Origin of the sequence: Microbispora sp. NBRC 16548 (assembly GCF_030268985.1) — a bacterium.
Taxonomy (GTDB): Bacteria; Actinomycetota; Actinomycetes; order Streptosporangiales; family Streptosporangiaceae; genus Microbispora; species Microbispora catharanthi.
In genome coordinates, this window is the sequence record NZ_BSSF01000023.1 from 1 (window position 1) to 56,421 (window position 56,421).

At 73.0% G+C, this 56,421-nt stretch carries 52 protein-coding genes and 3 pseudogenes (1 of these 55 only partly in view); 42 read left to right on the forward strand and 13 right to left on the reverse strand.

Translation table 11 applies throughout. The features are described 5' to 3' along the window. From QSK36_RS38950 to mhpA, 4 genes are all read left to right on the forward strand, one after another. A partial coding sequence (locus tag QSK36_RS38950; RefSeq protein WP_285785859.1) for a beta-ketoacyl reductase occupies positions 1-732 on the forward strand: 732 nt, incomplete at its 5' end. After that, complete coding sequence (locus tag QSK36_RS38955) at positions 729-3,842, forward strand: type I polyketide synthase (RefSeq protein ID WP_285785860.1); 3,114 nt, start codon at positions 729-731, stop codon at positions 3,840-3,842. The genes QSK36_RS38950 and QSK36_RS38955, both read left to right, overlap by 4 nt. Positions 3,843-3,845: 3 nt before the next feature. Continuing rightward, complete coding sequence (locus QSK36_RS38960) at positions 3,846-4,640, forward strand: arylamine N-acetyltransferase family protein (RefSeq protein WP_285785861.1); 795 nt, start codon at positions 3,846-3,848, stop codon at positions 4,638-4,640. Further along, positions 4,637-6,271 carry a bifunctional 3-(3-hydroxy-phenyl)propionate/3-hydroxycinnamic acid hydroxylase MhpA gene (mhpA, locus tag QSK36_RS38965; protein ID WP_285785862.1) on the forward strand — a complete coding sequence of 545 codons (1,635 nt, stop codon included), beginning with the start codon at positions 4,637-4,639 and terminating at the stop codon, positions 6,269-6,271. The genes QSK36_RS38960 and mhpA overlap by 4 nt, the downstream gene beginning before the upstream one ends. Here the strand turns inward: mhpA and QSK36_RS38970 are convergent. Then, positions 6,255-8,990 carry an ATP-binding protein gene (locus tag QSK36_RS38970; RefSeq protein WP_221264258.1) on the reverse strand — a complete coding sequence of 912 codons (2,736 nt, stop codon included), beginning with the start codon at positions 8,988-8,990 and terminating at the stop codon, positions 6,255-6,257. The genes mhpA and QSK36_RS38970 overlap by 17 nt on opposite strands. Before the next feature lie 263 nt (positions 8,991-9,253). Here QSK36_RS38970 and QSK36_RS38975 point away from each other — a divergent pair, with 263 nt between their 5' ends. Beyond that, a complete protein-coding gene (locus QSK36_RS38975; protein ID WP_285785863.1) occupies positions 9,254-11,092 on the forward strand; it encodes a multicopper oxidase family protein in 1,839 nt (612 codons plus the stop codon). A gap of 9 nt (positions 11,093-11,101) precedes the next feature. Here the strand turns inward: QSK36_RS38975 and QSK36_RS38980 are convergent, their stop codons facing one another. After that, on the reverse strand, positions 11,102-12,547 hold the full coding sequence (locus QSK36_RS38980; RefSeq protein ID WP_285785864.1) for an NDP-hexose 2,3-dehydratase family protein: 1,446 nt from the start codon (positions 12,545-12,547) through the stop codon (positions 11,102-11,104). Positions 12,548-12,757: 210 nt separating this feature from the next. Between QSK36_RS38980 and QSK36_RS38985 the strand changes: the two genes are divergently transcribed. Next, positions 12,758-13,720: a Gfo/Idh/MocA family protein gene (locus QSK36_RS38985; RefSeq protein WP_285785865.1), complete on the forward strand. Its 963-nt coding sequence runs from the start codon at positions 12,758-12,760 to the stop codon at positions 13,718-13,720. Between the two features lie 72 nt (positions 13,721-13,792). Here QSK36_RS38985 and rfbB read toward each other — a convergent pair whose 3' ends face one another. Together rfbB and QSK36_RS38995 are read right to left on the reverse strand one after the other, a co-directional pair. After that, complete coding sequence (gene rfbB / locus QSK36_RS38990) at positions 13,793-14,788, reverse strand: dTDP-glucose 4,6-dehydratase (RefSeq protein ID WP_285785866.1); 996 nt, start codon at positions 14,786-14,788, stop codon at positions 13,793-13,795. Then, entirely contained in the window at positions 14,785-15,849 is a 1,065-nt protein-coding gene (locus tag QSK36_RS38995) for a glucose-1-phosphate thymidylyltransferase (protein ID WP_183541663.1), read from the reverse strand. The genes rfbB and QSK36_RS38995 overlap by 4 nt, the downstream gene beginning before the upstream one ends. Before the next feature lie 391 nt (positions 15,850-16,240). Here QSK36_RS38995 and QSK36_RS39000 point away from each other — a divergent pair, with 391 nt between their 5' ends. The 5 genes and pseudogenes from QSK36_RS39000 to QSK36_RS39020 all read left to right on the forward strand — a co-directional run bounded on the left by QSK36_RS39000 (position 16,241) and on the right by QSK36_RS39020 (position 19,738). After that, entirely contained in the window at positions 16,241-17,230 is a 990-nt protein-coding gene (locus QSK36_RS39000; protein WP_285785867.1) for a glutathione S-transferase C-terminal domain-containing protein, read from the forward strand. 7 nt (positions 17,231-17,237) lie between these two features. Further along, positions 17,238-17,507 (forward strand): annotated as a pseudogene (locus QSK36_RS39005) (LLM class flavin-dependent oxidoreductase); the annotation flags it as partial. A 68-nt stretch (positions 17,508-17,575) separates the two neighbouring features. Next, positions 17,576-17,920: an LLM class oxidoreductase gene (locus QSK36_RS39010; protein ID WP_285785868.1), complete on the forward strand. Its 345-nt coding sequence runs from the start codon at positions 17,576-17,578 to the stop codon at positions 17,918-17,920. Between the two features lie 181 nt (positions 17,921-18,101). Beyond that, positions 18,102-18,605 (forward strand): GNAT family N-acetyltransferase, encoded by a 504-nt coding sequence (locus QSK36_RS39015; RefSeq protein WP_502883435.1) that lies wholly within the window; start codon positions 18,102-18,104, stop codon positions 18,603-18,605. Between the two features lie 146 nt (positions 18,606-18,751). Beyond that, positions 18,752-19,738, forward strand: a complete 987-nt coding sequence (locus tag QSK36_RS39020; RefSeq protein WP_285785870.1) for an LLM class flavin-dependent oxidoreductase — start codon at positions 18,752-18,754, stop codon at positions 19,736-19,738. 55 nt (positions 19,739-19,793) lie between these two features. On the opposite strand, the gene QSK36_RS39025 is transcribed toward QSK36_RS39020, so the two are convergent. Further along, positions 19,794-20,384 (reverse strand): TetR/AcrR family transcriptional regulator, encoded by a 591-nt coding sequence (locus QSK36_RS39025; protein ID WP_285785871.1) that lies wholly within the window; start codon positions 20,382-20,384, stop codon positions 19,794-19,796. A gap of 44 nt (positions 20,385-20,428) precedes the next feature. Between QSK36_RS39025 and QSK36_RS39030 the strand changes: the two genes are divergently transcribed. From QSK36_RS39030 to QSK36_RS39060, 7 genes are all read left to right on the forward strand, one after another. Next, entirely contained in the window at positions 20,429-20,731 is a 303-nt protein-coding gene (locus QSK36_RS39030; RefSeq protein WP_285785872.1) for an MFS transporter, read from the forward strand. 142 nt (positions 20,732-20,873) lie between these two features. Beyond that, the gene (locus QSK36_RS39035) at positions 20,874-21,326 is read left to right on the forward strand and encodes a hypothetical protein (protein ID WP_285785873.1); all 453 of its coding nucleotides are present in this window, start codon (positions 20,874-20,876) and stop codon (positions 21,324-21,326) included. A gap of 137 nt (positions 21,327-21,463) precedes the next feature. Continuing rightward, on the forward strand, positions 21,464-23,113 hold the full coding sequence (locus tag QSK36_RS39040; protein WP_285785874.1) for an ABC transporter substrate-binding protein: 1,650 nt from the start codon (positions 21,464-21,466) through the stop codon (positions 23,111-23,113). Continuing rightward, a complete protein-coding gene (locus tag QSK36_RS39045) occupies positions 23,110-24,069 on the forward strand; it encodes an ABC transporter permease (protein ID WP_285785875.1) in 960 nt (319 codons plus the stop codon). Before QSK36_RS39040 ends, QSK36_RS39045 begins: the two co-directional genes overlap by 4 nt. Beyond that, positions 24,070-24,933 (forward strand): ABC transporter permease, encoded by an 864-nt coding sequence (locus QSK36_RS39050; RefSeq protein WP_285785876.1) that lies wholly within the window; start codon positions 24,070-24,072, stop codon positions 24,931-24,933. Continuing rightward, positions 24,930-26,594 (forward strand): dipeptide ABC transporter ATP-binding protein, encoded by a 1,665-nt coding sequence (locus QSK36_RS39055; RefSeq protein ID WP_285785877.1) that lies wholly within the window; start codon positions 24,930-24,932, stop codon positions 26,592-26,594. Before QSK36_RS39050 ends, QSK36_RS39055 begins: the two co-directional genes overlap by 4 nt. Beyond that, on the forward strand, positions 26,591-27,748 hold the full coding sequence (locus tag QSK36_RS39060) for an NAD(P)/FAD-dependent oxidoreductase (protein ID WP_285785878.1): 1,158 nt from the start codon (positions 26,591-26,593) through the stop codon (positions 27,746-27,748). The genes QSK36_RS39055 and QSK36_RS39060 overlap by 4 nt, the downstream gene beginning before the upstream one ends. A 248-nt stretch (positions 27,749-27,996) precedes the next feature. Here QSK36_RS39060 and QSK36_RS39065 read toward each other — a convergent pair. The 3 genes and pseudogenes from QSK36_RS39065 to QSK36_RS39075 all read right to left on the reverse strand — a co-directional run. Next, positions 27,997-28,254 (reverse strand): annotated as a pseudogene (locus tag QSK36_RS39065) (LLM class flavin-dependent oxidoreductase); the annotation flags it as partial. Between the two features lie 91 nt (positions 28,255-28,345). After that, entirely contained in the window at positions 28,346-29,044 is a 699-nt protein-coding gene (locus QSK36_RS39070; RefSeq protein ID WP_285785879.1) for a GNAT family N-acetyltransferase, read from the reverse strand. Positions 29,045-29,173: 129 nt separating this feature from the next. Next, entirely contained in the window at positions 29,174-29,653 is a 480-nt protein-coding gene (locus tag QSK36_RS39075; protein WP_285785880.1) for a pyruvate formate lyase family protein, read from the reverse strand. Here QSK36_RS39075 and QSK36_RS39080 point away from each other — a divergent pair. After that, a complete protein-coding gene (locus tag QSK36_RS39080; RefSeq protein ID WP_285785881.1) occupies positions 29,634-30,185 on the forward strand; it encodes an MFS transporter in 552 nt (183 codons plus the stop codon). The genes QSK36_RS39075 and QSK36_RS39080 overlap by 20 nt on opposite strands. A 136-nt stretch (positions 30,186-30,321) precedes the next feature. Here the strand turns inward: QSK36_RS39080 and QSK36_RS39085 are convergent, their stop codons facing one another. Both QSK36_RS39085 and QSK36_RS39090 read right to left on the reverse strand, forming a co-directional pair. Continuing rightward, positions 30,322-30,450 (reverse strand): hypothetical protein, encoded by a 129-nt coding sequence (locus QSK36_RS39085; protein ID WP_285785882.1) that lies wholly within the window; start codon positions 30,448-30,450, stop codon positions 30,322-30,324. Between the two features lie 9 nt (positions 30,451-30,459). Continuing rightward, on the reverse strand, positions 30,460-31,275 hold the full coding sequence (locus QSK36_RS39090) for an MmyB family transcriptional regulator (protein ID WP_285785883.1): 816 nt from the start codon (positions 31,273-31,275) through the stop codon (positions 30,460-30,462). 73 nt (positions 31,276-31,348) lie between these two features. On the opposite strand from QSK36_RS39090, the gene QSK36_RS39095 reads away from it, so the two are divergent. From QSK36_RS39095 to QSK36_RS39160, 14 genes are all read left to right on the forward strand, one after another. After that, positions 31,349-32,284 (forward strand): ABC transporter permease, encoded by a 936-nt coding sequence (locus QSK36_RS39095; RefSeq protein ID WP_183541685.1) that lies wholly within the window; start codon positions 31,349-31,351, stop codon positions 32,282-32,284. Continuing rightward, a complete protein-coding gene (locus tag QSK36_RS39100; protein WP_221264263.1) occupies positions 32,281-33,051 on the forward strand; it encodes an ABC transporter permease in 771 nt (256 codons plus the stop codon). Before QSK36_RS39095 ends, QSK36_RS39100 begins: the two co-directional genes overlap by 4 nt. Beyond that, positions 33,048-33,926, forward strand: a complete 879-nt coding sequence (locus QSK36_RS39105) for an ABC transporter ATP-binding protein (RefSeq protein WP_285785884.1) — start codon at positions 33,048-33,050, stop codon at positions 33,924-33,926. The genes QSK36_RS39100 and QSK36_RS39105 overlap by 4 nt, the downstream gene beginning before the upstream one ends. Beyond that, the gene (locus tag QSK36_RS39110; RefSeq protein ID WP_285785885.1) at positions 33,919-34,623 is read left to right on the forward strand and encodes an ABC transporter ATP-binding protein; all 705 of its coding nucleotides are present in this window, start codon (positions 33,919-33,921) and stop codon (positions 34,621-34,623) included. Before QSK36_RS39105 ends, QSK36_RS39110 begins: the two co-directional genes overlap by 8 nt. Then, positions 34,620-36,218: an ABC transporter substrate-binding protein gene (locus QSK36_RS39115; protein WP_285785886.1), complete on the forward strand. Its 1,599-nt coding sequence runs from the start codon at positions 34,620-34,622 to the stop codon at positions 36,216-36,218. Before QSK36_RS39110 ends, QSK36_RS39115 begins: the two co-directional genes overlap by 4 nt. Next, positions 36,215-37,201 (forward strand): LLM class F420-dependent oxidoreductase, encoded by a 987-nt coding sequence (locus QSK36_RS39120; RefSeq protein WP_183541693.1) that lies wholly within the window; start codon positions 36,215-36,217, stop codon positions 37,199-37,201. The genes QSK36_RS39115 and QSK36_RS39120 overlap by 4 nt, the downstream gene beginning before the upstream one ends. A 61-nt stretch (positions 37,202-37,262) precedes the next feature. Further along, on the forward strand, positions 37,263-38,579 hold the full coding sequence (locus tag QSK36_RS39125) for a lanthionine synthetase LanC family protein (RefSeq protein ID WP_285785887.1): 1,317 nt from the start codon (positions 37,263-37,265) through the stop codon (positions 38,577-38,579). Positions 38,580-38,603: 24 nt separating this feature from the next. Beyond that, positions 38,604-39,812, forward strand: a complete 1,209-nt coding sequence (locus QSK36_RS39130) for a sulfite oxidase (RefSeq protein ID WP_285785888.1) — start codon at positions 38,604-38,606, stop codon at positions 39,810-39,812. Between the two features lie 7 nt (positions 39,813-39,819). After that, entirely contained in the window at positions 39,820-40,653 is an 834-nt protein-coding gene (locus QSK36_RS39135) for a metallophosphoesterase family protein (RefSeq protein ID WP_285785889.1), read from the forward strand. Beyond that, complete coding sequence (locus QSK36_RS39140; RefSeq protein ID WP_285785890.1) at positions 40,650-41,306, forward strand: 4'-phosphopantetheinyl transferase family protein; 657 nt, start codon at positions 40,650-40,652, stop codon at positions 41,304-41,306. Before QSK36_RS39135 ends, QSK36_RS39140 begins: the two co-directional genes overlap by 4 nt. Before the next feature lie 282 nt (positions 41,307-41,588). Further along, positions 41,589-42,620, forward strand: a complete 1,032-nt coding sequence (locus QSK36_RS39145; protein WP_285785891.1) for a 3-oxoacyl-ACP synthase III family protein — start codon at positions 41,589-41,591, stop codon at positions 42,618-42,620. Then, complete coding sequence (locus QSK36_RS39150; protein ID WP_183541703.1) at positions 42,620-42,862, forward strand: phosphopantetheine-binding protein; 243 nt, start codon at positions 42,620-42,622, stop codon at positions 42,860-42,862. The genes QSK36_RS39145 and QSK36_RS39150 overlap by 1 nt, the downstream gene beginning before the upstream one ends. Next, positions 42,859-43,185, forward strand: coding sequence for a hypothetical protein (locus QSK36_RS39155; protein WP_285785892.1), 327 nt, complete (start codon positions 42,859-42,861; stop codon positions 43,183-43,185). The genes QSK36_RS39150 and QSK36_RS39155 overlap by 4 nt, the downstream gene beginning before the upstream one ends. Before the next feature lie 445 nt (positions 43,186-43,630). After that, entirely contained in the window at positions 43,631-45,061 is a 1,431-nt protein-coding gene (locus QSK36_RS39160) for an MFS transporter (RefSeq protein WP_285785893.1), read from the forward strand. 138 nt (positions 45,062-45,199) lie between these two features. On the opposite strand, the gene QSK36_RS39165 is transcribed toward QSK36_RS39160, so the two are convergent. The 3 genes and pseudogenes from QSK36_RS39165 to QSK36_RS39180 form a co-directional block, all read right to left on the reverse strand. Beyond that, the gene (locus tag QSK36_RS39165; protein WP_285785894.1) at positions 45,200-45,751 is read right to left on the reverse strand and encodes an AfsR/SARP family transcriptional regulator; all 552 of its coding nucleotides are present in this window, start codon (positions 45,749-45,751) and stop codon (positions 45,200-45,202) included. A 431-nt stretch (positions 45,752-46,182) separates the two neighbouring features. After that, positions 46,183-46,569 carry an Hsp20/alpha crystallin family protein gene (locus tag QSK36_RS39175; RefSeq protein ID WP_285785895.1) on the reverse strand — a complete coding sequence of 129 codons (387 nt, stop codon included), beginning with the start codon at positions 46,567-46,569 and terminating at the stop codon, positions 46,183-46,185. A gap of 135 nt (positions 46,570-46,704) precedes the next feature. After that, positions 46,705-47,139, reverse strand: a pseudogene (locus tag QSK36_RS39180) (aldo/keto reductase); the annotation flags it as partial. Between the two features lie 576 nt (positions 47,140-47,715). Between QSK36_RS39180 and QSK36_RS39185 the strand changes: the two are divergent. From QSK36_RS39185 to trxA, 9 genes are all read left to right on the forward strand, one after another. Continuing rightward, complete coding sequence (locus QSK36_RS39185) at positions 47,716-48,492, forward strand: DUF2267 domain-containing protein (RefSeq protein WP_285785896.1); 777 nt, start codon at positions 47,716-47,718, stop codon at positions 48,490-48,492. A gap of 183 nt (positions 48,493-48,675) precedes the next feature. Next, positions 48,676-49,080 carry a glycosyltransferase gene (locus QSK36_RS39190; protein ID WP_285785897.1) on the forward strand — a complete coding sequence of 135 codons (405 nt, stop codon included), beginning with the start codon at positions 48,676-48,678 and terminating at the stop codon, positions 49,078-49,080. Between the two features lie 342 nt (positions 49,081-49,422). Continuing rightward, positions 49,423-49,890 (forward strand): general stress protein, encoded by a 468-nt coding sequence (locus tag QSK36_RS39195; RefSeq protein ID WP_183541714.1) that lies wholly within the window; start codon positions 49,423-49,425, stop codon positions 49,888-49,890. A 22-nt stretch (positions 49,891-49,912) separates the two neighbouring features. Next, positions 49,913-51,811 carry a molecular chaperone DnaK gene (gene dnaK / locus QSK36_RS39200; RefSeq protein WP_285785898.1) on the forward strand — a complete coding sequence of 633 codons (1,899 nt, stop codon included), beginning with the start codon at positions 49,913-49,915 and terminating at the stop codon, positions 51,809-51,811. 18 nt (positions 51,812-51,829) lie between these two features. Next, entirely contained in the window at positions 51,830-52,324 is a 495-nt protein-coding gene (locus QSK36_RS39205) for a nucleotide exchange factor GrpE (RefSeq protein ID WP_183541724.1), read from the forward strand. Beyond that, entirely contained in the window at positions 52,324-53,313 is a 990-nt protein-coding gene (locus QSK36_RS39210; protein ID WP_183541726.1) for a DnaJ C-terminal domain-containing protein, read from the forward strand. Before QSK36_RS39205 ends, QSK36_RS39210 begins: the two co-directional genes overlap by 1 nt. Further along, a complete protein-coding gene (locus QSK36_RS39215; RefSeq protein ID WP_183541728.1) occupies positions 53,310-53,636 on the forward strand; it encodes a chaperone modulator CbpM in 327 nt (108 codons plus the stop codon). Before QSK36_RS39210 ends, QSK36_RS39215 begins: the two co-directional genes overlap by 4 nt. Next, the gene (clpB, locus tag QSK36_RS39220) at positions 53,609-56,245 is read left to right on the forward strand and encodes an ATP-dependent chaperone ClpB (protein WP_221264267.1); all 2,637 of its coding nucleotides are present in this window, start codon (positions 53,609-53,611) and stop codon (positions 56,243-56,245) included. Before QSK36_RS39215 ends, clpB begins: the two co-directional genes overlap by 28 nt. 3 nt (positions 56,246-56,248) lie before the next feature. Continuing rightward, a protein-coding gene (gene trxA / locus QSK36_RS39225; protein WP_183541730.1) for a thioredoxin crosses the window boundary here: on the forward strand, positions 56,249-56,421 show its start. Its footprint extends 271 nt past the window's final position; the window shows 173 of its 444 coding nt (coding positions 1-173); its start codon is at positions 56,249-56,251; its stop codon lies off the right edge, out of view.

The window sequence follows — 56,421 nt, forward strand, 5'->3', positions numbered from 1 at the left end:
TACGCGGCGGCCAACGCCTTCCTCGACGGGCTGGCCCGGTTGCGGCGCGCGCAGGGACTGCCCGCGGTCTCCCTGGCCTGGGGCCTGTGGGAACAGGCCAGCGGCATGACCGGCCACCTCGGCGAGGCCGGTGTGGGCAGGCTCGCCCGCGGAGGGCTCCTCGGCCTCTCGACGGCGGAGGGCCTGGCCCTGTTCGACGCGTCGTTCGCCGCCGAGGACGCGCTCGTCGTGCCGGCGAAGCTCGACTTCACGGCGCTGCGCGCGCTGGCCGCCGAGGGCGAGCTGCCGTCCCTGCTGCGCGGGCTGGTGCGCCCGCCGCGTACGGCCGCGGCGACCGCCGCCGAGCCGCGCGGCGAGTCGTTGGCCGACCGGCTGGCCCGGCTGCCCGAGGCCAAGCGGACGGACACGGTGCTGGACCTGGTGCGGCGCAACGCCGCCTCCGTCCTGGGCCACGCCACCCCGGACGCGATCGGCGCGGGACGGGCCTTCAAGGAGCTGGGGTTCGACTCCCTCGCGGCGGTCGAACTGCGCAACCGGCTCGCCAGGGCCGCCGGGGTACGGCTGCCGGCGACCCTCGTCTTCGACCACCCGACACCCGCCGAACTGGCGCGACGACTGCTGGAGGAACTCGCGCCGCAGCCCCCGGAGAAGGAGGCCGACGACGTCGCCGCGGCGATCGCGGCCATGGACGTGGACGACCTGATCGAACGGGCCCTGGGAGGTAAGCGATGAACGACGCCAGGATCGTCGAGGCGCTGCGCGCCGCGCTGGTCGACAACGAACGGCTGCGCCAGGAGAACGAGCGGCTAAGGCGGACCACCGCCGACCCCGTCGCCATCGTCGCGGCGGCGTGCCGCCTGCCCGGCGGGGTCGGCTCCCCCGAGGACCTCTGGCAGCTGGTGTCGGAGGGCCGGGAGGGCCTGTCGCCCTTCCCCGAGGACCGGGGTTGGAACCTCGACGAGCTGTTCTCCTCCGACCCCGACCGGAAGGGGACCTCCTACGTCACGCAGGGCGGGTTCCTGCACGACGCCGGCGGGTTCGACGCCGGCCTGTTCGGGATCTCGCCACGTGAGGCGCTCGCCATGGACCCGCAGCAGCGGCTGATGCTGGAGCTGTCCTGGGAGGTCCTCGAACGGGCGGGTCTCGCGCCCACCGCGCTGCGCGGCGCGCCCGTCGGCGTCTTCACCGGCGTCATGTACCACGACTACGCGTCCGGGCTCGGCGAGGTGCCCGGCGACCTCGAGGGCTTCCTCGGCACCGGGACCTCGGGCAGCGTGGTGTCCGGCCGGGTCTCCTACACCTTCGGGCTGGAGGGACCGGCCGTCACCATCGACACCGCCTGCTCGTCCTCCCTCGTGGCCGTGCACCTGGCGGCCCGGGCCCTGCGCGACGGCGAATGCGACCTCGCGCTCGCCGGGGGCGTCGCCGTGATGGCGCTGCCCACGCCGTTCGTCGAGTTCTCCCGGCAGCGCGGGCTCGCCCCCGACGGGCGCTGCAAGGCGTTCGCCGACACGGCGGACGGCACGGGCTGGGCCGAGGGCGCCGCCGTCGTCCTCCTCGAGCGCCTCTCGGACGCCCGTCGCAACGGGCATCCCGTGCTGGCCCTGGTGCGCGGCAGCGCGGTCAACCAGGACGGCGCGTCCAACGGTCTCACCGCGCCGAACGGGCCGTCCCAGCAGCGGGTCATCCGCGCGGCGCTGGACGCCGCGGGGCTGACGCCGGCGGACGTCGACGCCGTCGAGGGACACGGGACCGGCACCCCGCTGGGCGACCCGATCGAGGCCCAGGCGCTTCTCGCGACGTACGGACGGGACCGGCCCGGCGGCCGCCCGCTGTGGCTGGGCTCGCTGAAGTCCAACATCGGCCACACGCAGGCCGCCGCCGGGGTGGCCGGGATCATCAAGGTCGTCGAGGCGCTCCGGCACGGCGTGCTGCCCCCCACGCTGCACGCGGACGTGCCGTCCTCCAAGGTCGACTGGGAGTCCGGCGCGGTCCGGCTGCTGACCGGCCCGCGGGACTGGCCCGGCGAGGGGCGTCCTCGCCGCGCCGGGGTGTCCTCGTTCGGGGTCAGCGGCACCAATGCCCACGTGATCATCGAGGAGGCGCCCGCGGCGGACGACGGAGCCGAACCGCAGGCGGCACCCGTGCCCCCGCCGCCGGCGGAGCTGCCCTGGGAGATCTCGGGAGCGACGGCGGGCGCGCTGCGGGCGCAGGCCGAGCGGCTCGCCGCGTTCACCGCCGAACGCCCCGGCCTGGACCCCGCCGCCGTCGCCGCGTCCCTGGCGACCGCCCGCGCCGCCCTCGCCCATCGCGCGGTCGTCGTGGCGGCCGGCCGGAGCGAGGCGCTGGCCGGGCTGCGCGCGCTGGCGGCGGGCGAGGCCGCCCCCAACCTGGTGACCGGCGTCGCCGACGTCGAGGGCCGTACGGTCCTGGTGTTCCCCGGCCAGGGGGCGCAGTGGCAGGGGATGGGCGTGCGGCTGCGGGAGGAGTCGGCGGTGTTCGCCGGCGCGCTGGCCGAGGTGGAGGCGGCCCTGGGCCCATACGTCGACTGGTCGCTCGCCGAGGCCCTGGAGGGCCCGCTCGACCGGGTGGACGTCGTCCAGCCCGCCTCGTTCGCGGTGAACGTCGCGCTGGCCCGGCTCTGGGAGTCGCTCGGCGTGGTGCCGGACGCGGTCGTCGGGCACTCGCAGGGCGAGATCGCCGCCGCCTGCGTCGCCGGGGCGCTGTCGCTGGAGGACGCCGCGCGTGTGGTGGCGACGCGGAGCCGGGTCATCGCCCGCGGCCTGGCGGGACGCGGCGGGATGGCGTCGGTGGCGCTGCCCGCCGACCGGGTCGCCGCCCGCCTGGAGCGGTGGCACGGCCGGATCGAGACGGCGGCCGTGAACGGGAGCGCCTCGGTCGTCGTCGCCGGAGACCCCGGCGCGCTGGACGAGCTGGTCGACTCCTACGAGAGCGAGGGCGTCCGGGTGCGCCGCATCCCCGTCGACTACGCCTCGCACAGCTCCCACGTCGAGAGCATCCGCGAGGAGCTCCTCGAGGTCCTGGATGGTCTCACTCCCAAGCCGTCCGCCGTCCCCTTCTTCTCCACGGCCGAGGGCGACTGGCTGGACACCACACGGCTGGACGCCGCGTACTGGTACCGCAACCTGCGCGGCGCCGTCCGTTTCGACGTCGCCACCCGGGCGCTGCTAGACGCCGGATATCGAACCTTCGTGGAGGCGAGCGCGCATCCCGTGCTGGCGGCCGAGATCCGCGACGCCGCGGGAACGGCTCCGGTCGCCGTGACCGGCTCGCTGCGCCGGGGCGAGGGGGCGCTGCGCACGTTCCTCCTGTCGGCCGCGGCCCTGCGCGTGCGCGGCGCCGGCATCGACTGGACGGCGCTGCTGCCCGGGCAGCCCGGGCAGCACGGGTTGCCAGGGGGCCCGCGCGTCGAGCTCCCCACCTACGCCTTCCAGCACCGCCACTACTGGCTGAAATCGTCCGCGCCCGCCGCGCGGCCGGTGGGCGGCGCCTCCGTGGACGGCGTGCCGGACGGGCCGGCGGAGGAGGAGCCTACGTCGCCGCTCGCCGCCCTCGCGGGGCTGCCGCAGGACGAACGCCGGGCCATACTGCTGGAGTTCGTCAGGGCGGAGGCGTCGGCGGTGCTGGGGCGTTCGCCCGCCGAGACGCTCGCGCCCGGCGACGTGTTCTTCGAGGCCGGTTTCGTGTCGCTCACCGCCGTCGAGCTGCGCAACCGGCTCGCCGCCGCGACCGGCCTGGAGCTCTCGCCGATGCTGATCTTCGACCGGGCGACCCCCGCCGAACTGGCCGACTACCTGCTGACCGAGCTCGGAGACGACTGACCCATGCCGTTCAAGGTCGACACCTACCTGAAAGCCCTCGACTCCCACGGGCCCGCCGAACCCACCCTCGAGACCCTGCGCGTCCTGCACCACCGGCACCTGGCCGCCTTCCCCTACGACAGCGCGCTCAACGCCGGGCGTGGCACCGCGCTGTGGGCGGGCGTGGACATCGACCGCGACTCCGTGTTCGACGAGATCGTCTCCGGAGGGCGGGGCGGGGTCTGCTACGAGCTCAACGGCCTGTTCCGCGCGTTGCTGCGGGAGCTGGGCTTCGAGACGGGCGTGTTCGCGGCGGGGATCCGCCAGATGGACGACTCCTTCGGCCCCGACCTCGAGCACGTCTTCAACTACGCCCGCCTCGACGGCGAGCTCTTCCTGGTCGACGTCGGCTACGTCGGCCCGTCCTACCTGGAGCCGCTGCGCGTGACCGAGGAGGTCCAGACGCAGCACGGCAGCCGGTTCCGCGTCGTCCCCCGGGACGGCTACCACGTGGTCGAGCGCAGCGGGCGGGCCGGAACCTGGCAGGCGGTCTACCGCTTCCTCGACCGGCCCCGCGACCTGGCCGAATGGCTGATCCCTTCGGAGGAGCTGGAGGGGTTCGCCCGCAGGCTCGCGGGCGCGGCGATCCTGGTCCGGGGCCGGGCCACCGCCACCGGGCAGCGGGTCCTCATCGGCAAGCGCCTGCTCACCGTGGACGACGGGCACGAGACCGTCCGGGTGCTCACCGATCCGGCCGAGCACGAACGCGTCGTCGCGGAGATCCTGCGGCCGGCCGCCACGGCGGAGAGCGCGCGGTGAGCGGGCCCGCCTCCGACGCCGTCACCGCCGACGTGACCGCCGACGTCATCGTCGTCGGGTACGGGCCCGTGGGCCAGGTGACGGCCACGCTGCTGGCCGCGCGGGGCCACCGGGTCACGGTCGTCGAACGCCGGCCGCGGCCGCTGCCCATGCCGCGCGCCGTCTCGTTCGACGGGGAGTCCGCCCGGATCCTCGCCGCCGCGGGCATCGCCGACGCGCTGGGCGAGGTCGGCGAGCCCTCACGCGACTACGTCTGGGTGAACGGCGAGGGCACGACGCTGTTCGAGGTGGAGGTGGCCGACCCCGGCTGGTCCGGATGGCCCGACTCGATCTCCATGTACCAGCCCGGGATCGAGGCGGCCCTGGAGGAACGCGGCGACGCCCAGCCCACCCTCCGAGTGCTGCGCGGCCACCGCGTCACCGACCTCCGCGATCTCGGCGACCGGGTGGAGGTGGCGGTCGACGGCCCCGAGGGCGGCGTGCTGACCGCCCGGTACGTCGTCGGCTGCGACGGCGCCAACAGCTTCGTCCGCGAGGCCGTCGGCGGAACCGCCACCGACCTGCAATTCTTCAACGACTGGCTCACCGCGGACGTGCGGCTGCACACGCCGCGCGCGTTCGTCCCGAACAACCTCCAGGTCTGCGACCCGGCCCGGCCGCGCACCGCCGTGTCGGCCGGCCCCGGGCACCGGCGCTGGGAGTTCATGCGCCTGCCCGGCGAATCCCTCGAGGAGTTCGGCACGGCCGAGAACGCCTGGCGGCTGCTCAAGCTGTTCGGCATCGACGAGAGCGGCGCGACCCTGGAACGGCACGCCGTCTACACCTTCCAGGCGCGGTACGCCGACACCTGGCGCACGGGGCGGGTGCTGATCGCGGGCGACGCCGCCCACCTCATGCCGCCGTTCGCCGGGCAGGGCATGTGCTCGGGCTTCCGGGACGCGGCCAACCTGGCGTGGAAGCTGGACCTGGTCCTCTCGGGCGTCCTGCCGGGGCGGGCCGCCGAGCACCTGCTGGACACCTACACCGCCGAGCGGCGCGCGCACGTCCGGCACGCGATCACCATGTCCATGAACCTCGGCCGGGTCATCTGCCAGACCGACCCGGCCGCCGCCCGCGACCGCGACGCCGTCATGATCGGCGTAAGGGAACGCGGCCTGGCCGCGCCTGCGCCGTCGGCGGTGCACCCGCTGACCGAAGGCCTGCTCGACCGGGACGCCGACGGCCGCCCGCGGGCCCCCGCCGGTGAGCTCGCCCCCCAGGGCCGGGTGCGCCTCGGCGGCCGCGAGGGACTGTTCGACCAGGTCGTCGGGCTCGGCTTCGTCCTGCTCACCACTCGGCCCCCTGAAGAGCTGCTCGACCCCGTCCACGCCGCCGCGCTGGAGCGACTCGGCACGCGCGTCGTGCGGCTGGACGCGGCGGCGGACCTCGACGGGGTCTACCTGCCCTACCTGGCCCGCACCGGCGCGGTCGCGGCGCTCGTGCGCCCGGACTTCTACGTCTTCGGCGCGGCCGGGGGCCGCGAGGGGACGGCCGCCCTGGTCCGCGCGCTGCTCGACGGTCTCGGCGCGGGCCCGTACGCCACGGAGGCCACGGGCGCCGGCGCCGAGGCCGCGGTCAGCCGGCCTTCATGAGCCCGGCCCACAGGTCGGCGGGCAGGTCCTTGCGCCGACGGACGCCCAGCTTGCGGTAGACGCGCGTGAGGTGCTGCTCGACCGTGCTGAGCGTGATGTACAGCTTGGCGGCGATCTCCCGGTTGGTGTACCCGAGAACGGCCAGCGACGCGACGCGGTGTTCGGAGTCCGTCAGGGACGCGATCGCGTCCAGGCCGTCGGCCATCGACTCCGCGTCGCCGAGGTCGGCCTGCACCGACAGCAGCTCCTGGGCGAGCGGCCGCATCCCGCACATGTTGGCCACGTGCAGCGCCTGGCGCAGCAGATGACGGGCACGGCGCCGGTTGCCGGTCGCGTGCACCCGGCTCAGGTCTGCCAGCACGCGCGCCTGCTCGTACCGGTCGCCGGACGCCTCGGCCAGGTCGACCGCCTCGGTCAGCAGGGGGATCCGCCGGCTGGCGGGGCTGGCGGCGGCCAGCAGCCGCAACGCGGGGCCGCGCCCGTCGGGCCGGGAGAGCTGGTCGCGGATGAGACGGCGGGCCTGGTCGCGGTTGCCCAGGCGCAGCCAGGCCTCGGCCGCGTCGGTGCGCCACGACACGGGCCCGGAGGTGTCCAGCCCCCAGCCGCGGATCAGCTCGCCGCAGGCCAGGAAGTCGGCGAGAGCGGCGTGCGCGTGCCCGGTGGCCAGGTAGTGGTGGCCCCTCGCGTACAGGTAGTGCAGGCCGTGGCGGCTGTGGAACATCGCCTCGGGGACGGCGAGGGCCAGGTGCCTGGCGGCCTCGTCGTGATCGCCCGCCCGGGTGGCGGCGAGGACCAGCGTGCCGAGGGGATATCCGACGGCCACGCCCCACGACTTGGGGGAGAGCCGGGTCAGCGCCGACCCGGCCTCGCGCATCGCGCCCGCCAGGTCGCCCATCCGCAACGCGATCTCGGCCTGCGCCGCCGCGAAGAACGCCGTCCGCGTGTCGGCGTGCCCGTCGCCGTCCTCCTCGGCGGACCGCCGGTCGCGCCAGGCCGCCGCCACGTCGAGCCGGCCCGCCCGCAGCACCGTGTGGACGGCCAGCAGCGCGGCCTCGACCGTCCAGGGATTGCGCGGGTGCAGCGGAAGATCGCGCAACACCTGCTCGGCGCGGCCGACCACCTCGTGGCTGCGGCCCCGGGTCAGCCCGTCGGCCAGGATCGCCGCGGCGTGCAGCTGAGGGTCGTCGCCGGGAGCGGGAACGGCGATGCGCCGTTCGACGGCCAGAACGGGGGTGCGGCGGCCCCGGGCCAGCGGCGGGTGCGCGTACGCCAGCCACACCTCGACGTCGCGCGGGCCGCCGGCCTCGGGACGCGCCTCGGCGCGCAGCCGGTTGAGGACCCGCAGCGCCTCCTCGCCGCGCCCGAACCACAGGAGCTGGCCGACGAGGGCCAGCCCATCGGCCTGGCCGAGCCGGCCGGCCACCGCGGAGGTCACCAGCGGCGCCAGGTGCCGGGCGGCGGTCGAGGGGCTGGTCTGCCACTCGGCGCCGGCCAGCCGCACCCGGATCGCCGCGCGCTCCCCCTCGGCGGACAGGTGGCGGTGGGCCAGGCGCAGGCAGCGGGCGGCCTGCTCCGCCCGGTCGTCGAGTAGCGCGTGCTCGGCCGCCTCGGAGAGCACCGCAGGGGCCCATGGGTCCTGGGCGTTGTCGGCCTCGAGGAGGTGCCCCGCCACGCGCGGAGCGGGGGCGCCCTGGTCGTGCAGCAGACGGGCGGCGCGGCTGTGCAGCTCGGAGCGCTCCGCGGGGGTCAGGTCGTCGAGGACCGCGGTGCGCGCCACGGGATGCCGGAACCGGCCCTGGTCGAGGATCCGCGCGGCGTTCAGCGCGTCGAGGGCGGTCTGCGCCGCCTCCGGCGTGAGCGAGGCGAGCCGCCGCAGCTCGCCCGGGTCGGCCGTGTCGCCCAGGATCGCCAGGGCCCGGGCCGCCGCGAGCGTCGCGGACTCGCCGCGGTGCAGGCAGCTCAGCAGGGCCAGCCCGTAGCCCTCCGGGCGGGGTGAGCCGGCGACGCGGACGTCCTCCACCAGCGCGCCCAGCAGGAGCGGGTTGCCGCCGCTGATCTCGTGGAGGTCCGGCGGCGGGGAGCCGAGCCGGCCGGCGGCCACGCGGGCGGTCCCGGCGGGCGACAGCGGCCCCAGCCGCAGCCGGCACAGCTCCGGCCGGCGCGAGAGCTCGGCCAGGAACCTCAGGTGGGGCGGGCGCGGCGACGCCTCGTCGGCCAGCACGACCAGCACCCGCGCCGCCCCCACCCTCCGGACCAGGTGCAGCAGGAAGTGCAGGGAGGGCACGTCCGCGTGGCGGAGGTCGTCCACGGTGATCAGCAGCGGCTCGCGCTCGGCGAGCTCCAGCAGGGCCAGCGACAGTTCGTGATGGATCAGCACGCTCCGCCCCTGCCCCGGGTCGGTGTGCGGGCCGTCCCCGGCCGGCGTCAGATCGGCCAGGAGCCTCCCGACGCGGTCGTCCGGCCCGTCCGGCCGGGGCATGTCCTGGAGGAGCTGCCCGACGACGCCGTAGGGCAGCGCGCGTTCGGCGGGGGAGCAGGAGGCGTGCAGGCAGCGGACCCCGGAGAGCTGGGCGCGCTCGGCGAGGCCGCTCAGGAGGGCGGTCCGGCCGGTGCCGATGGGCCCTTCGAGGAGCGCGACCCTGCCGCGGTGGGACAGGCAGTCCGCGAGCAGGCTGTCCAGTTGACGGATCTGTTCGTGTCGTTCCACCAGTTCGATCACGGAACCCATAGTGGGACGTGACCGCCCACTACACGGCAATCGCGCGTCCATCGCGGACCTGCGCCGGGCGCGGTGAAACCCAGGAGACACCCGCGTGTAACGCGAGTCCGCCCTGAACGGATTCTGATTCCCGCGTCAATATCGCTGTAAACCCGGATGTCTGCTCTCGAATCCCCCTTAGTTGGGACGCCCCGATTGTGCGGAAGATCACGACCCGCCCACGATCGGCTACGCCGTCCGGCCGCCTGCGAAGGAGTCGTCCCATGCCGAGCCGCCGTCAGTTCATCGCCGGGTCCGCCGCCGGGCTCGGCCTGGCCGCCGTCCCGGCGGTCACCTACCCTGTTCTCGCCCGGAGAACGGCGAGCGGGTTCACCGACCTCACCAAGTTCGCCGACCCGCTGCCCATACCGCCCGTGCTGCAGCCGGACTCCACGCTGACCATCCGGCAGCGCGCCGCCAAGGTGCGGCTGCACTCGCAACTGCCCCTCACGCCCGTCTGGACGTACGAGGGGTCCTTCCCCGGGCCGGTCATCGACGTCCGGCGTGGTCAGCGCCTCAGGGTGACCTGGCTCAACCGGATCGAGGGCGCGTTCCCGCTGACCGCCGTCACGGTCCCCTTCACCGGGCTCGACTCGATCCTGAGCCCCGGCCGCGGCGGCGCCCAGCCGCTCGCCGAGGTCTCCACGCTGCCCGCCTGGGTGGTGACCCACCTGCACGGCGGCGTGACGGGCGGCGACAACGACGGCTGGCCGGAGAACGGGATCCCCTTCGGCGCGGGCCAGCTGGCCGAGTATCCCAACGACCAGCGCGCGGCGACGCTGTGGTACCACGACCACGCGATGGACATCACCGCGTACAACGTGATGACCGGGCTGGTGGGCATGTACCTCGTGCGCGACGCGGAGGAGGACGCCCTCAGCCTGCCGTCCGGCCCGCTGGAGATCCCGCTCGTCCTCTGCGACCGCAACCTCGACACCGACGACGCCGGCAAGCCCAACGGGCGGCTGCTGCACAAGGTCGGTTACGTCAACGCCGGGCCGCACGGCGACCAGCAGGTCAACCTGCCGTTCGCCGGTCCCTACAACCTCGTGAACGGGGTCATCTGGCCCTATCTCACGGTCACGCCGCGCTGGTATCGGTTCCGCGTGCTCAACGCCGCCAACGCGCGCACCTACACCCTGGAACTGCAGCAGGAGAACGCCGACGGCACCACCTCACCGGTGCCGGGCGCGCTCGTCCAGATCGGCACGGAACAGGGGCTGCTCGGCGCGCCGGTGCGGCACGACCGGCTGACCCTGGCCCCCGCCGAGCGCGCCGACCTGCTGGTCGACTTCAGCGCGTTCCGCGGCGGGCGGCTCCGGCTGATCGACGCGGGCGGGGGACCGACCGCGCCGCTCGGCCCCGAGATCATGCAGTTCCGCGTCGGCGGCACGAGCGTGACCGACTCCTTCAGCCTCCCCGCCAAGCCGTCGCCGTCGTTCGTGCGGCTCGACGCTACCAAGATCCCGGCCGACCACGTCATCCGGTACGTCGCGGTCGCCACCGACGACGGCACCGCGTCCGGCCACCCCGAGTTGTGGGAGCTGGCGCAGACCGCCGACGACTACACGCCCGTCCCCGGCGACCGCATCGTGCAGATCGTGAAGAACGGGACGACCGCCACGTTCCGTCGGGTGGCGAGCAGCTTCGAGGAGGGCCCGACGTTCTTCGTCGAACTCGACGGATGGGAGGTCTGGAACTTCATCCATCTGGTCGGCCCCAACCACCCGAGCCACATCCACCTGCTGTCGTTCCAGGCGCTGGGACGCGACACCTACACCGTCACCGTCCGCAACGACACGGCTGGCGACGTGGTCACCTACGTCGCCACCTTCGACAGGACCAAGGGGCTGGGACCGGACGAGCAGGGCTGGAAGGACACCATCCGCATTGACGAGCACGACCTCGTGTCGGTCGCGGGCCAGTTCTCCGGGGGAAGCGGACGGTACGTGTATCACTGCCACATCCTGGAGCACGAGGACGAGGGCATGATGCGGCCGTTCGTCGTGGCGCCCAAGCAGGTGCTGGCGCTGATGGAGCACGGCGGGCACCACCACCACTAGCCGAGCGGCTCAGGAGGCCTGGCTCGCCAGACTGTGCAGGCAGGTGACCAGGCTCCGGGCCTCGATGTTGACGTAGTGGCTGTGCCGCAGCAGGCCCACGAGCTGGTGCAGGGTCAGCCACCGGTAGTCCGGCCCGGGATCGGCGGCGTGGTCGGCGTCGGTCTCGATGATCATGTAACGGTTGCGGGCCTGGTAGAACCGGCCGCCCTCCTCCGACAGCAGGCTCGCGAACCGTACGCTCCCGGGCGGCGCGGCCAGCACGTCGTCCAGGAACGGCGGCCGTGCGGCTGCGGGCAGCCACGTGTAGTTGCCCGGCGTGCACTGGACGGTGGGGGCGAGCTCGACGATGTCGAGATAACCCGGCTGCACGCGGGCGTGGACCAGCGCGTGCAGCACGCCGTCCACCTGCTTGACCAGGAACGCGTTGACGCCGATCCCGACCGGCTCGATCAGCGGCTGGCTCCACCTGGCGACCTCCCGGTGCCCGGTCTCCACGCGGACCCCCATGACCCGGAAGAACAGCCCGGACTCGTGCGCGATCTCCTCGGGGGTGCGGCGCCACAGCCGCACGTCGCGCAGCGGGACGCGGCGCGCCCGCACCTCGTGCCTGCTCCGGGTGTCGGTGATCCAGCTGAGGATGTCGCCGATGCCGTGCAGCCCGCCGAACTCCTCGCTGCACGACCGCAGCAGGGACCGCCGGAACTCCTGCCCCTGTGAGGGATAGGACGCCGCCAGCCCGACCCCGGAGAACGGCAGGCACGACAGCACCGTCCGCGCCTCCGCGTTGACCACGGTGTCGCCCGCGAGCAGCCGGTGGATCTGGCCGAGGGTGAGCCAGACGAACCCCTCGCGGAGTTCCACCTCCTCGGTCGTCTCGACGATGATGTTGCGGTTGCGCTTCTGGAAGAACCACGAGCCCTGCTCCGACTGGAGCACGTCGGCGATCACCCGGCGGTTGCGGACATTGCGGAAGTAGTCGAGATAGGGGATCTCGTTTCCCTGGTGCACCCGCGTGTAGTTGCTCCGCGTCGCCTGCACGGTGGGGGAGATCTCGACGCGGCCCGGGTTGCCGGGCTCGTTCTTGGCCTGCACCAGGAAGTGCAGCACTCCGCCGAACTCCTTGGCCAGGATGCCGAGGATGCCGATCTCCGGCTGCAGCACGATCGGCTGGGTCCACGCGGGGACCGCCGCGCCGGCCACCTCCGCGGACACGCCCGTCACGGTGAAGAACCGGCCGGTGTCATGCCCGATGTCCCCCGTGGCGGGATCGGTCGCCCAGCGGTCCAGTTCGTCGAGCGCGACACGCTCCACCCGCGCCACGTCGAGGCGGCGGCGCTCGGCGAACCAGTCGTGGAAACGCGCCAGGGTGGTGACCCCCTCGAACGCCTGCGCCGAGTCGGCGATCCGCACGGCCAGCCGGTGATCTTTGGTCAATGCCGCAAGAATTCCCGACATCTGCCCTCCTCGCAATTCCTCAGTGATGACTCCAATATGCGGGCGATGCGATATTCCACGGGGTCGCCGTTGATATCAGGGGGGCGTTTAGGGGGCCTGTCCGGGGAAATCCGCGGATAAGTCAGGGGGAGCGGCGTCCCTGCGTGTGCCTAGTGTCGTCGCGGGTTCGACCTCTCGCCGACGGAGGCTGCAGGCATGGACGCGGGACCGTTGAGAATCGGCATAATCGGCTGTGCGGGAATCGCCTGGCGGCGCATGCTTCCGGCGCTGGCCGCCGATCCCGGCGTGCGGCTGGTCGCGCTGGCCAGCCGCGACCCCGCCAAGGCGCGGCGCTTCGCCGACCGGTTCGGCGGCGAGCCGGTGACCGGATACGAGGCGTTGCTGGAACGCCGGGACCTCGACGCGGTGTACGTGCCGCTGCCCGCGATGCTGCACGCCGGCTGGGTGGAGCGGGCGCTCGAGTCGGGCCTCCACGTGCTCTGCGAGAAGCCGCTGACCGGGTCGGCCAAGGAGACAGAGGCGCTGGTCGGGCTGGCCGAGTCGCGGGGGCTCGCGCTGCTGGAGAACTTCATGTTCCTGCGCCACTCCCAGCATTCCCGGGTCCGCGACCTGGTCGCGGGCGGCGCGATCGGCGATCCGCTGGCGCTGACCGCCGAGTTCGGCTTCCCTCCGGTGGCCGACGACGACGTCCGCTACCGGCCCGACGTCGGCGGCGGGGCGCTGACCGACGTCGGCGTCTACCCGCTGCGCACCGCCCTCCTCCACCTCGGCGCCGGCCTGCGGGTGCACGGCGCCCACCTGCGGTTCGACGGACGGCGGGGCGTGGACGTGGGCGGGGCGGCGCTGCTGGCGGGGCCGGGCGGCGAGACGGCCCACCTGAGCTGGGGCATGGAGCGCGCCTACCGGTCGCGGTACGCGTTGTGGGGGAGCGCCGGGCGGATCGAGGTGACGTGGGCCTACACGCCGCCGCCCACGCACCAGCCGGTCATCCGGGTCGAGCGCCAGAACCACGTCGAGGAGTTCACGCTGCCCGCCGAGGACCAGTTCGCCGCCGTCGTGGCGGCGTTCGTCGCACGCGTACGCGACGGCGTGCCGTCCGGCCTGGAGGGCGAGCCCCTGCTGGCCCAGGCCCGGCTGGTGGACCAGGTGCGGAGCCTGGCGCTGGGCTCCTGAAGGGTCTGCGGGGGTCTCGAGAGCCGAGGCGCCGGGCCGGGGCGGGGGGTGCCCCGGCCCGGCGCGGGGAGATCAGCCCTCCCACCACCAGCGGTTCTCGCGGTACCACTCGACGGTCGCGGCGAGCCCGGAGGCGAAGCCGACCCGCGGCTCGTAGCCCAGCTCGTCGCGGATCTTGCCGTCGTCGAGTGCGTAGCGGCGGTCGTGGCCCTTGCGGTCCGGGACGTACTCGACCCGGTCCCAGCCCGTCCCGGTCGCCGCCAGCAGCCGTTCCGTGAGCTCCTTGTTGGTCAGGCTCGTCCCGCCGCCGACGTTGTAGATCTCGCCGGGCGCGCCCTTGGTCCGCACCAGTTCGACGGCCCGGACGTGATCGTCCACGTGCAGCCAGTTGCGCACGTTCAGCCCGTCGCCGTACAGCGGCACGCGCCGCCCCTGCAGCAACCTGGTGACGAACAGCGGGATGAGCTTCTCCACGTGGTGGTACGGGCCGTAGTTGTTGGCGCAGCGCGTCAGCCGTACGTCGAGTCCGTGGGTTCGGTGGTAGGCCAGCACGAGCAGGTCCGCGGCGGACTTCGAGGCCGCGTAGGGAGAGCTGGGACGCAGCGGCGCGGTCTCCGGCGGGTAGCCCTCGTCGATCGACCCGTACACCTCGTCGGTGGAGATGTGCACGAACGTCCGCAGCCCGGAGCGGAGCGCGGCGTCCAGCAGCGTCTGCGTGCCGACCACGTTGCTGCGCACGAACTGCGCCGCGGACGCGATCGACCGGTCCACATGGGACTCGGCGGCGAAGTGCACCACCTCGTCGTGCTCGGCGACCAGACCGTCGACGAGCGCCGCGTCGCAGATGTCGCCGTGCACGAACCGGAAGGCCGGGTGCTGTTCGAGGGCGGCCAGATTGGCCGGGTTGCCCGCGTAGGTCAGCGCGTCCAGCACGGTGACCGCCACGTCGCCGGGCCCGTCCGGGCCGAGCAGGGTGCGCACGTAGTGCGAGCCGATGAAGCCGGCGCCGCCCGTCACCAGGATCCTCGTCGTCCCGGCCGGGCGCGGGGCCGTGCGGTTCCGCGTCACGAGATCCGCACCTTGCTGTAGTCGCCGAGGACGAAACGGTGGGCCGCGCGCGTGCGCGGGGCGGGGGTGACCTCCACGGTACGGCCGATGAGAGAGGCCTCGATCCGCCGCACGCCCCGGATGGAGGAGTCGGCGAGCACGATGGAGTACTCGATCTCGCTGTCCTCGACGTGCACGCCCTCCGCGATGGAGGTGAACGGGCCGACGTAGGAGCCGACGATCCTGGCGTCCGGACCGATGATCGCGGGACCGACGATGCGCGAGCCCTTCACGATCGCGCCGGGCGCGATGCGTACCCGGCCGAGGATCTCGGTGTCGGCGTCGACCTCGCCGTGGACCCCGTGTTCGAGGTCCTCCAGCACGGTGCGGTTGGCCTCCAGCATGTCGTCGACGTCGCCGGTGTCCTTCCAATACCCGGTGATGGTCGTGGAACGGACGTCCAGCCCCTCGTCCAGCAGCCACTGGATGGCGTCGGTGATCTCCAGTTCGCCGCGGGCGGACGGGGAGATCGCCCGGACCGCCCGGTGGATCGCGGGACCGAAGAGGTAGGCGCCCACCAGGGCCAGGTCGCTCTTGGGCCGCCGCGGCTTCTCCTCCAGGCGGACGATGCGCCCGTCGGGGCCGAGCTCGGCGACCCCGAAGCGGGTCGGGTCCGGCACTTTGGTGAGCAGCAGCCGGGCGTCGCACGGGTCCGACCGGAATCCGGCCACGATGCCGGCGACCCCGCCGACGATGAAGTTGTCGCCGAGGAAGAGCAGGAAGTCGTCGTCCTCCAGGAAGTCCCGTGCGATGAGGACGCCGTGTGCCAGGCCGAGCGGGGCCTCCTGCCGGATGTAGGTGACCCGGAGGCCGAACTTCGAGCCGTCGCCGACGGCGTGCTGAACCTCCGCGGCGGTGTCTCCGACGACGATGCCGACCTCGGTTATCCCCGCGTCGGCGATGGCCTCCAGGCCGTAGAACAGGATCGGCTTGTTCCCGACCGGCACGAGCTGTTTGGCGGACGTGTGCGTGATGGGGCGCAGCCGAGTTCCAGACCCACCCGAGAGGACCAGGGCTTTCATGGTGCCCATCTTTGGGTGAGGCCGCGCGGCGGGACCCCCTGTCCACTCCTCGCGAACCCCTAGCCGGTGGAAGCGCGGCCCTTACATAGCGTCGCGTTTCACCTGTGACCCGTGTCACCGGCACCGCGCGCGGCATGGACCTGGATCCCGTCGCGGACCGGCTGGAACCGCCCGCTGAATAGGCGAATCGAGCCCGGGCGGGGTCGCAGCGGATCCGCGGCCCGGGCTCTCCCCGGCCCGGGCGCCTGCGGCGGGCGGGCTGTACAAGGCACCGGGGCGTGTGCATTCTGGCGGCGTCGGGCGCCGCCGGCGTCCCGCCCGGCGCCGGACCCCCACCCTACGGCGCGACATACCGCACGTGTCCGTGCGTACGGAAAGAGAGGCGATCCACATGACCACGCCGACCCACGCCCCGGTCTACGCCGACCCGGTGGACCTGGACAAGTACGGCGTCTACGGCGCGACGGCGCTCAAGGTCAGCAACGGTGGCTGGAACCGGCCTCGCTACCCGTTCCAGGGGCGCGTCACCGCCGACGGGTCGAGCGGCTACCGGGCCGAACCGGGCCGCTACCACCTCTACGTCTCGCACCGGTGCCCCTGGGCGCACCGCTCCGCGATCGTCCGCCTCCTCAAGGGCCTCGAGGACGTCGTGTCGCTCTCCTACGTCGACGACGAACGGGACGGGCGGGGCTGGGCGTTCCGGGAGAGGCGCGGCGCCGATCCCGTTAACGGCTTCCGGTTCCTGCGGGAGGCCTACGAGGCGACCGAGCCCGGCTTCGAGGGCCACGTGTCCGTTCCCGTGCTCTGGGACCGGGAGACCCGCCGGATCGTGAGCAACAACTTCCCCGACATCACGATCGACCTCGGCACCCAGTTCGAGGAGTGGGGGGACCCCGAGGTCCGGCTCTACCCCGCCGAGCTGCGGCCGCAGATCGACGAGCTCAACGACTACATCTACGAGAACGTCAACGACGGCACCTACCGCGTCGCCGGCGCGGCCTCGAACGAGTCCTACGAGGAACTGCGCGGCCGGGTGATCTCCGCGCTGGAGCTGCTGGACGACCGGCTGTCCACCCGCCGGTTCCTGCACGGCGACACGATCACCGAGTCGGACATCCGGCTGTGGGTGACGCTGGCCCGGTTCGACCTGACCTACAACCCGTTCGCCAAGATCAGCGAGCGCCGGCTGACGGACTTCCCGAACCTGTGGGGGTACGCCCGCGACCTCTACCAGCGCCCGGCCTTCCGCCGCAGCACCGACCTCGACGCGTTCTCGCACCTCGGCCCGCCCTTCCTCGACGAAGCCGTCACCCGCATCGAGGTCGAGCCCCACCGCGCCGACTGGGACGAGCCGCACGGCCGGGACTCGCTGACCGCCTGAGCCGATCATCGGCAAGGGGAACGGGTCGGCCCAGGCGCGGCTCTTCCACGTCACCTCCGAGGACCAGTGGGACCGCAACCGGGAGGCGTACGGACTGTTCCGCAGGCTCTGGCGGGAGGACAGGGTCACCTGGGAGGGCCGGTTCCGGCCGTCCCTCACGGACGCGGAGACCTGGCCGCGCCCGTTGCAGCGGCCGATCCGGGTCTGGCACGGCAGCGCCACCAGCAAGGACTCGGTCGATCTGGCCGCCCGCTATGGCGACCCGCTGTTCTCGGCGAACGTCACCAACCCCATCGAGCCGTACGCCGAGCTGGTCGACCACTACCGCGTACGCCGGACGCGGTCGTGGCCGAGGACGACGCGACGGCCAGGGAGCTGGCCAAACCCTACGGCCTCTGGGTGCGCGCCATCCGCACGGGCCAGGGGGCGATCCCCCATCCGACGCCCGAGGAGGCGGACGCGCACGTCTGGAGCGAGGCCGACCGCGAACTGGTGGCCGACCGCGTGGACACCCAGTTCGCGGGCTCCCCGGAGACGGTCGCCGAGCGGCTGCGCGTGCTCCAGCGGGTCACGGGCGCCGACGAACTGCTGGTCACCACCATCACGCACGGACACGCCGACCGCGTCCGCTCCTACGAGCTGCTCGCGGAGGCGTGGCACGGAAGACGCGCGCCGGGGGCGAAGTCGTGACCGTCTCCGGTCTCCGCGTGCCACTGATCGACACCTCCGATCCGTCCGGGCGGGCCGGGTGAGCGCGACGGCGGGGGAGCGCGGCCGCGTCGCCCGGGGCGTGCCGGGCCACGAACCGCCAGAGCCGGGCTACGCGGCGCCGGATTACGCGGTCCCGGATCACGCGGCGCTGGACTACGAGGTGTTGGGGACCACGAGGTGTTGGACTACGAGGTGCGGCACGTCGGGGTCGGCGACCCCGAAGCGGCCCCGCTGCTGGCCGGCCTCAGCGCGGAGTACACGGCGCGGTACGGCCCCAACGACGGTCTCGCCAGCCGGCGAGACCGTCGCGGGCGGCGCGTTCCGCAGGTACGACGCGGTCACGGCCGAGCTGAAGCGGATCTGGGCGCACCCCTCCCACCGGCGGCGGGGGCTCGGCCGGGCCGTGGTGCGCGTGCTGGAGCGGGAGGCGGCGGCACGCGGCTACCGCCGCGTCTACCTCACGACCGGGCCCCGGCAGCCGGAGGCGGCCGCGCTCTACCTGGCCTCCGGATACACGCCGCTGTTCGACGTGGACGACCGTCCCGTCCGCGGTCCCCTTCCCTTCGTCAAGGACCTCTCCGGCGTCCGTCCCGGGGCTCCCGGGCGGGACCCGCTGCGGGAGGCCGAGCCGTTCCACGCGGGGACGGCGGGAGGACCACCGTGAGGCCATCGGGGGAGCGCCGCCCTCGTCCTCGTCGCGGCCCGGCGGACCCGGGGGCGTTGACAGGCTGAGGATGCCTCAGGTTGACTCTATTAACCTGAGGCAGCCTCTGGATGCGCCTCTGTCGATCCCCCTGTAAGGAGAGGACGTTGGCCGAGGGAATCGCCGTCTCCGTGCACGACACCGCCCCTGTCTGGCGCGGCGACACCGCAGGCGACGCGCTGCGCCGTTCCGTCCACCTGGCCCAGGCCGTCGAGGCGCTGGGATACCGGCGCTACTGGGTGGCCGAACATCACAACACGCCCGCGCTGGCGACCTCGAGCCCGGCCGTGCTCGCCGGGTCCATCCTCGCGGCGACCTCCGCCATCCGCGTCGGCTCCGGCGCGGTGCTGCTGCCCAACCACTCGCCGTACGCGGTGGCCGAGCAGTTCGGCGTGCTGGCCGGCCTCTACCCGGGCCGGGTCGACCTCGGGCTCGGCCGCGCCTCCGGCGGTTCGGGGGAGGCCGCCGCCCGCCTCGGCGACCCCCGCCGGCTCGGCTTCGGCGACGCGCTGCGCGAGCTGGGCGAGTACTTCTCCGGCGGCAGCGGCGGCGTGCGCGCGATCCCCGAGCCGGGCGTCCCGCCCGAGATGTGGCTGGTCGGGTCGAGCGTCTCAAGCGCCGCCGACGCCGGCCGCCTCGGCCTGCCGTACGTGTACGCGCACGCGATCGTGGGCGGCGGGGCGCCGGAGGCGCTGGAGGCGTACCGGCAGGCGTTCCGGCCGTCCCCTGCCCTGGCCGAACCGCACGCCTGCGTGGCCGTGATCGCCGTCGCGAACGACAGCGACGAGCGTGCGCACCGGCTCGCCGCCTCCTTCGTGTACGGCCAGATCCTCATGCGTACGACCGACCCGGCCACCGTCCTGCCGACGGAGGAGGAGACGGCGGCCCACCGGTTCACCGCGGCCGAGGAGCGGTTCCTGCGCGAGAAGATCGGCCCGCAGTTCGTCGGCAGTCCCGAGCGCATCGCCCCCCGCCTCGGCGAGCTCCTGCGCCGGACCCGCGCCGACGAACTGTTCGTCCTCACGCAGGTGCCCGACCACCAGGCCAGGATCCGTTCCTACGAACTGATCGCAAAGATCGTCTCGTCTCTGTAGTCCCGGCCGGGCCGTCACCCGTCCGGCGCGGCGTGGGCCGGGCGGCCGGCGAGGATCAGCCCTCCTCGCGGGTGGTGATGCCCTCCAGCACCAGTTGCAGGAAGCGCGGGCTGCCGTCTCTGCCGGAGGCGGCCTGCTCGCGCACCCAGGCCGCGCCGCTGAGGAGGTCGAACAGCTCCTCGGGTGTGAGGTCGGGCCGCACCCTGCCGGCCGCCTGGGCGGCGCGCAGCAGGTCGGCGCCGCTGCGGTGCATCGCGGCGCACATGGCGTGGGAGGGGGTGCCCTCGTCGTACATGCTCCGGGCGAGGATGCCGACCAGGCCGCGGAAGGTGCTGAAGTGCACGACGGCCTCGCGCATCCACTCGGTCAGCGCGTCGAGGGGATCCGGCCCGGCGGCCAGCCGTTCGGCCCGGGCGACGAGGTTCTCCAGGCCGTCGCGGGTGGCGGCCTCCACGAGTGAGGCACGCGTGGGGAAGTGCCGATACAGGGTGCCGATGGCGACGCCCGCCTGGCTCGCGATGTCCTCCAGCGAGGCGTCGGCTCCCGAGGTCTCGAACGCCTTACGCGCGGCGGCGAGGATGGCGTCGTAGTTGCGCCGGCCGTCCGCGCGCTTCGGGCGCTGGGCGATGTAGGGCTTGCCGTCCATCGGTACCTCCCGCTTGACATCCTGAGGTTACCTCATCTTGAATCTTGACCATCAACCTGAGGCAACCTCAGGATGATGTGTCCAACGGGTTCCTCCTCGCCTTCGGCGGGCTCCTGCTGTTCGCCGGCCGCCTCGGCGACGCCCTCGGGCACCGGAGGGTGTTCCTCGCCGGGCTCGGGCTGATCGTGGTGGCGTCGCTGGTCGCCGGCCTCGCGCCGAACGCGGCGGTGCTGCTCGTGGGCCGGGTCCTGCAGGGTGCGGGCGCCGCCATCGCCGGCCCCACCGGCCTGGCGCTGCTCGCGATCGTCTTCCGGGGCGAGCGGCAGCAGCGGGCCTTCGGTCTCTAATCCACGGTGACGGGGCTCGGCGCCTCCGTGGGCATGGTGCTGGGCGGTGTGCTGACCTGGGCGGGGGACTGGCGCTGGAGCCTGCTGGTCAACGTGCCGATCGGGCTGACCGTCGCCGCGCTCGCCGCCCCGGGCGCTCGGCGTGCGCGACGAGCCGACCAGGTCCCGCGCTCTCGGCGTGTCCAGCGCGTTGCTCGGCGCCGCCGGCGTCACCGCCGCCGTGTACGGCCTGGTTTGCGCCGCCGAGAAGGGCTGGGGAGACCGCTGGACGCTGACCGCGCTCGGCGCCGCGGTCGTGCTGGCCGGGGCGCTGCTCGTGGTGGACCGGCGGGCCGCCGAGCCGTTGCTGTCCCTGGCCGTCCTGGCCGGGCGGGAGCGGGCCGGGGCCTTCGCCGGTGTGCTGCTGCTCGCGGCGGTCCTCACCGGCTTCCTGATCTACCTGGTGCAGTATCTCCAGGGGGTGCTCCACTTCGACGCGCTGCGCAGCGGTCTGGCCATCCTGCCGTTCGGCCTGGCGCTGCTCGTCAGCACCCAGATCCTCACCGCCCGCATCGCCGCGGTCGGCCTCAAGACCCGTGCGGAATTTTATGTATAGCAGGTAGGAAATATTGACTTTCTGACCCTGTGATCGTACGTTCAGGGCGGCTCCGGCTTCCCATGAGCACGCTGCGACGGCGCGGCAGCTCCACCCCAGGCCGTCTCGTCTGAACCACCGAAAGGCTCGCCACTCCGATGTCCACGAATATTCGATTAGCCGCCGGTCTATCGCTGTCTCTCCTGCTCACCCTGGCCGCCTGCGGCACGCAGGGCGGGGGGACCTCGGCGGCCAAGGCCCCCGCCGGGCCGGTCAAGGGCGGCACACTCACGTTCGCCGTCAACACCGAGCCCTCCACCTGCCTCGACCCGCACCAGAGCCCCGCCGACGTGGCCGGTCTGTTCACCCGGCCCGCGCTGGACTCGCTCGTGTCGCTCGACACCGAGGGCAGGATCCACCCCTGGCTGGCCACTAAGTGGACCGTCTCGCCGGACCAGAAGACCTACACGTTCACCCTGCGTGAGGGCGTGAAGTTCTCGGATGGCACGCCCTTCGACGCCGAGGCGGTCAAGGCCAACCTGGACCACATCGTCAACCCGGCCACCAAGTCGCAGCTCGCGGCGGGGTACATCGAGCCGTACAAGGGCACCGAGGTCGTCGACGCGCACACCGTGAAGGTTTCCTTCAGCAGGCCGTACTCGCCGTTCCTGTCGGCGCTGTCCACCGCGTACTTCGGGATCGAGTCGCCGCAGTCGCTCAAGCAGCCGCAGGACGCGCTGTGCAAGAAGGTCGTCGGGTCCGGGCCGTTCGTCATCGACGAGTACGTGGTGCAGAAGGGCATCACCTACCACCGCAACCCCGGCTACAACTGGGCTCCGGAGGGCGCCGCGCACACCGGGGCGGCCTACCTGGACAAGCTGGAGTTCAAGGTCGTCACCGAGGACTCGGTCCGCCTCGGCGCGCTGACCAGCGGGCAGGTCGACGGGATCGCCAGCGTGCCGCCGGTCAACGTCAAGCAGGTGAAGGCCGACCCTCGGCTGACGATCCTCACCCGCCAGGCGCCCGGCGGCAACTACAGCTACTACCCGAACACCGCCTCGGGGCCGTTCGCCGACAAGCGCGTCCGGCAGGCGTTCCGCGACGGCATCGACTTCGCGACGATCGTGAACAACCTCTACTTCGGTGCGTTCCAGCCTGCGGCGGGCCCCATCTCCCCCTCGACCGACGGCTACGACAAGACGCTCGAAGGAAAGGCGAAGTACGACCCCGCGACGGCGAACAGGCTGCTGGACGAGGCCGGCTGGTCGGCGAAGGACGCCCAGGGCTACCGCACCAAGGACGGCAAGCGGCTGACGATCCGCTGGGGGTTGATCAAGGCGGCCATCAGAGAGCAGCGGGACACGCTCGCCGAGCAGATCCAGGCCGAGGCCAAGAAGATCGGGTTCGACGTCGAATTCGTCGCCGCGACGGTCAACGACTGGATCGCCAGGTACATCAAGGGCGACTACGACCTGATGGACTTCAGCTGGCAGCGGGCCGACGGCGACGCGCTGCGCAACCTGTTCGACAGCGCGAACATCCCCTCGCCCGCCAAGTTCGGCCAGAACGCCGCCCGCCTGTCCGACAAGGAGATCGACGGCTGGCTGAGCGACGCGCTGGACACGACCGACCAGGCCGAGCGGGCCGAGCTGTACGCCAAGGTGCAGCAGCGGGTGACCGGCGAGGCCGCGGTCTTCCCGGTGTACGTGTTCAACTACCTGCTGGGCGCGAGCAAGAAGACGCACGGCATCGGCTGGGAACCCCAGGCGTACCCCACCTTCTACGACGCGTGGGTCGAGCAGGCATGACCGCCGTCGCCGTATCGGTCACCCGGGCGCGAGCCCGGGTGGTCCGCCCGGTGCTGGTGCGGCTGGGCACCTCCGTCCTGGTGCTGTGGGGCGCGGTCACGGTCGCTTTCGCCGGCCTCCACCTCACCCCGGGCGACGTGGTCGACCTGCTGATCGGCGCCAACACCGTGACGCCCGAGGTGCGCGAGCGGATCATCGCCGACTACGGGCTGGACCGGCCGCTGCTCGCCCAGTACGTCACCTACCTGGGCCGGGTGCTCCACGGCGACCTGGGTCAGTCCTACCAGCTCCACCAGTCGGTCGCCTCCGCCATCGGCGAGCAGGTCGGCTCGTCGGTCCAGCTCATGCTCTCCTCGTTCGCCCTGGCCGTCGTGGTGTCGGTCACCGTCGCGGTGCTGACCGCGGGCCGCCGGTGGGCGCGGGCGGTGTTCTCCGGCATCGAACTGGTCGGCATCTCCATCCCGTCGTTCTGGGCCGGGATCCTGCTGCTCACCGTCTTCTCCTTCGGGCTGCGGCTCTTCCCCGCCGTCGGCGGCGAAGGGCTGGAGGGCCTGGTCCTGCCGTCCGTGGCGATGGCCATCCCGGTCGTCGCCACGCTCACGCAGGTGCTGCGCGAGGGCTTGGAGCTCACGCTGGAGGAGCCGTTCGTGCTCACCGCCCGCTCGCGCGGCATGTCCGACCTGGGCGTGCGCCTGCGGCACGCGCTCCGGCACGCCCTGCTGCCCACGGTCACGCTGGCCGGATGGATGGTCAGCTTCCTGTTCGGCGGGGCCGTGATCATCGAGTCGGTCTTCTCCCGGCAGGGCATCGGGCGGCTGACCCTCACCGCCGTCGCCAACAAGGACCTGCCGGTCGTGATGGGCGTGGTCCTGATCGCCGCCCTGCTCTACGTCGTCATCAACATCGTGCTCGACCTGCTCTATCTGGCCATCGACCCGCGACTGCAAGGTGCCTGAGTGACCGCCTCCACCATCACCGCGGGCGCCGTCACCGTCATCGGGCGCAGACGCCGGCGCGTCCCGCGCGCAGGCGTCTGGGCGGCCGCCGTGTTCCTGCTGTTCGTGGCCGTGATCGCGGTCGCGCCGGGCCTGGTCGCCCACGGCTCGCCCGATCTCACCGACGCCCTCGCCGCGCTGCGGCCGCCGAACGGCGAGCACCTGCTCGGCACCGACGCCAACGGGCGCGACGTGTTCACCCGCATCGTCTACGGGGCTCGGCCGTCGGTGCTGGCCGGGCTGGCCGCCACCGCGCTCGCCGTGACCGGCGGCACCGCTGTCGGCCTGCTCGCCGCGCTCGGCGGGCGGGTGCTTGACGAGGTCGCGATGCGCGTCGTGGACGTCCTGCTCTCGCTGCCGGGGCTGCTGCTGGCCCTGCTGGTCATCGCCGTCGTCGGGCCGGGCACGCTCAACGCGGTCTTCGCCATCGCCGCCTACACGCTGCCCGGCTACGCGCGCCTGGTCCGCGCGCAGACCATGGTGATCCGCCGGTCCGGGTACGTCGAGGCCGCCGTCTCGCTCGGCCTGACCAGGGCCAGGATCGTCACGCGGCACGTGCTGCCCAACGCGTTCGCGCCGCTGCTCGTGCTGGCCACGATCGAGGTCGGCACGGCGCTGGTCGCGGCGTCCTCGCTCAGCTTCCTCGGCCTCGGCCCCAAGCCGCCCGCGCCGGAGTGGGGGGCGATGCTGTCGGCCGGGCGCGACTACTTCTCCGTCGCCTGGTGGGTCGCGGTCTTCCCCGGGCTGGCCATCACGCTCACCGTCCTGTCCGTCACGGTCGTCGGCCGCCACCTGCAGCGGCGCGTCGAAGGGAGACTGTCGTGACCACGACCGCCGCCATCGATCCGGTGCGGCCGATCGTCGAGGTGTCCGACCTGCGGGTCTCGTTCGGCCCGGTCCAGGCGGTCCGTTCGATCTCCTTCACGGTCGGCCCGGGGGAGTGCGTCGCCATCGTGGGGGAGTCCGGCTCGGGAAAGAGCGTCACCGCCCGCACGCTGATCGGGCTGACCGGCGCCGGCGCCGAGATCACCGCCCGGTCGCTCGTCGTGGGCGGCCGCGACGTCTCCGCGTACGGCGAGCGGCAGTGGCGGGCCCTGCGGGGCGGCCAGGTCGGCTACGTCCTGCAGGACGCGCTGGTCTCGCTCGACCCGCTGCGCCCGGTCGGCAAGGAGATCGCCGAGACCCTGCGGCTGCACCGGGCCGTGCCGCGCGCCGGGGTGCGCGGGCGCGTGGTCGAGCTGCTGCGCGAGGTCGGGGTGCCGGAGCCGGAGCTGCGGGCCGCGCAGTATCCCCACCAGCTGTCCGGCGGGCTGCGGCAGCGCGCGCTGATCGCCTCCGCGGTCGCCTGCGCGCCGCCGCTGCTGATCGCCGACGAGCCGACCACCGCTCTCGACGTCACCGTGCAGGCGCAGATCCTGCGGCTGCTGGCCGAACGCAGGAGGGCCGGGGCCGGGCTGCTGCTCATCAGCCACGACCTCGCGGTGGTGGCCGAGCTCGCCGACCGCGTGCTGGTCATGAAGGACGGCGAGGTCGTCGAGGAGGGGCCCACGCACGACGTGCTGGGCGCTCCGCGGCACGCCTACACGCGCAGGCTGCTCGCCGCGGTGCCCTCCGAGCACGCCAGGGGCACCCGGCTGACCGTCCCCGAGGACGGCTCCGCCCCCGCCCCGCTTCCCCCGGCCCGGCCCGGCCCGGTGGTGATCAGGGCGTCCGGCCTGGCCAAGTCCTTCCCCGGGCCGGACGGCCTGCGCCGGCCGGCCGTGGAGGGCGTGTCGTTCGAGCTGCGGGCGGGGGAGACCCTCGGGCTGGTGGGCGAGTCGGGATCGGGCAAGACCACGACGGCGCGCCTGGTGCTGGGGCTGCTCGAGCCCGACACGGGTGAGGTGGAGATCGACGGGAGGTCCTGGCGCGGGCTCGGCTCCGCCGGGCGCCGCGCGCTGCGGCGGCACATCCAGGTCGTCTACCAGGACCCGCTGAGCTCGTTCGATCCCCGGTTCACCGTACGGCGGATCCTCGACGAGGCGCTCGCCGTCGGCGGCGAGCCCCGCCGGACACGGCGGGACCGGTCGGTCGAGCTGCTCGAACAGGTCGGCCTGGACGCGTCGATCCTGGAGCGCAGGCCGCTGCGGCTGTCCGGCGGGCAGCGGCAGCGGGTGGCGATCGCGCGGGCGCTGGCCCCCCGGCCCCAGGTGATCGTCTGCGACGAGCCGGTCTCCGCGCTGGACGTGTCGGTCCAGGCGCAGGTCCTCGACCTGCTTGCCGACCTCCAGGCCGAGCTCGGCGTGGCCTACCTGTTCATCTCCCACGACCTCGGCGTGATCCAGCACGTCAGCGACCGGGTGCTGGTGATGAAGGACGGCCGCGTGGTCGAGTCCGGCGACGTCCGGCAGGTCTTCACCGAGCCGCGCACGCCGTACGCGCGGGAGCTGCTGGCCGCGATCCCGCGGCTCGAACAGCGGCCGGGCGACCGGGAGGCCGTCGCGTGACGTACGACGTGGCGATCGTCGGGGCCGGGGTGCACGGCACGGCTGCGGCCTTCCACCTGGCGCGGCGCGGCGTGCCGGTCGGCGTGTTCGACCGGGGACCGGTCGCGGGCGGGCCCACCGGACGGTCGGGCGGCATCTGCCGTGCCTACTACACCGACCCGTTCCTGGCGGAGACGGCGCGGGACGGCATCGCGTTCCTCGCCGCCTTCGAGGAGCGCACGGGCGGGCACCAGTCCGGATTCCGCCGGACCGGCGCGTTCTACCTGCACGGCCCCGGCGAGGTGGCCGCGGCGGGGGAGACCGCCGCGCGGCTCGGCTCGCTCGGTGTCGGCAGCGAGCTCGTCGCCGCCGACGCGCTGCCCGCGAGGCTGCCGCACCTGGACCTCGACGGCGTCGCCGTCGCGGTCTGGGAGGAGGACGCCGGCTACGCCGATCCGTACGCGACGACGACCGGGCTGGCCGCGGCGGCGCGCCGCCACGGCGCGGTGGTCCACACCCACCGGCCGGTCGTCGCGCTCGCCGAGGAGAGGCGGGGGGCGGCGGTGACGACGTCGGACGGTGTGGTGCACCGTGCCCGGCGGCTGCTCGTGGCGGCCGGGCCGTGGACCGCGCCGCTGCTGCGGCCGCTCGGCGTGCACCTGCCGCTGACCGTGGAACGGCACGTCGTGGCCGTCTCCGAGCACGAGCCCGCGGACACCGCCGAGATCGTGCCGCACATCCTGATCGACATCCCCGGCCGTCACTACACGACCCCGCAGCCCCGCACCCAGTACCTCACCGGAGGGGTGGTCGCGGCCGCCGCCGCCGACCCCGACGACTTCCCCGGACCGCTCCCCGGCGAGCTCGGCCGCCTCGCCGCGGCCTCCGCCGCCCGATCCGCGGCCCGCCGCCGCGCCGGCGTGGTCGGCGGCTGGGCCTCGCTCTACGACGTGAGCCCCGACTGGCAGCCGGTCACCGGCCAGGTCGGCGAGCACGTGTTCGTCGACGCGGGCACCAGCGGCCACGGCTTCAAGCTCGCGCCCGCCTGGGGCGACCACGTCGCCCGGCTGCTCCTGAACGATCCCGATCCGCGCCTGGCCGCCTTCGGGCCCGGCCGCTTCGCGAACGGCGGTGAACTGCCCGCGGGGTTCGGCGCCGCCCGGATCCTGGGCTGACGCCGGCGCCGCCCGAGCCGGCCGGCTCGGGCGGTGCGGAACGCGCCCGCGTTCTGCAGGGCGGGCACCAGGGCCCTGGTGATCGCCACCAGGTCGTGAGGCAGCTCTCCCGGCCGGAGGCGGAATCCCTCCAGCCCCGCCTCCCGCCACTCCAGCAGCAGCCCGGCGAGCTCCTCGGGGGTGCCGGTGAAGACATGGGCGTCCGAGTCGAGCTCGGCGCCGTCGAGGTCGTCCAGCCGGGCCTTCCGGCCGGCCGCGTCGCGGGCGTCGAGGAAGACCACCAGATCGGCGAAGATCCGCAACGGCGGCTCGGCGCGTCCGACGGCCGCCTCCGCCGCCCGGACGCGCTCGACGATCGCGGCGGCGTCCTCCCGGTCGCGCGGGGTGACGTCCACGACGTCGGACGCGCGGGCCGCGAACTCGTACGGCAGCGTGTCGTGGGCCAGGGAGGTGACCAGCGGCTGGCCCTGCGGGGAGCGCGGGGTGATCGAGGGGCCCTTCACACTGAACCACTCGCCGCCTGAGTCTCGGCCCGAGAGCTGAACCTATTAACACAGAAGGTATAGAGGGTTTTATCGTCAATCGTGCGTCTTGCGCTCACGCGACCGGCACGTCGGCGGGCACGCGGACGATGACGAACGAGGTTCGCCGGCGGAGCCGGAAACCCAGCGCTTCATACGCCCGGATCGCCGTGGTGTTGGTCGGGGCCGCGTGCAGGAACGGGGTCTCGCCGCGGGCGCGGATGCCGGCGGCGACGGCCAGCACCAGCCGTGACGCCAGGCCCTGGCGGCGGAAGGCCGGATCGGTGCAGACCGCGCTGATCTCCGTCCAGCCGGGTGGGTGCAGTCGCTCCCCGGCCATCGCGACCAGCGCGCCGCCGCGGCGGATGCCCAGGTAGGTGCCCATCTCGATGGTGCGCGGCCGGAAGGGTCCCGGCTGCGTGCGTGCGATGAGGTCGAGCATCTCCGGCACGTCCGCCGCCTGTAGGCGGATCGCTTCGTCGTCGGGTGCGGGGACCACGTCGTCGCCGGCCAGTTGCACGCCTGCGCCGTGCGCGACCACCTCCCACCCGTCCGGTGCCGTGGCGGCCTCACCGGTGACCGGGACCGTCGTGCCGGGCCCCGCGAGCGCGGCGAGGTCGCTCCAGTCCGCGGGGCCGGGGTCGTCGGGCAGTGCGAAGAACGGGGAGACGTCATCCGGGTAGCGCACCGCGTTGCCGTGCCGTTCGGCGAGGTGCGCGTGCGGGCCGGTCAGCGACGCCCACACGGGGTTGTCCAAGAGGTGCCGGTCGCTCATCGCGGCTCTCCCCGGGACATGTCGTGGCCGGTGCTCACGCGCCCACCTCCGTGGCCGTCTCGTCGCGGGTGCGGCCGTCGGCGCCGCCACCTGCGGGGGACGCGCATTCCTTCGGCATCGGACCTCCTGTCACTCGTGCTCCTGCGGAGGCATCCTAGGCAATAACCTACTAAACAAGTAGGTCTTGACGTCCTGCGCGGCGGGCGCCCGGATCTCGGGGGTGTAGGCGTCGAAGACGCCGTCGTTGTGCGTCTTGCGATACTTGGTGAAGATCTCCTTCACCCGGGGGTCGAGCCGGTAGCCGTACGCGGCGAGGCCGTTCTCGACCATCCGCAGCCCGCCCGCCGGCATCATCGCCCGCTTCAGCGGGGCGTCGGTTTGCAGGCCGACGATCAGCTCGCGTTCGGAGTCGATGTAGCCGGGCCGGTGCGCGGTGATCGAGGAGGGCGTCGTGGTGTCCACGTCGTACACGCCGCGCCGGCGCTCCTCGGGGAACAGGTCCGACACCTCCGCCCAGACCGCACGGGTCCGCTCGGTCGGGCCGGTCAGGAACGACTCGTCGCCCTCGTACGGCGTGTAGTTGGCCTGGATGAAGTCGCGCACGTCCACGGACCCGCGCCATGCCGTGCCGCGGAAACCGCGCCACGCGCCGGCGACCGCGCACGGCGCGTGGCGCACGTTCGCGACCTCCCGGTTCGCCCCGAGGCTGCTGCCGCGGACGGGGGCGAGGCCGCTCGTCGTCGCCGGGCTGCTGCTCGTCGTCGCCGCCGCGTTCCGGCTGTCGCGTCTCGACGCCGCCACGCCGTACGCGCCGCATCTGCTGCTGCCGATCCTGATGTTCGGCGTCGGCATCGGCGCGTTCCTCATGCCGTTGAACGCCACGATCCTCGCCGGAGTGCGGCCCGCGGACGCCGGCGCCGCCTCGGGGATCATGCAGACGATGCAGCAGATCGGCGGCTCGCTGGGCCTGGCCGTCCTCGTGACCGTGTACGGCACGAGCCTGCGCGAGACCCGCGCCGGCGGCCATGCGCAGACCCTCGCCCACGCGATGGGGACGGCGTTCCTGTTCGCCACGGTGTTCGTCGCGGTCGCCCTGGTGCTGGTGGCTGCCGTGGTGCGCACACCGCGCGGCGCCGGATGACCGGCGAGCGGCCGGGCCGACGCCGGTCGCCGGATCGGCGGACGCTCCCCGGCGCGGCGCGGACCGTAAGGGCGGCGCCGGCCACCGGCCGGCCACGAGCGCGGCGCCGCTGGTCGTCGCCCAGACGGCGTCACCGTCAGCGGGCGGTAGCGGCCAGCTCGGCGGCGCGGAGCCTGGCGGCCGCGGCGGCGGCGCGATCGCCCAGCCCCTCCGCGACGGCGCTCTGCTTCGCCGGATGGGGAGCCCGGACGCTACCCTGCCGCACAAGTGTGCGCTATGCGCACGCAGCTGTGATCTCGCGCATGCGGTCGTGGTCGGCCGGTGTGGCGGGGGTCTGCAGCAGGACGAGGGCGCGGGGGTCGTCCACCGGCCGGACCAGCGAGAAGAGCAGGGTGACCGGTCCGGACGGCGTCTCGACGGCGGCCTCCCGCATGGTGAGCGTGGCCACCGAGGGGCACTGCCACCAGTGGGTGAGATCCGGCCGGTCTCGCTCCAGCAGCGCGTAGACCTCGCTCGTCCGCGCGTCGGTGACGGACGCCTGCCCGCGGAACTGCTGGAAGACCGTCATGGCGAGCGGCTGCCAGTCGTGCAGGACGGCGCGGGCGTGGGGGTCGGCGGCCATCACCCACATGAGGTTGCGCCGGGGGAGCGGGAGGGCGGCCGGGTCCCCCCACACGGCGCGGTAGGCGTCGTTCCAGGCGAGCATGTCGAAGTGGTCGTCGAGCAGCAGCGCCGGGCTCGTCGGCAGGCCGTCCAGCAGGGTGCGGGCGGCGGCGAGCAGGGCCGGGTCCATCGGCGTGGCGGGGGTCGGGGCGGCCAGGCCTGACAGCGTCAGGACGTGCCGCAGGGCGTCCCGGTCGAGGCGCAGGACGCGGGCGACCGCCTCCAGGACCTGGCGCGAGGCGGTGACGCGGCCCTGTTCGAGCCAGGTGTACCAGGCGACCCCGACGCCCGCCACGGCCGCGACCTCCTCGCGGCGCAGTCCGGGGGTGCGGCGCCGGGAGCCGGCGGGAAGGCCGACGTCCTCGGGACGGAGCAGTTCACGATGGGCCCGCAGGAACTCGCCGAGGGCGCGGCGCGCGTCCGCCATCCTGATACCTCCACTCACAGCATGAACACGGACCTGGCTAAGACCGAGAGAATCCCGCCAGGTTTGCTGGGAAATGTACAGCTTTGTTCTACGGCGCACGCTGCTCGCGCTGCCTACGCTCCTCGGTGTGACCCTGGTCGTGTTCGTCACGATCGCGCTCATCCCCGGCGATCCGGTGAGCAGCCTCCTCGGCCCGGCCGCCCCGCCGCAGGCACGACAGGAGCTCGCCGAGCGCCTCGGCCTGCACGACCCGCTTCCGCTGCGCTACCTGACCTGGCTGCGCCACGTCGTCGCGGGCGACCTCGGCACGTCCATCGCCCGGCAGCGGCCGGTGACCGAGATCCTCGCCGCCGCGCTCGGCAACACGCTGATCCTGGCCGCCGCCGCGTTCGCGCTGGCGGTCCTCGGCGGAGTGGCGCTCGGCGCCGCGGGGGCCGCCTTCCCCGGCCGGTGGCCGGGCCGGATCTGCGACGCGCTCGCCACCGTCGCCGTCTCCGCCCCGCAGTACGCGGTGGCCCTGATCCTCGTCGCCCTCGCCGTGGGACGGCTGCCCACCGGGGGCATGCGCGACCCGTTCACCCCCGGCGGCTTCGGTGACCTGCTGCTCCATCTGATCCTGCCGTCGGTCGCCGCGGCGCTGGTCCCCCTGGGCCTGATCGCCAGGATGGCCCGCACGGTGCTCGGCGATCTGCTCGCCGGAGACCTGGTGGAGCACCTGCGGGCCCGGGGCCTGCCGGAACGCCGGGTGCTCGCGCACGCCGCGCACAACGCCGTCCCCTCGCTGCTCACGATCGGCGGCCTCCAGCTCGCCTACCTGGTCGAGGGCGCCGTCTTCGTCGAGACCGTCTTCTCCTGGCCGGGGCTCGGATCGGCCCTGTTCCAGGCGCTGTCGCAGCGCGACCTGCCCGTGGTCGAGGCGGGCGTGCTCGTGGTCGCGGTCTGCTTCGTCGGCGTGAACCTCCTCGTGGACACCGCGCACGCCGCCGTCGACCCGAGGGTCCGGTCGTGAGGCGCGCGGCGGCCGTCCTCGTCGCGGTGATCGCGCTCGCCGCGGTGCTCGCGCCCGTCGTCGCGCCGTACGGGCCGGCCGACGGCGACCTGCACGCCCGCCTGCTCCCGCCCGGCAGCCCCGGCCACCTGCTGGGCACCGACGGCCAGGGACGCGACCTGCTCAGCCGCCTCGTGTGGGGCGCCCGCATCTCCCTCGCGGGCGGAGCGCTGCCCGTGCTCGCCGCCCTCGTGCTCGGCGTCGCGCTCGCGCTGCCGGCCGGGCTCGGCGGCCGCCGAGCGGAGAACCTGATCATGCGGGTGCTCGACGTGGTCTACGCCTTCCCCGCCGTCCTGCTGGCCATGGCGGTGGCCTCGGCGCTCGGCCCGGGGTTCACCGGCACCACGGTCTCCCTGGCCGTGGTCCTCATCCCCGCCGTGGCGCGGGTGACGCTCACCGAGGTCCGCCGCGTCAGGAGCGCCGACTACCTGGAGGCCGCCCGGGTGAGCGGCGCCGGCCCGCTCGCCGTCGCCGTCCGGCAGGTGCTGCCCGTCGTCCTGCCCGCCGTCCTCGCGTACTGCACCGCGCTCGTCGGCCTGGCCATCGTGTACGCGGCGGGGCTGTCCTTCTTCGGGCTCGGCGTGGCGCCGCCGGCGGCCGAGTGGGGCTCGATGCTGAACGAGCTGCGTCCCTACGCCTTCAGCGCGCCGGGCGTCGCCGTGGTCCCCGCCCTCGCGATCTTCGTGGTCTCGCTGGCCTTCACCGTCATCGGGAGGGCGGCTCGATGAACGACGGACTGAGGATCAGGGATCTGACGGTGACCATCGGCGGACTGCGTCTCGTCGAGGGTGTGGACCTCGACGTGCCGCCCGAGGGGACGCTCGTGCTGCTGGGCGAGTCGGGCAGTGGCAAGTCGCTCACCGTGCGCGCCGCATTGGGCCTGCTCGGCCGGCGGGCCGCGGTGAGCGGGGAGGCGACCCTCGGCGGCGCCCCGGCCGCCCTCGTCCGGGGCCGGGCCGCCGGGCTCGTCCCGCAGGACCACACCGCGGCCCTCGACCCCCTGCGCCGGGTCGGCCGGCAGATCCGGGAGGTCCTGCGCCACCACGGGGTGGCGGGCGACCCCCTGGCGCTGCTGGAGCGCGCGGGCGTGCCCGACGCGGCCCGGGTCGCCCGCGCCTACCCCCACGAGCTGTCCGGTGGGCTGCGGCAGCGCGCGTTGATCGCGATCGCGACGGCCTGCGACCCTGAGGTCGTCATCGCCGACGAGGCCACCAGCGCCCTCGACCCGGAGACCGCGGAGCAGGTACTCGGTCTGCTCACCCGGCGTTCCCTGCTGCTCGTGACGCACGACGTCGGCGTCGCCCGCCGCCTCGGCGGCGAGGTCGCCGTCATGTACGCCGGGCGGGTGGTCGAGCGCGGCCGGGCCGCGACGGTGCTCGGCGGCCCCCGGCACCCCTACACCCGGGGCCTGCTCGCCGCGGAGCCCCGGCCGGGCATCGCCAGGGGCACGTTGCCGGTCATCCCCGGACGGCCGCCCGAACCCGCCGAACGGCCCGCCGGCGGCTGCGCGTTCGCGCCCCGCTGCCCGCTGGTCCACGACGCCTGCCGGTCCGTACGCCCCGAGTTGACGGGCGAGAGCCACCGGGCGGCCTGCCATGTCTGAGCCGGCGCCGCCGCTGCTGGTGGCCGACGACCTGGTCAAGCGGTTCCCCTCCGGGGTCCTCGCTGCCGACGGGGTGAGCTTCGCCGTACGGCACGGCGAGACCGTGGGCCTCGTCGGAGCCTCCGGCTCGGGCAAGTCGACCGTCGCCCGGATGGTGCTGGGCCTGGTCCGGCCGGACGCGGGGAGCGTGCGGTTCGACAGGCACGAGCTGACCGCGCTGCCGCCGAGGCGGCTGCGCCCGCTGCGGGCGCGGCTCCAGTTCGTTCCGCAGAGCCCGCGCACCTCGCTCAACCCGCACCTGACCGTGGCGCAGTCGATCGCGTTCAACCTGCGGGCGCACGGGTGGCGGCGCGGGGACGTCCGCGCCCGGGTGGCGGAGCTGCTCGACCAGGTCGGCCTGCCGGCCGGGTACGCCGCCCGCCGCCCGGCCGAGCTGTCCGGCGGCCAGGCCCAGCGGGTGGCGATCGCCCGCGCCCTGGCGACCCGTCCCGACCTTGTGGTCTGCGACGAGGCGGTGTCGGCCCTCGACAAGAGCGTGCAGGCGCAGATCCTCAACCTGCTCGCCGGTCTGCAGCGGGACACCGGCGTCGCCTACCTGTTCGTCTCCCACGACCCGGCCGTGGTGGAGCACCTGTGTGACCGGGTGCTCGCCATGCGCGACGGCCGCGTCACCTCACCACCGAAGGAAAGAGAATGAAAAGAACGCTGACGGTCGCCGCCGCGGTACTCGCGGCGGCGCTGTCGACCGCGTGCCAGTCTCCCGCCGCCGGGAACCCGGGCACGGCGGGGGCCGCCGGGCAGGGGAGGGGAGGCACGCTCGTCGTGGGCATGACCTCCAGCGACCTGCCCAACCTCGACACCGTGCTCAACGGCCAGGGCTTCGAGGGCACCCGCTTCGTCGGCTTCCAGCTCTTCGAGGGGCTGACCCACTACGACCTCACCCGGGACGACCGGGTGCCGCCGGTCACCGGGGCGCTCGCCACCTCGTGGACCCACAGCGCGGACGGGCGCACCTGGACGTTCGAGCTGCGGCAGGGGGTGAGGTTCCACGACGGAACGCCGTTCGACGCCGACGGGGTGATCTTCAACCTCGACCGCTACACCAAGAAGGGCGACCCGTACGCGACGCCGGCCCTGCAGAGCGCGGCGAGCGAGTACACCGGCACCTTCGCCTCCTACCGGAAGGTGGACGAGCGGCACGTCGAGATCGTCACCAAGGAGCCGAACGGCCACCTGCCCGACGACCTGACCCACGTCTACATCGCGAGCCCGGCCGCCGTGAAGCACGGCGACTTCGGCGCGCACCCCGTGGGCACCGGCCCGTTCCGCTTCGGCTCGCTCACGCCGGGGCAGCGGCTCGAACTGCTGCCGAACACCTCGTACTGGGGGCCGGTCTCCAAGCTCGGCAAGCTCGTGCTGAGGCCGATCCCCGACCCGGCGGCCCGGGTCGCGGCGCTGCGCGCCGGTGAGGTCAACTGGATCGAGTACCCCACCCCCGACGACGTGACGGCGCTGAAGGACACCGGGTTCCAGGTGCCGACCAACGGCTACGACCACATCTGGTACTGGATCCTCGACACCGCGAAGAAGCCGTGGAGCGACGTCCGGGTGCGCCGGGCCGCCAACTACGCGATCAACCGGGAGGCTCTGGCGACCGGCCTGCTCAGGGGCACGGCCGACCCGGCCTACCAGGCCGCGCCGCGCGCCACCGCCGCGTACGACCCGAAGGGCGACGTCTACTCCTACGACCCGGCCAAGGCCAAGAGCCTGCTCGCCGAGGCCGGGGTGGCCGGGGGATTCGAGACGACGGTCGTCGTGCCCACCGGCGGCTCGGGCAACCTCACCCCGGTTCCGATCGCCGAGAGCCTCCAGCGCGACCTGGCCGCCGTGGGGATCAAGGTGAACATCAAGACCATCGAATGGTCGGCGCTGCTGAGCCAGGAGGCCGCGGGCAAGGTCCCGTACGGCGCGGACGCGATTGCGCAGTCCACCACGCTGTTCCAGTCCGAGGCGCTGTTGCCGCTGTTCCTCGGGTCGGGCAGCCCCTTCTGGACCGGGCACTACGCGAACAAGAGGGTCGACGAACTGTTCATAAAGGCCGCGCAGTCGCCGGACGTCGCCGGGCGGGCCGCGACCTACCGGCAGGCGCTCGACCTGGTCACCCAGGACGCGCCGTGGCTGTTCGTGGTCAACGACCGCAACCCCAGGGCGATCGCACCGGCCGTCCACGGCCTGGTGCAGCCCAAGTCGTGGTTCCTCGACCTGACGTCGGTGTGGGTGAGCGGGGCATGACGCCGAACTGGGGAGTGACGCTGCCGCTGTCCGGCATCCCGCTGCGGGAGCACCGGACGCTCGTCGAACGGCTGCCCGACCTGGGGTACGGCGACGTGTGGACCGCCGAGGGCGGCGGCACCGACGCCTTCACGCCGCTCGCGCTGACCGCCGCCTGGTCGTCCTCGCTCCGCCTGGCGACCGGGATCGTCCCCGTCTTCACCCGCGGGCCGGCGGTGCTCGCCCAGACCGCCGCGACGCTGGCGGAGGCCGCGCCCGGCCGGGTCCTGCTCGGCGTCGGCGCGTCCGTGCCCGCCCACGTCAGCGACATCAACGGGATCCCGTTCGAGGAGCCGTACAAGCGGACGCGTGACGTGGTGCGCTTCCTGGTCCGGGCCTTTCGAGGGGAGCACGTCACCGGGCCGTTCGACACCTTCGAGATCACCGGCTACGGGCTGCCGTGGACGCCCGTCCCGCCGCCCAAGGTGCTCGTGGGCGCGCTGCGCCCCGGCATGCTGCGCCTCGGCTTCACCGAGGGCGACGGCGCCATCTCCAACCTCCTGTACGCCTCCGACGTGCCGAAGATCGTCGAGGCGGTCGGCCCGCAGCCGCCCGGCAAGGAACTGGTGGTCAAGGTCTTCGTGTGCCCGAGCGACGACCCGGTGTTCGTGCGCCCGGCCACCCGGCCCTTCCTCGCCTGGATACTCAACCGCGCGCCGTACAAGGCGTTCCACGAGTGGCTGGGACACGGCGACGAGCTGGCCGAGGCCCACGCCCGATGGGAGCGCGGCGACCGGCGGGGGGCCGAGGACGCCCTGCCGGACAGGCTCGTCGAGGAACTGTTCGTCAGCGGGACGCCGGAGGAGTGCCGCGAGAAGATCCGGCGGTTCCACCACCCGGCGGTGACGACGATCCAGCTCTACGTGTCCCTGCCGCCGGAGGTCCTGGCCGACCCGGCATCGGTCCTTGAGGTCCTGCGCCGCCTCGGCCCCGCCGCGGACTGATCAGCGGAACTTCCCAAATATCTTGACATTACCTACCGAGTTCGTGGGTTAATCTGACCCCATGGGTCTGGACCCGATCCGCTCCTGGGGTGAGCGGGCAGAGACTCCCTTGACGGCCGCCATCATGGCGGGACGGTGGATCCGCGCGGCCGCCGTCGACGACGAGCACGGACGGCGATGGCGGCCCAATCCCGACCCGTACGGCAGGCCGGCCACGGCTGGCGGGCCCGCCTCGCTCCACTCGGGGGCGGCCGGCATCGTGCTGTTCTTCCTGGAGCTCGCCGCCGGCACCGGCCATGAGGCGTACCTGGAGGACGCCCGCGCCGGCGCTCGCCACCTCGCGGCGACCTGGCAGGAGCAGGCCGGCACCTCGCTCTACCACGGCCTGGCGGGCGTCGTCCTCGCCCTCGCCGAAGCCGGGTGGGTGCTCGGCGAGGAACGCTTCGAGACCGCGGCGCTCGCGGCCGCCGACCGGATCGTGCGCGGCGCCCGCGCGCTGGGCGACGGCGGGATCGGCTGGTCGGGGGACCCCTCCCTGCGCGGTGACGGCGGCGTCGTGCTGGGGCTGCTGCGCGCCTCGGCGGCGCTCGGCGTGCCGGCCTACGAGGAGGTGGCCCTGGAGGCCGGGCGGCGCATCGCCCGGCTGTCCGCGCCGCGCGAGCGGCCCGCGCGGTGCCCGGCCCTGCCCGCCGAGGCGGCCTCGCCCGGCTTCCTGTCCGGAATCGCCGGGACCTCCTTCCTTCTCGCCCGGCTGTACGGCGCGACGGGCGAGGAGGCGTTCCTCGACGCCGCGCGCCGCGGCGCGGGCCTTATCCGCGCCGCCGGCGTCGTGACCGGGCGCGGGGTCGTGGTCGGCGACCATCTCGGTTTCTGCTCGGGGTCCGCAGGCATCGCCCGGATGTTCTACGAGCTGTACCGCGTGACCGGCGACCGCGGGGACCTGGAGTGGGTGAGGCGGCTGGCCTGGGGCGTCCGGGAGTGCGGCGCGCCGTTCCGGCAGACGGCCGGCCTGTGGAACGTCGCCTGTCAGTGCTGCGGCACCGCCGGGCTGATCGAGCTGTACGTGGGGTTGTGGGCGGCGACCGGGGAGCAGGAGCACCTGGAGTTCGCCCGCAGGCTCGCCGACCACCTGATCGGCCGGGCGACCGGCTACGACGGCAGGGGATACCGCTGGTATCAGGCATACCGGCGGCACCGCCCCGGAGAGGTGTCGGCCGACACCGGCTACCTGACCGGGGCGGCGGGGATCGGGGCGGCCCTGCTGCACCTGGACGCGGCGGGACAGGCGGACCGGCCGCGCCGCGTGATCCTGCTGCCCGACAACCCCTTCCCGCCCATCCCCGTGCCGGCCGTCGCCCTGCGCAGGCCGGCGACCTAGCTTCACCCGACGCGGAGGAGGCGCATGAACCCACTGTTCACGCCCGCGAAAGATGATCCGGGGCCGGGCCGCACGGCCGCCGCCGAGGGCGGAACGCGACCACGGGTCACGACCACGACCGACGGCACGACGCCTCTCCCCGTCGCCGGGGGGAGACCCGGCATCCGCAAATCCCTGCCGCCCGGCACGTTCGCCGTGCACGGCACGAACGCCGAGACGCGCTGGGAGGCCCTGCGGGGCGAGGACTACCTGACGCCGGAACACCTGTTCTTCGTCCGCAACCACACAACCACGCCGCTGATCGACGCGGCCACCCGGCGGCTCACGCTCTGGGGCACCGGGCTGCGCGCAGGACCGGTCGCGTTCACCTACCGGGACCTACTGGAGATGCCGGCCGAGACGGCCACGGCGTTCATCGAGTGCGCCGGCAACGGCCGCCGCTTCTACGGCGAGCAGCAGAACCAGAAGGTGTCCGGCACGCGCTGGCGGCTGGGCGCGGTGGGCGTCGCCTGCTGGCGGGGCGTGCGCCTCGCCGCGCTCCTCGAACGGGCGGGCATGACCGCCGCGGCCGTCGCGCTGATGCCTCGCGGGCTCGACGCGGAGTACGTCGAGGGCGGGGAGAACCTCGGCCGGGTGCGCCGTCCCCTGCCGGTGGCCAAGGCCCTGGACGACGTGCTCGTGGCCTACGAGATGAACGGCCGCCCGCTGCCGCCCGACCACGGCCACCCCGCGCGGCTCGTGGTGCCGGGATGGGTGGGCGTGGCCTCGATCAAGTGGCTGGGGGACATCGAGGTGTCGGCGGAACCGCTGGAGTCCCCGTGGAGCACCCGCCTGTACCGGATGCACGGCCCCGGTTTGCCGCCGGGAGGCGGCCCGCCGCTGACCCGGATAGGGGTCAAGAGCGCCTTCGAGCTTACCTGGCCGGCCCGTCTGGAGGCCGGGCGCGAGCACCTGCTGCACGGCCGCTCCTGGTCCGGCAACGGACAGGTGGTCCGGGTCGACGTCAGCGACGACGAGGGCGTGTCCTGGCGGCCCGCGCGCCTGCACGGCGAACGCCACCCGAGCGGATGGGTCCGGTGGACCTTCGCGTGGACGCCCCCGAGCGCCGGGAACCACCGCCTGCTCGCGCGGGCCGCCGACGAGACCGGCGCCGTGCAGCCCGTGCGGGCGGCGTACAACGCGCTCGGCTACGGGTTCGACGCCGTGGCGCGGCATCCCGTCGTCGTGGCCTGAGGTGGCGTTGTCTAGCGGACGGCTCTTCGCCATCAGCGACCTCCACATCGGCTACCCCGAGAACAGGGCGATCCTGGAGGGCCTGCGGCCGTCCTCGCCGGACGACTGGCTGCTGGTGGCCGGTGACGTGTGCGAGATCCTGGCCGACTTTGAGTGGGCGATGCGCCTGCTGTCCGAACGCTGGGCGAGGGTCGTGTGGGCGCCGGGCAACCACGAGTTGTGGACCCATCCCAGCGACCCGGTCACCTTGCGCGGGGACGCGCGCTACCGCCGGCTTGTCGAGGTGTGCCGCGCGCTGGGGGTGACGACCCCCGAGGACCCCTATCCCGTCTGGGAGGGCGCCGGTGGCCCCGTCGTGATCGTCCCGCTGTTCGTGCTGTACGACTACACGTTCCGCACCCCGGGCGTGCGGACGGCGGAGGAGGCGCTCGCCCTCGCGTACGAGACCGGGGTGGTGTGCAGCGACGAGATGTTCCTGCACCCCGACCCGTACCCGACCCGGCAGGCGTGGTGCGCGGCGCGGCTGGAGGAGACCGAGCGGCGGCTGCGGGACCTGCCGGACGGCCTGCCCGCGATCATGGTCAACCATTACCCCCTGGTCCGCGAGCCGACCCGGATCCTGCGGTACCCGCAGTTCGCCATCTGGTGCGGCACCGAGGCCACCGCCGCCTGGCACCTGCGCTTCCGTGCGGCCACGGTCGTGTACGGTCACCTGCACATCCCGAGGACCACGTGGCACGATGGGGTCCGCTTCGAGGAGGTCTCCGTGGGATACCCGCGCGAGTGGAAGCTCCGGGCGACCCCTCCGGGCCGCCCGCGTCAGATTCTGCCGGTGCCGTGATCGAGCGGATCCTGCCCGAAGGGGTGGCCGGCGCGGAGGTGTTCGACGACCCGCCGGGGATGACGCTCTACCCGGAGGAGGCGGCGTACGTCGCCAAGGCGGTGGACAAGCGCCGCGGCGAGTTTACCGCCGGACGGCACTGCGCGCGGGCCGCGCTGGCCCTGCTCGGCTTACCGCCCGCGGCGATCCCGCCCGGTGAGTCTGGGGCGCCCGTCTGGCCGGAGGGCGTGACGGGGTCCATCACGCACTGCGCGGGATACCGCGCCGCCGCCGTCTCGACGCGGGCTCTGAGCGTGGGCATCGACGCCGAGCCGCACCTGCCGCTGCCCGACGGGATCCTCGACGTCGTCTCCCCGGAGGAGGAACGGCGGACACTGGCCCGGCTGGGCGCGTCGGACGGGGGCCGACACTGGGACAGGGTGCTCTTCAGCGCCAAGGAGAGCGTCTACAAGGCCTGGTGTCCGCTTGCGCGGCGGCGGCTGGGGTTCGAGGACGTCCTGATCCGCCTCGACGAGGACGGCGGCTTCACCGCCACCCTGCTGGTTCCCGGGCCGGACGTCGCCGGACGGCTCCTGACCGGCTTCACCGGCCGCTGGATCGTCGCGAACAGGTTGATCGCGACGTCGGTGACCGTCCCGCGGCCCTCATCCTGACGTGCCGCCGTCGTCCTCCCGCGCCCGTGGGCGCGTCCAGGCCGGCCCTTGGCGCGCCCTCCTGTTCGCTGCGCGACGCCCTCTCCCGGCCCGCGCGACCCTCCCCCTCTCCCGGCTCCGGCGGGCGCCCTCACCGTGACTCCTGTGCCCGAAATCTGGGGTTTAGGGCTGCTTTAGTGGCCGCGCCTAGCGTTTGAGCAGTGATCAGCAGATCCGGGTCACCATCCCGGCCGGGCCCGCGCAGCGTGCGGGCGGCGCGGACGCGGCTCGTTGGAGGAGCACATGGGGGACATACCGGTACGACTTCTGTCGGTGGGGACGGCGCTGCCCGGCCCGCCCATCGACACCGCCGCCCTGGCCGCGGCGTTCGGCATGGACCAGGTGTGGCGGCAGTGGGTCGACACGTTCATCGGGACCCGGACGCGTCACCTGGCGGTCGACCTGTCCACCGGCGAGCGGCGGGAGGGCCTGGCCGGTCTCGGTGAGCGCGCCGCTGCCCAGGCGCTCGCCAGGGCCGGCGTGTCCGCCGAGGACGTGGACGTGGTCGTGTTCGGCACCGCCACTCCCGACACGCTGATGCCGGCGACCGTGAACGTCGTCGCCGACCGGCTCCGCATCGACGGCGTGCCGACGTTCCGACTCCAGTCAGGCTGCTCGGGGGCGGTGCAGACCTTCGACGTCGCGGCCTCGCTGCTGTCCACCGGCCGGTATCGCACGGCGCTGGTGATCGGCGGCGACGTGATCGCCAAGCACTACGACGTCAAGGCGGACCTGACGGCGCTGCCTCCGGACGAACTGGTCAACTACGTGCTGTTCGGCGACGGCGCGGGCGCCGCCGTACTCGCCGTGGGCAACCACCCGGAGGCCCCGGTGCTGCGGTCGGTGCTCACCCGGTTGTCCGGCCTCGGCCGCGCCCCCGGCCAGACCCTGCGCTGGTACGGCCTGGCCGACCGCGACGGTGGCGAGGCGCCGGCCAGCGAGGACTACAGGGCGATCGAGGAGCACGTGCCGGTGCTCGCCGAGGAGACGGCCGACGAACTGCTGGACGACCTCGGCTGGGATCGCGCGGAGGTCGGCCACCTCCTGCCGCCGCAGTTGTCCGTCACGATGACCGCCAAGATCACCGAAAGGCTCGCCTTCCCGGCGGCCGAGGAGGTCTCCTGCGTCGCCGACACCGGCAACAACGGCAACGCCCTGCTGTTCTTCCAGCTCGACCGGCTGCTGCCCGCGATGGCGCGGCCGTCGCGGGCGATCGCGGTCGCGATCGAGTCGAGCAAGTGGATCAGGTCCGGTCTCGCCCTGGAGCGTGTGTGATGACGGCCGCGATCAGCCGGGACGAGTTCGTGGGCCTGCTGCGGGACGAGATCGGCCTCGCCGTGGGCGCCGTGGGCGCCGAGGACCTGGGCCGTACGTTCGACGAGGTGCCGGGCTGGGACTCGCTGCACCTGCTGACCATGCTCGTGCTGCTGGAGAAGCGGGTCAGCCGGCCGCTGTCGCTGCCCGACTTCCTCGACGCCGCCAGCCTGGAGACGATCTACGAGTTGGTGAACCGATGACCGGGCAGCCGTTCCCTCCCCAGCGCAGGCACACCCTGTTCTTCCTCGACCAGATCCGCCACTTCTCGCCGGTCTTCCTCGACACGGAGGTGGACGCCACCGCGATCGTCGCGGGGCGCGAGCGGGCCCGCCAGGCGGGAGAACGCCGCTCGGTCGTTTCCTACGTCGTGCACGCGGCCGCCGGCGTCCTGGCCAAGCACCCGGAGGCCAACGCCGCGATCCACGGCGGGCTCGACCCGGTCGTCGCCTCCCACGACACCGTGGCGGCCAAGGTCACCCTCGACAGACGTGGGAGAGTCGCCGGGTCGTGCTCGCGACCGTGATCCCCGGGCTGGAGTCGGCGTCGCTCGCCGACGTGCAGGCCCACCTGGACCGGGCGGCGGCGGCCGACCCCCCGGGGTCGAGGCGGTGGACGTGTCGGACGTCTACGCCCACCTGTACCGGCTGGGGTACGACTACGGCCCAGCGTTCCAGGGCCTCGCCGCCGGGCGGGACGTACGCGGAACTGAACGTTCCCGGCGACGCGGACTCCCCGGTGGGGACGAACGACTTCGCGCCGCATCCGGCGCTGCTCGAGGCGGCACTCCACCCGTGGTGGGGCGCTGGGCGATGTGGGGCTTGCCGTCCACCGATACCTCCCGCTTGACATCCTGAGGTCCCCTCAGGTTCAATCCTCTCACTTAACCTGAGGCGACCTCAGTATAAATGCGCCCACCAACCTGAGGGCGCCTCACGCTGATCCCCCTGTCAGCGGACCGTGGAGGTTCTATGACCACCGAAAGCGTCTCCGGCGACGTCTCGGCCGGCGTGCCGCGGGCCGACCGCGCCTGGGCCCTCGTGCTCGCGGCGATTGTCGGGGCGGAGTTCATGCTCCAGCTCGACGGCACGATCGTGAACGTCGCTCTCCCGACCCTCCAATCCGACCTCCATCTGTCGGTGGCCGGGGGATCGTGGGTGCCGAACGGCTTCTTCCTCGCCTTCGGCGGCCTCCTGCTGTTCGCCGGCCGCCTCGGCGACGTGCTCGGGCACCGCAGGGTCTTCCTCTCCGGGATCGGGCTGGTCGTGGTGGCGTCTCTGATTGCCGGGCTCGCGCCGAACGTGGAGGTGCTGCTCGCGGGCCGCGTCCTGCAAGGCGCCGGCGCGGCGATCGCCGGTCCCACCGGGCTGGCGCTGCTGGCGATCGTCTTCGAGGGGGAGCGGCAGCAGCGGGCCTTCGGCCTCTACTCCACGGTGACCGGGCTCGGCGCCTCCGCCGGCATGGTGCTCGGCGGCGTGCTCACGTGGGCGGGGGACTGGCGCTGGAGCCTGCTGGTGAACGTGCCCATCGGCCTGGTCATCATCGCCGTCGCCGTCCGGGCCCTCGGCCTGCGGGACGAGGCGACCCGGTCCCGCCCGCTCGGCCTGCCGAGCGCGCTGCTCAGCACCGCCACCCTCGCCGCCGCCGTGTACGGCCTCGTCCACGCCGCGGGGAAAGGCTGGGGCGACCGCTGGACGCTGACAGCCCTCGGCGCCGCGGTCGTGCTGGCCGTGGTTCTCCTGCTGGTGGACCGGCGGGCCGCCGAGCCGCTGCTGCCCCTGGCCCTCTTCTCCGGCCGCGATCGGGCTGGCGCCTTCCTCGCCCTGCTGCTGCTCGCGGCCGTGCTCACGAGCTTCCTGATCTACCTGGTCCAGTACCTCCAGGGCGTGCTGCACCTCAACGCGCTGCAGAGCGGCCTGGCCATCCTGCCCTTCGGCCTGGCGCTGCTGGTCAGCACCCAGATCCTCACCAAGTACATCGCCACGATCGGTCTCAAGACCCGTGCCGTCGCCGGCCTGCTCGTGGTGCTGGCCGGGGTGGCCTGGCTGACCCGCCTCGACGGCGGCAGCACCTACGCCGGCGGCGTGCTCCCCGCCCTCATCGTCATGGGGCTCGGCGTCGGCGTGGCGATCATCCCGTTCAACATGATCGTCCTGACCACCGCGCCGCAGGAGTACGCCGGCGTCACCGCGGGGGTGCTGCAGACGGCGCTCACGATCGGCGGCTCGCTCGGCCTGGCCGCGATGCTGATCCCGCTCACGCGGGGCACGGGTGGTCTCGCCGAGACCATCTCGTCGGTGTTCCTCTGGGCCTGTGGCGCCCTGGTGATCGCCCTGCTCGTCGCGCTTGTCTTCTGGTATCGCCCCGGCGCGCGGGGGGCCACACCCGCCGCCGGGGGCTGACGGGGCCGTCCACCCGCGCCCCGAAACGAGGGGCGAGCCGTCCGCAGCCGGCTCGCCCCTCGTGTCGTTTCCGGGCTCATCCCGCGATGGCGAGGTCGGCGTCGGCGGAGAGGATCGCGAACTGGAGCCGGCGCATGGTCAGGCGGGGTCGAGCCCGAGCTCCTCCCGCAGCACCTGCCGGGCCGACTCGAAGACCTCCAGCGCCTCGGCCCGCCGCCCGGAGCGGTAGAGCGCAAGCATGAGCTGCTCGCGCAGGTTCTCGTTCAGCGGGTACTGCTCGGCCCATCGCGACAGGTCGCCGATCACCTCGCGGTGCCGCCCGAGCCGCAGCGAGCACATCGCGATCGCCTCCAGGCACTCCAGCCGGACCTCCTCGGCCCAGCGGGCGAACGTGCCGACGATGAGCCCGTTGTCGATCCCGGCAAGCACCGGTCCGCGGAACAGGGCCGCGGCGGCGGCGAACGAATCCAGCGCCCGCTCCGGGTCGCGGTCCGTCTCGTCCCGGCCCGCGGCGTGCAGGCTCTGCAGGCGGAACACGTCCACCGACTCGCGGTCCGTCTCCAGCAGATAGCCCTGGGCATGCGTCCGGATGGCCGCCCCGTCCACCGCGGGCTGTACGTAGTTCTTGCGCAGATGCGAGATGTAGACGTGCAGGGCGGCGCGAGCGCGCTTCGGGGCTCGTTCCCCCACAGCTCGTCGAGCAGCTCGTCGGTCGACACCGGCTGGTTCGCCCGGATCAGCAGCGCGGCGTGGAGGCCGGGTTAGCGCCGCCGGCCGTGGCTGCGGTGCCAGATGGCCATCTCCAGCGCGTCCAGTGTCGCTTGTGGTCGCCGCGGACCGCACCGGCAAGGCCCAGGCGAAATACTTGGCCGCCCGGCGCAGGATGTCACGCTCCAGCTCCAGTTCCCGGATCCGGGCCTTGAGCTGCTTGTTCTCCTCTTCCACGTCGCCCGACGGTAGCGGGGCCGCCTGCGAGCGCTTGGGCACCGGCCTCGCCTTCGCCGGCGCGGTGCCCCCGCCTGGGCCTGACGTTCCCACAACCGCAACGTCTCCGGCTGATCCCCAGATCCCGCGCCACCGACGTAATGCGCTCGCGTGGCGGCGGCCCTCCGGGCGGCCGGTCAGCTCTGCCGCTGCTCGATAGGAATGCGCTTGGTCCGCTCCTCTTTCTCGGCGAGCCGCACGCTGATCTCCAGAATCCCCTTGTCGTATGTCGCCCGCACGTCGTTCTCGTCCGCGTCGGGCGGCAGCGCGCACGACCGGGTGAACGAGCCGTACCGGAACTCGGTGCGCTGTCCCTCCCGCTCCTCCTGCCGGCGCTCGGCATGGATGGTGAGGATGCCGTTCGCCACCGTGATCTCCACGTCCTCCGGGTCGATGCCAGGCAACTCGGCGCGCAGGATGTATCTGCCGTCCTTGACGTAGTCCTCGAACCGCATCTGTGGCCCCGCCATCGGCCGGAGCGCCGCGAACGGTGCCTCCAGCAGGTCGAACAGGTCGGGAACCATGCTCCTAGACTCGCGTCTTACGGGAACGCCCATGACTCCACCTCCGGCTTCCGCTCGGTCTCACGACGGGTGTTCCCCTTGAGGGTGAAGTAATTCGACATCAGATGTCCCCGTCCGCTGACGTCGGCGGGAGGCTCAGAGCCGCTCGAGCGGCCGCAGTGAGAGCGGCGGTGGGAACGCCGCATCCAGCAGCAGGAGATCGTCGTCGGTGAGGCGGATGGCCGCGGCCGCCGCGTTGTGCTCCACGTGGGCGGGCACGCCCGACTTCGGTATGGCGATCACGCCGTCGCTCCTGAGCACCCATGCGAGGGCCACCTGCGCCGGGGTCGCCTCATGGCGGTCTGCGACGTCGAGAAGCGCCTGGTGGCCGAGCAACCGGCCCTGTTCTATCGGTGAGTACGCCATGATTGGAATGTGGCGCTTGTGGCACCAGGGGATCAGCTCGTACTCAGGACCGCGCCTGGCGAGGTTGTAGAGGATCTGGTCGATCTGCACGGTCGAGCCGCCGGCGAGCGCGACGAGATCCTCCATGTCGGAGACGTCGAAGTTGCTGACGCCCCACCACCTGTGTTCGCCGTGCCGCCTCCCGTCCGGCCCGAACTGGCGGAGGTCGCAGCGCGGGGGGGAAGGCGTTACTCCTCGAAAGGCCCGTCACGGGGGATCTGGCCGGCGTGGAGCGTCTTGCGGAAGAGGCTGCCGAGGGGAGCGTCTCGCAGCTCGCGCTGACCTGGCGTTACTCTCCGATCATCCGCCGGTTCCTGTCCGGAGCCGTGCCGAAGACCTGGCCGAGGGCGGCCAGAGGCCGCGTCCTGGCGGCGGCCCCTCCCGATCCGCGCCCGTGGCGGAGAGGGCTGAGCGTTCTCCGCAGGAGCCTCGGCTCCGACCTGCTAGCCGGCCCACTCCACGAATCCCCGCCCGTTCGCGGCGCAAGGTGTCGTGGCAGCGATGCCCTGCGTATGTGCGTGGTCATGTGCTCCTCCCGGGACCGGCTCGGCCGACTGCAGTGCACACACGTCCCGGGAACCCAAGGCTACGGAAGTGTCATTTTCCGGAAACACCGCTTTGAGCTGGATGAGCCTCCCCGTGGTCGGCGGGTAGCTGACCACGAGAAACCTATGCATGCTGTGTCGAGCGAGGAGCGCGGACGTGGACTACGAAGAGTTCCTCGAAATCGTGAGCCGCCAGACCGGCCTGGACGCCGAGGCCGCTCAGCGCGCCATACAGGCGACGCTCGAGACGCTCGCGCGGCGCCTGTCGAAGGGTGAAAGCCGCGACCTGCTCCGGCAACTGCCCGCCGAACTGAAGCCGTATGTCTACACGGACAAGGGCCCCGAGGCCTTCGACGTCGACGAGTTCCTCCGGCGCGTGGCCGAGCGGGAGCAGGTGGACGTCGAGGAGGCCGAACGGCACGCGCGAGCCGTCTTCTGGGCGCTGGGCGGTGCCCTGGACGCCAAGGAGGTGGCCGACCTGGCGGCGGACCTGCCGGAGGAATTCGACCCCCTGGTGGCCGAGGCCCAGCGGCGGCACGTGGAGGTCATGCGGTCCTCGGAGTTCCTCAGCAGGGTCGCCAGACGGACCGGCCTCGACGCCGAGGGTGCCGAACGCGCCACCGCGGCCGTGCTGGAGACGCTCGCGGAGCGCATCGCCGCAGGCGAGGTCAGGGACCTCATCCGCGAACTGCCGGTCCGGCTGCACCCACCACTGAGGCGGGGCATCGCCGGTCGCTCCGGCACGGCCACACGGATGGGGCTGGAAGAGTTTCTGCGCCGGGTGGCTGAACGAGAGGGCGTGTCCCTTGACCAGGCGCGGGAACATGCCGCCGCCGTGTTCGCCACGTTGCGCGAGGCCATTACGGACAAGGAGTTCTTCGACATCACCGTCCAGTTGCCGGACGAGTACTGGGCCCTGCTTCCCCGTCCGTGAACGGGCGACGGGCGGGCTCGCCGCTCCACGTGCTCCATGAACCCCGGCAGGTCCTCGAAACCGCGTCAGCAGCAGGTCACCTCTTCCCATGGAGGCCCTGACACGTCACAGGCCTGGCCAGGCGGTCCCGGGTCCGGTCACCTGGCCATCGAGGCCGCCCGGGCGGCCGGCCGGTCCATCGTCATGCCGCTGCTCGGCCGGGCGGCGCGGTACGTAGGCGAGGCTGACGCCGCGCTGAAGCGTGACCTGCTGTCCCGGGCTCGTTGCCTGGTGTTCCCGGTGCAGTGGGAGGAGCCGTCCGGCATGGTCATGATCGAGGCTATGGCCTGCGGCACACCGGTGGTGGCACTGAGCAGCGGTGCGGTCCCCGAGGTCGTCCTGGATGGGGTGACGGGACGTGTCCGCCACGATGTCGGGCAGCTCCCGATCGCCGTCGAGGAGGCCGGGAGGCTGGAGCCGGCGGCCGTGCGCGCCTACGCGCTGCAACGCTTCGACCTCCCGGTGATGATCGAGGCCCACGAACGCGTGTACCAGCAGGTCTTCGCGCGGATACATCACCAGGGCCGTCCGGCGGGACGGGAAGGGTGAATTTCGGGGAGCCACGACGCCTGACCGAGTGAATACGGAGTTGCTTCGCACCTGGCGCTCCCCCTGGGCGACCTGCCACTGCTCATGCGAGGCAGATGAGGGTCGGGAAGGGTGGTGTGAGGGAACGGCAGGCGGGATCCTGGCATAGGAGACGAAAATCCCGTCGGGGTGTTCCACAGGCCGACGGGGGATGCGCGTCATAGGGATTGTTCTCGCTGGTAGAGCCCTGACACCACCAACGTCGAAGGTGGCGTGGATTCCGGTTCTCCCGCTCGGGCCGATACGCAGCGGCGGCGGAGCGAGTTGTCTTCACGAGCTGGAATAGCCGAGGGGGTTGGTCCCGTGAGCGTCCCGAGAACAGCAGGGCCCCACAAGGTGGTGCTGGCCACCTACAGCAGCTACGACGCGGCCCAGCACGCGGTGGACGTCCTGGCCCGCCACGACTTCCCGATCGCACACGTCACCATCGTGGGCTGCGATCTGCGGTGGGAGGAGAAGGTACTCGGGCGATGGGGCCTCGGCAGGGCGCTCGTCACCGGCGCGGGTACCGGCGGCTGGATCGGTCTTCTCATCGGCTTGATATTCGCGATCTTCAGCCCGTGGGCCGGATGGGCCATCGGCTCCTCGATCGTGCTCGGGCTGATCTTCGGCCTCGTCTGGGGTGCGATCAGTCACGTGGTGCAGCACCGGGCGTTCGCCTCGATGCCTGCGGTCGTCGCCGACCACTACGACATCCTCGTGGACCCCGAATTCGCCGACGAGGCCCGGCGAGTGCTCACCGACGCTCGTGAGGCCGCTGCGCTCAGGTGAGCGCCAGGAGGGGGATGAGGACATGGCCAAGGCGGTGGGCATCGACCTCGGCACGACGAACTCGGTCATCGCGACCACCGAGGACGCGCATCCGACGGTCGTCCCGAACGCCGAGGGGTCGCGCACGACTCCCTCGGTGGTTGCCTTCACGGACCAGGGCGAGGTGCTGGTGGGCCAGATGGCCAGACGCCAGGCGATCCTCAACCCGAAGGGCACGATCTATTCGGCCAAGCGCTTCATCGGGCGCAAGTTCGACGAGGTGCAGAGCGAGATCAAGGCGGTCTCGTTCGACGTCGTGCCGGGCCCGGACGGCGCCGTGCGGTTCAAGGTGCGCGACAAGCTGTACGCGCCGGAGGAGATCTCCGCCTTCGTGCTGCGCAAACTGGCCTCGGACGCCGGGAAGTTCCTGGGGGAGAAGGTCAACGAGGCCGTCATCACGGTGCCCGCCTACTTCAACGACGCGCAGCGGCAGGCCACCAAGGACGCCGGCAAGATCGCCGGCCTGGAGGTCCTGCGGATCATCAACGAGCCGACCGCGGCGGCCTTGGCGTACGGCCTGGACAAGAAGGGCAACGAGACCGTTCTCGTGTTCGATCTGGGCGGGGGCACGTTCGACGTCAGCGTCCTCGACATCGGCGAGGGCGTCATCGAGGTCCGCTCCACCTCGGGCGACACTCACCTGGGCGGCGACGACTTCGACCGGCGCATTGTCGACCATCTGGCCGACGAGTTCCAAAAGCAGCAGGGCATCGACCTGCGGCGCGATCCGCAGGCCCTCCAGCGGCTGTTCGAGGCCGCGGAGAAGGCCAAGGTGGAGCTGTCGGCGGTCACCCAGACGCAGGTCAGCCTGCCGTTCATCACGGCCGACGCGACCGGCCCCAAGCACCTGAACACGACACTCATGCGCTCGACCTTCGAGCAGATCACCCACGACCTGCTCGAACGCTGCCGGGGCCCGGTGGAGCAGGCCATGGCCGACGCGAAGCTGACGACGAACGACCTCGACGAGGTGATCCTCGTCGGCGGTTCCACCCGCATGCCGGCCGTGCAGCAACTCGTGCGGCGGCTGACGGGCAAGGAACCGAACATGACGGTCAACCCTGACGAGGTCGTGGCCGTCGGGGCCGCCGTCCAGGCCGCCATCATCAAGGGCGAGCTGAAGGACGTCGTGCTCCTGGACGTCACGCCTCTGTCGCTCGGCGTCGAGACGCTCGGCGGCGTGATGACGAAGATCATTGACAGGAACACCACGATCCCGGCCCGCCGCACGGAGACGTTCAGCACGGCGGACGACAACCAGTCGGCCGTGGACGTGGTCATCCTGCAGGGCGAGCGCGAGCGGGCCGCCGACAACCGGGTGCTCGGCCGGTTCCGGCTGGAGAACATCCGGCCCGCGTCGCGCGGGGTGCCGCAGATCGAGGTCACCACCGACATCGACGCCAACGGCATCCTGAACGTCTCCGCCAAGGACAAGGACACCGGCGCCGAGCAGCGCATCACGATCAGCGAGAGCTCCAACCTGGACAAGAGCGAGATCGACCGGATGATCGCCGACGCGGAGCGGCACCGCACCGAGGACGCGCAGCTTCGCGCCGCGATCGACGCGCGCAACGAGCTGGACTCGGTCGCCCACCAGGTGGAACGCCGGCTGTCGGAGCTGGGCGAGGCCGTCCCGGTGCACGAGAAGGCTCGGGCCGAGCAGCTGATCATGGAGGCGCGTCAGGCGATCAAGGAGGAGGTGCCCGTCGACCGGCTGCGCGGCCTGACCGCGGAACTGCAGCAGGTCTACCACGGCCTCGGCGTGGCGGCGTCCGCCGCCCAGGGCCAGACCCAGGGGCCGACTCAAGCCGGGCCCGGCCAGGCCGCCGCCGGCCCCTCGGACGAGGACGTCATCGACGCCGAGTTCACCAGCCCCGAATAGCCCGTGAAGTGACGTGACATGACCGAGCGGAATGAGACACCTCCCGCGGAGCCCCGGCAGGCCGTCGAGGAACCCGTTGCGGAGAAGCTCGCCGAGCTGGAGGACCGGTGGCTGCGGGCCGTCGCCGACCTCGACAACCTCCGCAAGCGTGTCGCGCGCGACATGGACCGGCAGCGGATCGAAGAGCGTACGCGCGTCGCGGCCGAGTGGCTGCCGGTGATCGACAACCTCGAACTCGCGCTGAGGCACGCGGGCGCCGACGCCGACGCGGTGATCGAGGGGGTCCGGGCCGTCCGCGACCAGGCGGTCGGCGTGCTCGCGCGCCTCGGCTTCCCGCGCAGGGACGACGTGGGCACGCGGTTCGACCCCGCCAGGCACGAGGCGGTCAGCACGGTCGCCGTCCCGGACGCCGACCCCGGCACCGTCGTCGAGGTCGTACGGCCCGGCTACGGCGACGGCGCGCTGCAACTACGCCCGGCCTCCGTCGTCGTCTCCACGAAAGCCGACGAGTGATGGCGGAGCGCGACTTCTACGAGATCCTGGGCGTGCCGAGAACGGCGGACCAGGACGAGATCCAGCGGGCCTACCGGAAGCTGGCCCGCACCTACCATCCCGACGTCAACAAGTCCCCCGACGCCGAGGACCGCTTCAAGGAGGTCTCGGAGGCGTACGAGGTGCTGTCGGACCCCGGGACGCGGCGGCGGTACGACGCGTTCGGGCCGGACTTCCGCCGTGTACCCGAAGGCGTCGACCCGGCGACGTACGCGCGTGCCCGCGCCGGAGCGGGAGCCGGCGCGGGGCCGGGCTGGGCGGGGCCGGGGCCCGCCTGGGCGCGCGGACCCGGCGGGGAGGAGATCCACTTCACCACCGGCGAGGGTTTCGAGGGCATCGACCTCGAAGATCTGCTCGGCGGCGTCTTCGGCGGGCGGGGACGCCGCGCGGCCGGCCGCGGCTGGGGTCCGGTGCCCGGCGCCCACCAGGAGGCCGAGCTGCCGCTCACGGTGGAGGAGGCCTACCGCGGCGGCCGGCGGAGCATCACGATTCCCGGCCCGGGAGGCGGGCGGACCCTCCAGGTGAACATCCCCCCGGGGGTCACCGACGGCCAGCGGATCCGGCTCGCGGGCCAGGGCGGCGCGGGCAGCGACGGCGCCAGGGCGGGGGACCTGTACCTGATCGCGCGGATCACCGATCACCCGCGCTACCGCCTGGAGGGGCGCGACATCCACGTCCGCCTCCCGCTGACGCCGTCGGAGGCCGCGCTGGGGGCGACCGTCGCGGTCGACACGCCTGGCGGAGAGGCGAAGGTCAAGGTGCCGCCGGGCACCTCGTCCGGGCGCCGTCTGCGCCTGCGTGGACAGGGCATGCCGAACCCGCGCGGCAGGCCCGGAGACCTGCTGGCCGAGGCCCGGATCATGGTGCCCCGCACGCTCGGCGACGAGGAGCGCCGCCTGTACGAGCAACTGGCCAGGATCTCGGCGTTCAACCCGAGGAGCCCGTCATGACCTATCCGCTCGTCCGGCTCGCCCACGTGGACATCGGGCACCTGGACCTGGAGTCCTTCTCCCGGGCCACGGGACTGCACCCCGAGCTGGTGCGCCGCCTGGTGGCGCTGGGGTTGATCGACGCCTGGACGGACTCCTCGGGCGGCCTGCGCTTCCCGACCGCCCAGGTCGTCGCCGCGGGCCGCCTCCAGCGCCTGCACGCGGGGCTCGCCGTCAACTACGCCTCCCTCGGCCTCGTGACCGACCTCCTGGATCGCATCGCGGAGCTGGAGGCGGCTCTGCGCACCCATACGAGATGGACCGGAGACAGATCGTGGACCTGAACCGCCTGACGCAGAAGTCGCAGGAGGCCCTGCACGACGCCCAGACTGCGGCGATCCGCTTCGGACACACCGAGGTCGACGGGGAGCACCTGCTGCTGGCGCTGGTCCGGCAGCCCGACGGGCTCGTCCCGCGCCTGCTGTCCGCCGCCGGCGCCGACCCGGACAAGCTCCGGCTCGAACTGGAGCACGAGCTGGAGCGGCGGCCCCGCGTCACCGGTCCCGGCGCCGCTCCCGGCCAGGTGTACGTCACCCAACGGCTGTCGCGGCTGCTCGACGCCGCCGAGCGGGAGGCCGGCCGGCTGAAGGACGAGTACGTGTCGGTCGAGCACCTGCTGATGGCGCTGCTGGACGAGGGCGTCGACAGCGCGGCGGGCCGGCTGCTCAAGGGACACGGGCTGACCCGTGAGCGCTTCCTGCAGGTCCTGACGCAGGCACGCGGGAATCAGCGGGTGACCTCCGCCAATCCGGAGGTTGCCTACGAGGCGCTGGAGAAGTACGGGCGCGACCTCGTCGCCGCGGCGCGGGCGGACAAGCTCGACCCGGTCATCGGGCGGGACGGCGAGATCCGCCGGGTCGTCCAGATCCTGTCCCGCAAGAGCAAGAACAACCCGGTCCTGATCGGCGACCCGGGCGTGGGCAAGACGGCGATCGTGGAGGGCCTCGCGCAGCGCATCGCGCGCGGCGACGTCCCGGAGGGCCTGAAGGACAAGACGATCTTCAGCCTGGACATGGGCGCGCTGGTCGCCGGGGCGAAGTACCGCGGCGAGTTCGAGGAGCGCCTGAAGGCCGTGCTCACGGAGGTGACGGCGTCCGAGGGGCGCATCCTGCTGTTCGTCGACGAGGTGCACACGGTGGTCGGCGCGGGCGCCGCCGAGGGGGCGATGGACGCCGGCAACATGCTCAAGCCGATGCTGGCCCGCGGCGAGCTGCACATGATCGGCGCGACGACCGTGGCGGAGTATCGCAAGCACATCGAGAAGGACGCCGCGCTGGAGCGCCGCTTCCAGCCCGTCTTCGTCGACGAGCCGTCAGTCGAGGACTCCATCTCCATCCTGCGCGGGCTGCGCGAGCGGCTCGAGGTCTTCCACGGCGTGAAGATCCAGGACGGCGCGATCGTCGCCGCGGTCGTGCTGAGCCACCGCTACATCTCCGACCGCTTCCTCCCCGACAAGGCGATCGACCTGGTCGACGAGGCGTGCGCCATGCTCCGTACGGAGATCGACTCGATGCCCGCCGAGCTGGACGAGCTGACCCGCCGGGTGACGCGGCTGGAGATCGAGGAGGCGGCGCTCGCCAAGGAGGACGACCCGGCGAGCCGGGAGCGCCTGGAGACGCTACGCAAGGAGCTGGCCGACCTGCGGGCAGAGGCCGACGCCATGCGGGCCCAGTGGGAGGCCGAGCGGCACGCCCTGCGCAAGGTGCAGCAGCTGCGCGAGGAGATCGAGAGCGTACGCCGGGAGGCCGAGCAGGCCGAGCGCATGTACGACCTGAACCGCGCGGCCGAGCTGCGGCACGGCAGGCTTCCCGAACTGGAGCGCAGGCTGCGTGCCGCGGAGGAACAGCTGGAGAGCAAGCAGGGCGGGCACCGGCTGCTGCGCGAGGTGGTGACCGAGGAGGAGATCGCCGGCATCGTGTCGCGGTGGACCGGCATCCCGATCAGCCGCCTGCAGGAGGGCGAGCGGGAGAAGCTGCTACGGCTCGACGAGATCCTGCACCAGCGGGTGATCGGCCAGGACGAGGCCGTGCGGGCGGTCGCCGACGCCATCATCCGGGCGCGCTCGGGGATCAAAGACCCCCGCCGCCCGATCGGATCGTTCATCTTCCTCGGGCCGACCGGAGTCGGCAAGACCGAGCTGGCCAAGACGCTGGCCGAGGCATTGTTCGACACCGAGGAGAACATCGTCCGCGTCGACATGAGCGAATACCAGGAGCGCCACACCGTCAGCCGCCTCGTCGGCGCCCCGCCCGGGTACGTCGGCTACGAGGAGGGCGGCCAGCTCACCGAGGCCGTGCGGCGCAAGCCCTACTCCGTGGTGCTCTTCGACGAGATCGAGAAGGCACACACGGACGTGTTCAACACCCTGCTGCAGGTGCTGGACGACGGGCGGCTCACCGACGCCCAGGGGCGCACGGTCGACTTCCGCAACACAGTGATCATCATGACGTCCAACATCGGCTCGCACTACCTCAGCGAGAAGGCGGCGCCGTCGGGCGAGATCGACCCGGAGGTGCGGGAGATGGTCATGGCGGAGCTGCGCGCCCGCTTCCGCCCCGAGTTCCTCAACCGTATCGACGACATCGTGCTGTTCAAGCCGCTCACCGAGGCCGAGATCGAGCAGATCGTCACGCTGATGTTCAACGACATCAGAGCGCGGCTCGCCGAACGCCGGATGACGCTGGAGATCAGCCCGGAGGCGGTCCGCCACATCGCCGAGCGCGGGTTCGACCCGATCTACGGAGCCCGCCCGCTGCGCCGCTACATCGCCCGCGAGGTGGAGACCCGGGTGGCCCGAGCGCTGGTCGCCGGCGACGTCAGGGACGGCGCCACCATCCGGGTGGGGTTGTCCGGCGGCGAGCTCGTCGTCACATACGACAACCCGGAGGGCTGACCGATGCCGCCGAAGGTCATCGAGTCGAGCGTCGTCCGGTGCCCGCACTGCGGCCGGAACAACCGCGTGCCCAAGGCGGGGGCGGGAGCGCCGCGCTGCGGCGAGTGCCGCGAGCCGCTGCCGTGGGTGGTCGACGCGCGGGACGACGACTTCGCTGAGGTCGCCGAGGCGGCGCG

What these genes read in the sequence shown, in the direction of transcription:
- QSK36_RS38955 (WP_285785860.1), top strand. Translation starts at nt 729, where the DNA reads ATGAACGACGCCAGGATCGTCGAGGCGCTGCGCGCCGCGCTGGTCGAC.
- QSK36_RS38960 (WP_285785861.1), top strand. Translation starts at nt 3,846, where the DNA reads ATGCCGTTCAAGGTCGACACCTACCTGAAAGCCCTCGACTCCCACGGG.
- QSK36_RS38975 (WP_285785863.1), top strand. Translation starts at nt 9,254, where the DNA reads ATGCCGAGCCGCCGTCAGTTCATCGCCGGGTCCGCCGCCGGGCTCGGC.
- QSK36_RS38980 (WP_285785864.1), bottom strand. Translation starts at nt 12,547, where the DNA reads ATGTCGGGAATTCTTGCGGCATTGACCAAAGATCACCGGCTGGCCGTG.
- QSK36_RS38995 (WP_183541663.1), bottom strand. Translation starts at nt 15,849, where the DNA reads ATGAAAGCCCTGGTCCTCTCGGGTGGGTCTGGAACTCGGCTGCGCCCC.
- QSK36_RS39000 (WP_285785867.1), top strand. Translation starts at nt 16,241, where the DNA reads ATGACCACGCCGACCCACGCCCCGGTCTACGCCGACCCGGTGGACCTG.
- QSK36_RS39025 (WP_285785871.1), bottom strand. Translation starts at nt 20,384, where the DNA reads ATGGACGGCAAGCCCTACATCGCCCAGCGCCCGAAGCGCGCGGACGGC.
- QSK36_RS39040 (WP_285785874.1), top strand. Translation starts at nt 21,464, where the DNA reads ATGTCCACGAATATTCGATTAGCCGCCGGTCTATCGCTGTCTCTCCTG.
- QSK36_RS39045 (WP_285785875.1), top strand. Translation starts at nt 23,110, where the DNA reads ATGACCGCCGTCGCCGTATCGGTCACCCGGGCGCGAGCCCGGGTGGTC.
- QSK36_RS39070 (WP_285785879.1), bottom strand. Translation starts at nt 29,044, where the DNA reads ATGAGCGACCGGCACCTCTTGGACAACCCCGTGTGGGCGTCGCTGACC.
- QSK36_RS39080 (WP_285785881.1), top strand. Translation starts at nt 29,634, where the DNA reads ATGAAGTCGCGCACGTCCACGGACCCGCGCCATGCCGTGCCGCGGAAA.
- QSK36_RS39090 (WP_285785883.1), bottom strand. Translation starts at nt 31,275, where the DNA reads ATGGCGGACGCGCGCCGCGCCCTCGGCGAGTTCCTGCGGGCCCATCGT.
- QSK36_RS39095 (WP_183541685.1), top strand. Translation starts at nt 31,349, where the DNA reads ATGTACAGCTTTGTTCTACGGCGCACGCTGCTCGCGCTGCCTACGCTC.
- QSK36_RS39105 (WP_285785884.1), top strand. Translation starts at nt 33,048, where the DNA reads ATGAACGACGGACTGAGGATCAGGGATCTGACGGTGACCATCGGCGGA.
- QSK36_RS39110 (WP_285785885.1), top strand. Translation starts at nt 33,919, where the DNA reads ATGTCTGAGCCGGCGCCGCCGCTGCTGGTGGCCGACGACCTGGTCAAG.
- QSK36_RS39115 (WP_285785886.1), top strand. Translation starts at nt 34,620, where the DNA reads ATGAAAAGAACGCTGACGGTCGCCGCCGCGGTACTCGCGGCGGCGCTG.
- QSK36_RS39120 (WP_183541693.1), top strand. Translation starts at nt 36,215, where the DNA reads ATGACGCCGAACTGGGGAGTGACGCTGCCGCTGTCCGGCATCCCGCTG.
- QSK36_RS39125 (WP_285785887.1), top strand. Translation starts at nt 37,263, where the DNA reads ATGGGTCTGGACCCGATCCGCTCCTGGGGTGAGCGGGCAGAGACTCCC.
- QSK36_RS39130 (WP_285785888.1), top strand. Translation starts at nt 38,604, where the DNA reads ATGAACCCACTGTTCACGCCCGCGAAAGATGATCCGGGGCCGGGCCGC.
- QSK36_RS39145 (WP_285785891.1), top strand. Translation starts at nt 41,589, where the DNA reads ATGGGGGACATACCGGTACGACTTCTGTCGGTGGGGACGGCGCTGCCC.
- QSK36_RS39150 (WP_183541703.1), top strand. Translation starts at nt 42,620, where the DNA reads ATGACGGCCGCGATCAGCCGGGACGAGTTCGTGGGCCTGCTGCGGGAC.
- QSK36_RS39155 (WP_285785892.1), top strand. Translation starts at nt 42,859, where the DNA reads ATGACCGGGCAGCCGTTCCCTCCCCAGCGCAGGCACACCCTGTTCTTC.
- QSK36_RS39160 (WP_285785893.1), top strand. Translation starts at nt 43,631, where the DNA reads ATGACCACCGAAAGCGTCTCCGGCGACGTCTCGGCCGGCGTGCCGCGG.
- QSK36_RS39175 (WP_285785895.1), bottom strand. Translation starts at nt 46,569, where the DNA reads ATGGTTCCCGACCTGTTCGACCTGCTGGAGGCACCGTTCGCGGCGCTC.
- QSK36_RS39190 (WP_285785897.1), top strand. Translation starts at nt 48,676, where the DNA reads ATGCCGCTGCTCGGCCGGGCGGCGCGGTACGTAGGCGAGGCTGACGCC.
- dnaK (WP_285785898.1), top strand. Translation starts at nt 49,913, where the DNA reads ATGGCCAAGGCGGTGGGCATCGACCTCGGCACGACGAACTCGGTCATC.
- QSK36_RS39205 (WP_183541724.1), top strand. Translation starts at nt 51,830, where the DNA reads ATGACCGAGCGGAATGAGACACCTCCCGCGGAGCCCCGGCAGGCCGTC.
- QSK36_RS39210 (WP_183541726.1), top strand. Translation starts at nt 52,324, where the DNA reads ATGGCGGAGCGCGACTTCTACGAGATCCTGGGCGTGCCGAGAACGGCG.
- QSK36_RS39215 (WP_183541728.1), top strand. Translation starts at nt 53,310, where the DNA reads ATGACCTATCCGCTCGTCCGGCTCGCCCACGTGGACATCGGGCACCTG.
- clpB (WP_221264267.1), top strand. Translation starts at nt 53,609, where the DNA reads ATGGACCGGAGACAGATCGTGGACCTGAACCGCCTGACGCAGAAGTCG.